This is a genomic window from Paraburkholderia nodosa (genome assembly GCF_001718195.1).
GTDB classification, from domain to species: domain Bacteria; phylum Pseudomonadota; class Gammaproteobacteria; order Burkholderiales; family Burkholderiaceae; genus Paraburkholderia; species Paraburkholderia nodosa_A.
Genome location: NZ_MCNV01000011.1, coordinates 171,146 through 226,275, shown reverse-complemented (window position 1 = coordinate 226,275; position 55,130 = coordinate 171,146). Strand labels below are relative to the sequence as shown.

Annotated in this window: 59 protein-coding genes (2 of these 59 running past the window's edge); 23 read left to right on the top strand and 36 right to left on the bottom strand. The window is 64.7% G+C overall.

From position 1 onward, the window contains the following. The 3 genes in view from BFD71_RS20710 to BFD71_RS20700 are tightly spaced (at most 44 nt apart) and all read right to left on the bottom strand, a layout consistent with a single transcriptional unit that may run on beyond the window. Positions 1-597, bottom strand: partial view of an electron transfer flavoprotein subunit alpha/FixB family protein gene (locus BFD71_RS20710; protein WP_069266164.1) — the 5' portion only. 345 nt of this gene lie to the left of the window's left edge; the window shows 597 of its 942 coding nt (coding positions 1-597); its start codon is at positions 595-597; its stop codon lies off the left edge, out of view. Positions 598-599: 2 nt separating this feature from the next. Then, complete coding sequence (locus BFD71_RS20705) at positions 600-1,373, bottom strand: electron transfer flavoprotein subunit beta/FixA family protein (protein ID WP_069266163.1); 774 nt, start codon at positions 1,371-1,373, stop codon at positions 600-602. A gap of 44 nt (positions 1,374-1,417) precedes the next feature. Next, positions 1,418-2,605 (bottom strand): NAD(P)/FAD-dependent oxidoreductase, encoded by a 1,188-nt coding sequence (locus BFD71_RS20700; protein ID WP_069266162.1) that lies wholly within the window; start codon positions 2,603-2,605, stop codon positions 1,418-1,420. A 183-nt stretch (positions 2,606-2,788) separates the two neighbouring features. Between BFD71_RS20700 and BFD71_RS20695 the strand changes: the two genes are divergently transcribed. Beyond that, positions 2,789-3,754: a LysR family transcriptional regulator gene (locus tag BFD71_RS20695; RefSeq protein WP_069266194.1), complete on the top strand. Its 966-nt coding sequence runs from the start codon at positions 2,789-2,791 to the stop codon at positions 3,752-3,754. A 315-nt stretch (positions 3,755-4,069) separates the two neighbouring features. Here BFD71_RS20695 and BFD71_RS20690 read toward each other — a convergent pair whose 3' ends face one another. Continuing rightward, complete coding sequence (locus BFD71_RS20690; protein ID WP_069266161.1) at positions 4,070-4,672, bottom strand: helix-turn-helix domain-containing protein; 603 nt, start codon at positions 4,670-4,672, stop codon at positions 4,070-4,072. A gap of 258 nt (positions 4,673-4,930) precedes the next feature. On the opposite strand from BFD71_RS20690, the gene glnT reads away from it, so the two are divergent. From glnT to BFD71_RS20660, 6 genes are all read left to right on the top strand, one after another. Next, positions 4,931-6,319, top strand: a complete 1,389-nt coding sequence (gene glnT, locus BFD71_RS20685) for a type III glutamate--ammonia ligase (protein ID WP_083245360.1) — start codon at positions 4,931-4,933, stop codon at positions 6,317-6,319. Positions 6,320-6,331: 12 nt separating this feature from the next. After that, positions 6,332-7,240 carry a class II glutamine amidotransferase gene (locus BFD71_RS20680; protein ID WP_069266160.1) on the top strand — a complete coding sequence of 303 codons (909 nt, stop codon included), beginning with the start codon at positions 6,332-6,334 and terminating at the stop codon, positions 7,238-7,240. Next, entirely contained in the window at positions 7,228-7,917 is a 690-nt protein-coding gene (locus BFD71_RS20675) for a protein glxC (protein ID WP_069266159.1), read from the top strand. Before BFD71_RS20680 ends, BFD71_RS20675 begins: the two co-directional genes overlap by 13 nt. A gap of 26 nt (positions 7,918-7,943) precedes the next feature. Continuing rightward, entirely contained in the window at positions 7,944-9,305 is a 1,362-nt protein-coding gene (locus BFD71_RS20670) for an FMN-binding glutamate synthase family protein (RefSeq protein WP_069266158.1), read from the top strand. A gap of 77 nt (positions 9,306-9,382) precedes the next feature. Continuing rightward, positions 9,383-10,816 (top strand): APC family permease, encoded by a 1,434-nt coding sequence (locus BFD71_RS20665; protein ID WP_069266157.1) that lies wholly within the window; start codon positions 9,383-9,385, stop codon positions 10,814-10,816. Beyond that, positions 10,817-12,634, top strand: coding sequence for a bifunctional protein-serine/threonine kinase/phosphatase (locus BFD71_RS20660; RefSeq protein WP_083245359.1), 1,818 nt, complete (start codon positions 10,817-10,819; stop codon positions 12,632-12,634). Between the two features lie 162 nt (positions 12,635-12,796). Here the strand turns inward: BFD71_RS20660 and BFD71_RS20655 are convergent, their stop codons facing one another. Continuing rightward, the gene (locus tag BFD71_RS20655) at positions 12,797-13,015 is read right to left on the bottom strand and encodes a hypothetical protein (RefSeq protein WP_069266156.1); all 219 of its coding nucleotides are present in this window, start codon (positions 13,013-13,015) and stop codon (positions 12,797-12,799) included. 238 nt (positions 13,016-13,253) lie between these two features. Between BFD71_RS20655 and BFD71_RS41495 the strand changes: the two genes are divergently transcribed. Further along, positions 13,254-13,430: a hypothetical protein gene (locus tag BFD71_RS41495; RefSeq protein WP_176732920.1), complete on the top strand. Its 177-nt coding sequence runs from the start codon at positions 13,254-13,256 to the stop codon at positions 13,428-13,430. 11 nt (positions 13,431-13,441) lie between these two features. Next, complete coding sequence (locus BFD71_RS20650) at positions 13,442-13,621, top strand: hypothetical protein (RefSeq protein WP_069266155.1); 180 nt, start codon at positions 13,442-13,444, stop codon at positions 13,619-13,621. 18 nt (positions 13,622-13,639) lie between these two features. Here the strand turns inward: BFD71_RS20650 and BFD71_RS42215 are convergent, their stop codons facing one another. Next, positions 13,640-14,098: a hypothetical protein gene (locus BFD71_RS42215; protein ID WP_256094827.1), complete on the bottom strand. Its 459-nt coding sequence runs from the start codon at positions 14,096-14,098 to the stop codon at positions 13,640-13,642. 102 nt (positions 14,099-14,200) lie between these two features. Here BFD71_RS42215 and BFD71_RS20640 point away from each other — a divergent pair, with 102 nt between their 5' ends. Next, on the top strand, positions 14,201-14,737 hold the full coding sequence (locus tag BFD71_RS20640; protein WP_083245366.1) for a Uma2 family endonuclease: 537 nt from the start codon (positions 14,201-14,203) through the stop codon (positions 14,735-14,737). A gap of 49 nt (positions 14,738-14,786) precedes the next feature. Here the strand turns inward: BFD71_RS20640 and BFD71_RS20635 are convergent, their stop codons facing one another. Then, positions 14,787-16,079, bottom strand: a complete 1,293-nt coding sequence (locus BFD71_RS20635; protein WP_069266152.1) for a D-amino acid dehydrogenase — start codon at positions 16,077-16,079, stop codon at positions 14,787-14,789. Between the two features lie 112 nt (positions 16,080-16,191). Beyond that, on the bottom strand, positions 16,192-16,449 hold the full coding sequence (locus BFD71_RS40640; protein WP_141710742.1) for a hypothetical protein: 258 nt from the start codon (positions 16,447-16,449) through the stop codon (positions 16,192-16,194). On the opposite strand from BFD71_RS40640, the gene BFD71_RS20630 reads away from it, so the two are divergent. Beyond that, the gene (locus BFD71_RS20630) at positions 16,448-17,560 is read left to right on the top strand and encodes an alkene reductase (protein WP_069266151.1); all 1,113 of its coding nucleotides are present in this window, start codon (positions 16,448-16,450) and stop codon (positions 17,558-17,560) included. The genes BFD71_RS40640 and BFD71_RS20630 overlap by 2 nt on opposite strands. Positions 17,561-18,090: 530 nt before the next feature. After that, the gene (locus BFD71_RS20625; RefSeq protein ID WP_069266150.1) at positions 18,091-18,561 is read left to right on the top strand and encodes a ribonuclease; all 471 of its coding nucleotides are present in this window, start codon (positions 18,091-18,093) and stop codon (positions 18,559-18,561) included. Between the two features lie 44 nt (positions 18,562-18,605). Here BFD71_RS20625 and BFD71_RS20620 read toward each other — a convergent pair whose 3' ends face one another. Then, positions 18,606-19,559: a LysR substrate-binding domain-containing protein gene (locus BFD71_RS20620; RefSeq protein WP_069266149.1), complete on the bottom strand. Its 954-nt coding sequence runs from the start codon at positions 19,557-19,559 to the stop codon at positions 18,606-18,608. 178 nt (positions 19,560-19,737) lie between these two features. On the opposite strand from BFD71_RS20620, the gene BFD71_RS20615 reads away from it, so the two are divergent. The 4 genes from BFD71_RS20615 (at position 19,738) to BFD71_RS20600 (ending at position 23,476) form a co-directional block, all read left to right on the top strand. Next, a complete protein-coding gene (locus BFD71_RS20615; RefSeq protein WP_370684297.1) occupies positions 19,738-20,859 on the top strand; it encodes a M20 aminoacylase family protein in 1,122 nt (373 codons plus the stop codon). 68 nt (positions 20,860-20,927) lie between these two features. Continuing rightward, entirely contained in the window at positions 20,928-21,722 is a 795-nt protein-coding gene (locus BFD71_RS20610; protein ID WP_069266147.1) for an ABC transporter substrate-binding protein, read from the top strand. Positions 21,723-21,840: 118 nt separating this feature from the next. After that, a complete protein-coding gene (locus tag BFD71_RS20605; RefSeq protein WP_069266146.1) occupies positions 21,841-23,031 on the top strand; it encodes a porin in 1,191 nt (396 codons plus the stop codon). A 220-nt stretch (positions 23,032-23,251) separates the two neighbouring features. After that, the gene (locus BFD71_RS20600) at positions 23,252-23,476 is read left to right on the top strand and encodes a hypothetical protein (RefSeq protein ID WP_069266145.1); all 225 of its coding nucleotides are present in this window, start codon (positions 23,252-23,254) and stop codon (positions 23,474-23,476) included. Positions 23,477-23,561: 85 nt separating this feature from the next. Here BFD71_RS20600 and BFD71_RS20595 read toward each other — a convergent pair whose 3' ends face one another. The 6 genes from BFD71_RS20595 to BFD71_RS20570 form a co-directional block, all read right to left on the bottom strand. Continuing rightward, positions 23,562-23,924, bottom strand: a complete 363-nt coding sequence (locus BFD71_RS20595) for a copper resistance protein CopC (protein WP_069266144.1) — start codon at positions 23,922-23,924, stop codon at positions 23,562-23,564. Positions 23,925-23,952: 28 nt separating this feature from the next. Next, positions 23,953-24,834 carry a hypothetical protein gene (locus BFD71_RS20590; protein WP_069266143.1) on the bottom strand — a complete coding sequence of 294 codons (882 nt, stop codon included), beginning with the start codon at positions 24,832-24,834 and terminating at the stop codon, positions 23,953-23,955. A gap of 133 nt (positions 24,835-24,967) precedes the next feature. Continuing rightward, positions 24,968-25,357: a DUF2946 domain-containing protein gene (locus tag BFD71_RS20585; protein ID WP_256094826.1), complete on the bottom strand. Its 390-nt coding sequence runs from the start codon at positions 25,355-25,357 to the stop codon at positions 24,968-24,970. 135 nt (positions 25,358-25,492) lie between these two features. After that, complete coding sequence (locus BFD71_RS20580; RefSeq protein WP_083245358.1) at positions 25,493-26,977, bottom strand: aldehyde dehydrogenase family protein; 1,485 nt, start codon at positions 26,975-26,977, stop codon at positions 25,493-25,495. An 18-nt stretch (positions 26,978-26,995) separates the two neighbouring features. Beyond that, positions 26,996-27,946: an agmatinase gene (speB, locus tag BFD71_RS20575; protein ID WP_069266141.1), complete on the bottom strand. Its 951-nt coding sequence runs from the start codon at positions 27,944-27,946 to the stop codon at positions 26,996-26,998. A 138-nt stretch (positions 27,947-28,084) separates the two neighbouring features. Further along, on the bottom strand, positions 28,085-28,915 hold the full coding sequence (locus BFD71_RS20570; protein WP_069266140.1) for a helix-turn-helix transcriptional regulator: 831 nt from the start codon (positions 28,913-28,915) through the stop codon (positions 28,085-28,087). A gap of 165 nt (positions 28,916-29,080) precedes the next feature. Here BFD71_RS20570 and BFD71_RS20565 point away from each other — a divergent pair, with 165 nt between their 5' ends. The 5 genes from BFD71_RS20565 (at position 29,081) to ampC (ending at position 34,817) form a co-directional block, all read left to right on the top strand. After that, positions 29,081-29,425, top strand: coding sequence for a cupin domain-containing protein (locus BFD71_RS20565; protein WP_069266139.1), 345 nt, complete (start codon positions 29,081-29,083; stop codon positions 29,423-29,425). Positions 29,426-29,493: 68 nt separating this feature from the next. Then, the gene (locus BFD71_RS20560; RefSeq protein WP_069266190.1) at positions 29,494-30,927 is read left to right on the top strand and encodes an NAD(P)/FAD-dependent oxidoreductase; all 1,434 of its coding nucleotides are present in this window, start codon (positions 29,494-29,496) and stop codon (positions 30,925-30,927) included. 12 nt (positions 30,928-30,939) lie between these two features. Then, positions 30,940-31,869: a LysR family transcriptional regulator gene (locus BFD71_RS20555; RefSeq protein ID WP_069266138.1), complete on the top strand. Its 930-nt coding sequence runs from the start codon at positions 30,940-30,942 to the stop codon at positions 31,867-31,869. Positions 31,870-32,029: 160 nt separating this feature from the next. Then, entirely contained in the window at positions 32,030-33,556 is a 1,527-nt protein-coding gene (locus BFD71_RS20550; RefSeq protein ID WP_069266137.1) for a purine-cytosine permease family protein, read from the top strand. An 88-nt stretch (positions 33,557-33,644) separates the two neighbouring features. Further along, complete coding sequence (gene ampC / locus BFD71_RS20545) at positions 33,645-34,817, top strand: class C beta-lactamase (RefSeq protein ID WP_256094825.1); 1,173 nt, start codon at positions 33,645-33,647, stop codon at positions 34,815-34,817. Here the strand turns inward: ampC and BFD71_RS20540 are convergent. From BFD71_RS20540 to BFD71_RS20500, 10 genes are all read right to left on the bottom strand, one after another. After that, positions 34,814-36,214 (bottom strand): ATP-binding protein, encoded by a 1,401-nt coding sequence (locus BFD71_RS20540; RefSeq protein ID WP_069266136.1) that lies wholly within the window; start codon positions 36,212-36,214, stop codon positions 34,814-34,816. The two genes, ampC and BFD71_RS20540, sit on opposite strands and share 4 nt — an antisense overlap. Continuing rightward, a complete protein-coding gene (locus tag BFD71_RS20535) occupies positions 36,211-36,873 on the bottom strand; it encodes a response regulator (protein ID WP_028203032.1) in 663 nt (220 codons plus the stop codon). The genes BFD71_RS20540 and BFD71_RS20535 overlap by 4 nt, the downstream gene beginning before the upstream one ends. Before the next feature lie 46 nt (positions 36,874-36,919). Beyond that, on the bottom strand, positions 36,920-37,075 hold the full coding sequence (locus BFD71_RS41490; protein WP_176732919.1) for a hypothetical protein: 156 nt from the start codon (positions 37,073-37,075) through the stop codon (positions 36,920-36,922). Between the two features lie 94 nt (positions 37,076-37,169). Continuing rightward, positions 37,170-38,084, bottom strand: a complete 915-nt coding sequence (locus BFD71_RS20530; protein WP_218108666.1) for a dihydrodipicolinate synthase family protein — start codon at positions 38,082-38,084, stop codon at positions 37,170-37,172. A gap of 179 nt (positions 38,085-38,263) precedes the next feature. Beyond that, positions 38,264-39,046 (bottom strand): AraC family transcriptional regulator, encoded by a 783-nt coding sequence (locus BFD71_RS20525; RefSeq protein WP_069266134.1) that lies wholly within the window; start codon positions 39,044-39,046, stop codon positions 38,264-38,266. An 89-nt stretch (positions 39,047-39,135) separates the two neighbouring features. Further along, complete coding sequence (locus tag BFD71_RS20520; protein ID WP_069266133.1) at positions 39,136-40,404, bottom strand: NAD(P)/FAD-dependent oxidoreductase; 1,269 nt, start codon at positions 40,402-40,404, stop codon at positions 39,136-39,138. Beyond that, a complete protein-coding gene (locus tag BFD71_RS20515; RefSeq protein ID WP_069266132.1) occupies positions 40,401-40,676 on the bottom strand; it encodes a 2Fe-2S iron-sulfur cluster-binding protein in 276 nt (91 codons plus the stop codon). Before BFD71_RS20515 ends, BFD71_RS20520 begins: the two co-directional genes overlap by 4 nt. After that, positions 40,669-41,826, bottom strand: a complete 1,158-nt coding sequence (locus tag BFD71_RS20510) for an NAD(P)/FAD-dependent oxidoreductase (RefSeq protein ID WP_069266131.1) — start codon at positions 41,824-41,826, stop codon at positions 40,669-40,671. Before BFD71_RS20510 ends, BFD71_RS20515 begins: the two co-directional genes overlap by 8 nt. Then, on the bottom strand, positions 41,826-42,785 hold the full coding sequence (locus BFD71_RS20505; protein ID WP_141710745.1) for a 4-hydroxyproline epimerase: 960 nt from the start codon (positions 42,783-42,785) through the stop codon (positions 41,826-41,828). Before BFD71_RS20505 ends, BFD71_RS20510 begins: the two co-directional genes overlap by 1 nt. A gap of 118 nt (positions 42,786-42,903) precedes the next feature. Beyond that, positions 42,904-43,620: a TetR/AcrR family transcriptional regulator gene (locus BFD71_RS20500; RefSeq protein WP_069266187.1), complete on the bottom strand. Its 717-nt coding sequence runs from the start codon at positions 43,618-43,620 to the stop codon at positions 42,904-42,906. Positions 43,621-43,683: 63 nt separating this feature from the next. Between BFD71_RS20500 and shc the strand changes: the two genes are divergently transcribed. Then, positions 43,684-45,720: a squalene--hopene cyclase gene (gene shc / locus BFD71_RS20495; RefSeq protein ID WP_069266130.1), complete on the top strand. Its 2,037-nt coding sequence runs from the start codon at positions 43,684-43,686 to the stop codon at positions 45,718-45,720. A gap of 36 nt (positions 45,721-45,756) precedes the next feature. Here shc and BFD71_RS20490 read toward each other — a convergent pair whose 3' ends face one another. The 10 genes from BFD71_RS20490 to BFD71_RS20450 all read right to left on the bottom strand — a co-directional run bounded on the left by BFD71_RS20490 (position 45,757) and on the right by BFD71_RS20450 (position 53,929). Then, positions 45,757-47,436 carry a purple acid phosphatase family protein gene (locus BFD71_RS20490; RefSeq protein ID WP_069266129.1) on the bottom strand — a complete coding sequence of 560 codons (1,680 nt, stop codon included), beginning with the start codon at positions 47,434-47,436 and terminating at the stop codon, positions 45,757-45,759. A gap of 191 nt (positions 47,437-47,627) precedes the next feature. Then, positions 47,628-47,855, bottom strand: coding sequence for a hypothetical protein (locus tag BFD71_RS20485; protein ID WP_069266128.1), 228 nt, complete (start codon positions 47,853-47,855; stop codon positions 47,628-47,630). Beyond that, complete coding sequence (locus BFD71_RS39210; protein ID WP_028203043.1) at positions 47,852-48,028, bottom strand: DUF1328 family protein; 177 nt, start codon at positions 48,026-48,028, stop codon at positions 47,852-47,854. Before BFD71_RS39210 ends, BFD71_RS20485 begins: the two co-directional genes overlap by 4 nt. A 251-nt stretch (positions 48,029-48,279) precedes the next feature. After that, positions 48,280-48,576, bottom strand: coding sequence for a YciI family protein (locus tag BFD71_RS20480; protein ID WP_069266127.1), 297 nt, complete (start codon positions 48,574-48,576; stop codon positions 48,280-48,282). A gap of 12 nt (positions 48,577-48,588) precedes the next feature. Next, a complete protein-coding gene (catC, locus tag BFD71_RS20475) occupies positions 48,589-48,873 on the bottom strand; it encodes a muconolactone Delta-isomerase (protein WP_069266126.1) in 285 nt (94 codons plus the stop codon). Positions 48,874-48,929: 56 nt separating this feature from the next. Next, a complete protein-coding gene (locus BFD71_RS20470) occupies positions 48,930-50,261 on the bottom strand; it encodes a short-chain fatty acid transporter (protein WP_069266125.1) in 1,332 nt (443 codons plus the stop codon). A 68-nt stretch (positions 50,262-50,329) separates the two neighbouring features. After that, positions 50,330-51,310 (bottom strand): 3-hydroxyacyl-CoA dehydrogenase, encoded by a 981-nt coding sequence (locus tag BFD71_RS20465; protein WP_069266124.1) that lies wholly within the window; start codon positions 51,308-51,310, stop codon positions 50,330-50,332. 2 nt (positions 51,311-51,312) lie between these two features. Then, on the bottom strand, positions 51,313-52,014 hold the full coding sequence (locus BFD71_RS20460; RefSeq protein WP_069266123.1) for an SDR family oxidoreductase: 702 nt from the start codon (positions 52,012-52,014) through the stop codon (positions 51,313-51,315). Between the two features lie 45 nt (positions 52,015-52,059). Beyond that, positions 52,060-53,112, bottom strand: a complete 1,053-nt coding sequence (locus tag BFD71_RS20455) for a cyclase family protein (RefSeq protein WP_069266122.1) — start codon at positions 53,110-53,112, stop codon at positions 52,060-52,062. Positions 53,113-53,185: 73 nt separating this feature from the next. Continuing rightward, complete coding sequence (locus BFD71_RS20450; protein ID WP_069266121.1) at positions 53,186-53,929, bottom strand: IclR family transcriptional regulator; 744 nt, start codon at positions 53,927-53,929, stop codon at positions 53,186-53,188. Positions 53,930-54,098: 169 nt separating this feature from the next. Here BFD71_RS20450 and BFD71_RS20445 point away from each other — a divergent pair, with 169 nt between their 5' ends. Next, positions 54,099-54,884 carry a DinB family protein gene (locus BFD71_RS20445; protein WP_069266120.1) on the top strand — a complete coding sequence of 262 codons (786 nt, stop codon included), beginning with the start codon at positions 54,099-54,101 and terminating at the stop codon, positions 54,882-54,884. Here the strand turns inward: BFD71_RS20445 and BFD71_RS20440 are convergent. After that, a protein-coding gene (locus BFD71_RS20440; RefSeq protein WP_069266119.1) for a LysR family transcriptional regulator crosses the window boundary here: on the bottom strand, positions 54,881-55,130 show its final stretch. Its footprint extends 716 nt past the window's final position; 250 of the gene's 966 nt are visible here — the last part of the coding sequence; its start codon lies off the right edge, out of view; its stop codon occupies positions 54,881-54,883. The two genes, BFD71_RS20445 and BFD71_RS20440, sit on opposite strands and share 4 nt — an antisense overlap.

Sequence of the window (55,130 nt, the reverse complement as noted above, 5' to 3'; positions counted from 1 at the left end):
GCGTCCCCCCGCGATCACCACGCGCGCGCTGCCGAGGTCTTGGCCGCTCTGCCCGGCGGCGCGGTGCTCGATTAGCCGCGTGGCTGTGAACGGCGCACCGGGTGCGAGCGCAACGACCTGCGCCGCGCCACCTTCCGCCTCGACCGGTGCGAATGACGAAGTCCGCACGCTGGCATAAGTGCGCGCCGTGGCGCTCGTCACCGTCGCGATCACGCTGCCCGCATAGAGGCCGCGCACGAACTGCGTGCGCTCGCGAATGGCGATTACGTCGGCGATAAAGGCGTCTTCGGTGAGCGCCGCCGCGCGCGGCAATGCAGCGCGGCTGGAGGCGCGGTGCGCCGCGAGCACCGCCGAATACCCTTCAGCGAGGGCGTGCAATTGCGCCGCGATCGTTTCCGGTGTGAGCGCATCGGCTGCGCCAGCGGATGCGACCAGCACGCGCTCGACTCCACTCACATGCGCCGCCGTTGCCGCGCTCGACGCATCGAATACGAGCAGATCGACGGGTTGCCCCAGTTGCAGCGCCGCGCCTATCACGCGCAGCGTGACATCGGAAATCGATCCCACGTCGGCATCGGCCAGAACCAGCGTTCTCATAGTCAAACTCCCACGGATTCAAATACGCGTCGATCGGCGAGTGCTGCGAGCAGCGCGTCGACACTGTCCACCTTCAGACCAGGCTCGCGTACGGGCGGATCGTTCAGTTTCAGCACGTGGCTGCGGGCGCTCGACACGCCGCCGAGCGCGTCCGCCTCTCGCGTGGCGAGCGGCTTTTGCTTCGCCTTGACGATGCTCGGCAGTGTCACGCGGCGCGGCTCGGCCAGGCGCAGATCGGCGCTGATCACGGCGGGGCCGTCGAGCTGCCACGTGGCGGTGCCCGCATCGTCGCCGCAGCTCGCGCGCCAGCCGCCGTCGATGGCGTCGAGCGCGCTCGCATTCAGCGCCTGCGGCCAGCCCAGCAGTGCGGCGAGCATGGCGGCCACGCCGCCCACGTCGCCGTCGATGGCCTGCTTGCCGCACAGCACGAGACCGTAGTCGACCTCGTTCATGTGTGCGGCCACGAGCCGCGCAACGGCGAGCGAATCGAGCGTGGCCGTGGCGGCCCCCGTGTCGATCAGCACCGCGTCGTCGGCGCCCATGGCGAGCGCGGTGCGCAGCACGTCCTGGTGCGCGGGCAGGCCGCAGGTCAGCACCGTGATGTGCGAGGCCACCCCGGCTTCCTTCAGTTGCAACGCTTTCTCGAGCGCGCATTCGTCGAACGGATTGAGCGACATCTTGAGCCCTGCCGTTTCGATCGCGCCGGCGCTGCTCACGCGCACGCGCACGTTCGGGTCGACCACGCGCTTGACGGGTACGAGAATGCGGACAGTCATCTGTTTTCTCCTGTTTGCATGAGAAAGCACATTGCGCGCTGGTGTTACGACACCGCGCCGAGACCGTACTTGCCGGTCAGCAGCGCGCCGCTCGCAAAGCGTTCGAGTGCGTACGGTTCGAGAGAGACGTCGGTGGCCAGGCCGAGCGCGTGCTGGGCGAGCAGCTTGCCGATGCCCGGCGAGAGCTTGAAGCCGTGACCCGAGAAGCCGAAGCCCACCGTGAGGCCTTCCACGTCGGCAACGTTGCCGAGCACGGGGTTCCAGTCGGGTGTGACGTCGTACACGCCGGTCCACGACGAGGCGAGCCCCGCCGTTTCGTAGGCGGGAAAGTGTTCGGCCACCTGTGCGCCGACTTCGGCCACATAGTCGAGGGAGATCTCGCCCTGCTCGGTCTCGGGCGCATTGAGCGTTTCGCCCACCACGCCTTCGGAGACCAGCATCTGGCTGCCGCCGTAGCTGCGGAAATAGAGCATGCCCGGCGAGCCGAGGTCCTTGAATGCGGGCATGGCGAACGTGTAGGGGGCGGCTTCGCATTCGAGCGCGAGCACGGTGTGGCGCTCGGGCTTGACCGGCAGCGGCACGCCGATCCATTCGGAGAGTTCAGGGGTCCAGATGTTTTGCGTGCTGACGAGCGTGCCGCAACCAAAGCGTCCCGCCGACGTTTGCACGCCTACCACGCGGCGGCCTTCGCGCACGAGGCCGGTCACGCGCACCCCTTCCATGATCTTTACGCCGCGGCGGCGCGCAGAGCGTGCGAAGCTGGTCGCGACGAGATAGGCGTCGGCGAAGCCGGCTTCTGGCTCGAAGCCGATCAGCGCGGCGTCGTCGAAGGTGGCGATCGGCAGGCGCGCCTGCGCCGTCTGGCGGTCGAGCAGTTGTACCTCGATGCCCATTTCCTGCTGGGCGCGCAGCGAGGCTGCCAGCGGGTCGAGCTTGTCGCCCTCGGGCGCGCTGATCATGTAGCCGCATTTGACGAGGCCGCAGGAGGCTTCGTCGTCCCCGAGATAGTCGGCGAAATTGTTGAAGGCCCACCAGGAAGCGCGGGCGAGTTGGACGTTCTGGCGCACCGAGTAATGCGTGCGCAGCAGCCCGGAAGACTGCGAGGTGGTGCCCGCCCCGATCGTCCCTTGATCGAGGACGAGAACGCTGTTCGCGCCGAGCGCGGCGAGATGGTGGGCGACGGACGTGCCGATGACGCCGGCGCCTATCACGACATAGTCAAAGTGGCTCATGGTGCCCTCGTGGGTGAACGATGGGCAAATTCTGCGTCCCGGCTGCCCGCCATTATTTTGTATTAGGCAAACTTATGGCTCGTCGACGCATTTGCTCATCGTCCGTGTGTTGAGCCGTCCGGGCGGCACCATGTGGAAGACGACGCGGTAGCGTCATTTGCGCAGATTTTCGCGGAGCTCCTCATGAGACGTACCCAGGCGCCAATCGACCTCAACGCCTTGCAGGCTTTTCTCGCGGTGTGCGAGACCGGCTCGATGACCGGCGCGGCGAAGCAGCTCGGCGTGAGCCAGAGCGCGGTGAGCCAGGCCATCGCGGCGCTCGAGCGAGATCAGGGCGTGGTCCTGTTCGATCGCGAAAGCCGGCCTCCCCGGCCGAACGTCGCGGGCCGCGCGCTGCTCGAACTGGCAGGCCCGCTGCTCGAGCATGCGCAGATGGTCAGCGCGCGCATCGGCGACACATCGAACGCGGGCAGCTTGCCCGTGCGGCTTGGCTGCGTGGATTCGTTCGCGGCGACCGTGGGCCCGGAGCTGATTCGCGCGGTGTCGGGCTCGGCACGGCAGATTGCGTTGTGGTCCGGTTTGACCCCCGGCTTGAGCAAGCAGTTGCACGATCGCGAGCTCGATCTCGCGGTATGCACGCAGACGACTCTCAACGACGCGCGCATCGTCGAGGCGCCGCTCTTTTCGGAGGCGTTCGTCGTGGTCGTCTCGCGCGCCTTGATTGCCGAGCGCGGGAACATCGACTGGCGCACGCTTGCGCTCGAAATGCCGATGATCCGCTATACCCCTCGCTCTGTGATCGGACAGCAGATCGAGCGCTATGCGCGGCACCTCGGCATCAACAGTCCGCGCCGCTATGAATTCGACGCGACCGATCCGCTCCTGAGCCTCGTCGCGGCCCGGCTCGGCTTCTCGATTTCCACGCCGTTGTGTCTTTGGCAGGCGCGCCATTATTTGCCTGAGATCGCCGTGTTGCCGCTGCCGGCCGGACGGCTCGGGCGGCGCGACTTCTTCCTGCTGCATCGACAGGGCGAGTGGGACGCGTTTGCGCACGAGATCGTTGCGTTGACGCGGCGCGTGCTTGACGCCTCCATCAGGCCGGCACTCGCGCGCGCGCTGCCGCAACTGCCCGAAGACGCATTGACGTAGCGGATCCGCGATATTTTTGTACGAGAGGCGGCGCTCGACGCGTTAAGGCGCTCGCACCGATGCTCGTGCGTACATAAGTATTTCTGATAACCGAGCGTAAGCCCGCGTCCCGATTCAGTGCAGCAGCGCACGGCAGACAGGAAAAACGCGCACCGTCAGCAGGCAAACGCCGGTGCAAGCGAATTGGGAAAGTAAGCGGGACAGGGCCGGCGTGCGTGCCAGATGTTTATCTGCAGGAATTTTTAGTTCATGAAGATAAACATGGCACGGACGTTGCATAAGAAGCAGCACAGGCGAGGCTGCAAGGCTTGCGCCTCAGTCGGCGGTTCCCGGCGGATAGATGAAGATCGACAGGAACTGGATGGGCGTCTTGATGAGGCGCTCGGGGCCGTGAGGAATATCGGCCTGGAAAGTAAGCGTGTCGCCGGGATGGAGGATGTAGGTTTGCTGGCCGTGGCGGTATTCGATCACCCCCTTGAGCATGTGGATGAATTCGGTGCCGGGGTGTTCGAAGGTCGGGAAGCGTTCTGCTTCGTCCTCCATGGTGATGAGGAAGGGCTCGAAGGCTTTGCGCGGGCCCTGGTCGTAGGCGAGCAGATGGTAGGTATGGCCGCGTTTGGTGCCCTTGCGAACGACTTCCATGCCCGCGCCTTTCTTGACGAGTTGCGCGTCGCCTTGCGGCACGTCGAAGTTGCGAAAGAGCGCGGAAAGAGAGACGCCGAGCGCCTGGGCGATGCGGTGCAGGACGTCGAGTCCCGTTGAGGTCTGCGCGTTCTCGATCTTCGAGAGCATGCCGCGGCTGATGCCGGCCTGGTCGGCGACCTGGGCGATGGTCAGGTCGTGGCGCTGGCGCAAGTCGCGAATGGTGGCGCCCAGAAAGCGCTCGAGCGCAGTTTTGTTGTCGTCCCCAGCGTGCATGATCGGCCTCGGTAGAAATGCTTGACGCGTAGCTGGCCGGCACGCAGTGGCGCGCGCCGGCTGTTTCACGCCATGAAGCATTGTTGCATGGCAGGAAAAGAAGTTCCAGACGGAGCGCGTAACGAGAAGTGCAACGAGTGCGCAATGGCGGGTGCGCATGAGCGCCCTGAACGATGGCCAGCAAGACCCCGGAACCGGCCCAGGCACGATGTGCCCAGCCTCTTTCAACCGCAAACGGAGTTGGTGCAAGGAGTGACGATGAATCTGAACGACGCGAGTAAGCTGCCGCTCAGCGAGCCCGGAAGCGTGCCCCGTTTCGACTCGGCAGAAAACGCGCAGGGCTGGCTTGCTCAGCAGGGCGTGAAATACGTTTTGGCGCAGTTCGTCGACATCCATGGTGTCGCAAAGGCCAAGTCGGTGCCGGTCGCGCATTTGAAGACGGTGCTCGAGGCGGGAGCCGGCTTCGCAGGGTTTGCGATCTGGGGTGTCGGCATCGAGCCGAACGGCCCCGATTTCATGGCCGTCGGCGATCTCGCGACGCTCACGCCCGTTCCCTGGCAGCCGGGCCTCGCACGCATCGTCTGCGAGGGGCACGTGAACGGCGAAGCGTGGCCGTTCGATTCACGCGTCACGCTCAAGCGCCAGGTAGCACGCCTGACCGAGCGCGACTGGACCCTTTTCACAGGACTCGAGCCGGAATTCTCGCTGCTGCGCCGCTCCGCTAGCGGAACCCTCGAACCGTGCGACCCCAGCGACACGCTGGCGAAGCCGTGCTACGACTATAAGGGGCTATCGCGCACGCGGGTGTTTCTCGAGCGGCTCACCGAAGCACTGCGCTCGGTCGGCATCGACGTCTATCAGATCGACCACGAGGACGCCAACGGCCAGTTCGAAATCAACTACACGTACACCGACTGCCTGACGTCGTGCGACCACTACGTGTTCTTCAAGATGGCCGCGTCGGAGATTGCCAACGAGCTAGGCATGATCTGCTCGTTCATGGCGAAGCCGTTCGCGAACCGGCCCGGCAACGGCATGCACATGCACATCTCGATCGGCGACGGCAAGCGCAATCTGTTCGCCGACGGCGGCGACCCGCTGGGCATGGGCCTGTCGACGCTCGGCTACCAGTTCACCGCCGGCATTCTTGCGCACGCCCCCGCGCTCACCGCGCTGTGCAATCCGACCGTCAATTCGTACAAGCGCCTCGTGGTGGGACGCTCGCTCACCGGCGCGACGTGGGCGCCGGCCTATGTGAGTTATGGCGACAACAACCGCTCGACCATGGTGCGCATGCCCGGCGAGCGCATCGAACTGCGTCTGCCGGACGGCTCCTGCAACCCGTACCTCGCAACGGCCGCCGTGATTGCCGCGGGGCTCGACGGGATCGACCGGCAACTCGATCCGGGCGCACCGGCAAACGAAAACCTTTACGAGTGGTCGTCGGAGCGACTTGCCGCGCACGGCATTGCGGTGTTGCCGCAAAACCTCGAGCAGGCGCTCGACGCGCTCGAGGCGGACACACTGATCTGCGAAGCGCTCGGCCCCCTGGCCGGTGAGTTCCTCAAGCTCAAGCGCATGGAATGGCTCGAATACATGCGGCACGTGTCCGACTGGGAACTCAAGAGCTACCTCGAATTTTTCTAAGGAGAACACACAATGTGTGGAATCGTAGGGTTGCTGGTGAAGACGCCGGCGCTACGCGAGCGGCTCGGCGAGCTGATGGTGCCGATGCTGATCGGCATGACCGAGCGCGGACCCGATTCGGCGGGGCTAGCGGTGTTCGGCAGCGAGGTGGATGCGAGCCAGCGCAAGCTGAGCCTCTACGCGGGCTTCACGGACGAGGGCGCGCAATTTCCCTGGGCCGCACTCGCCGACGCGCTCAACCACGCCATGGACGTCACCGCGCGCTTCGACGTGAAGGGCAATCATGCAGTGCTCACGCTCCAGGGCGATGCGGAGCGCGTCAAGGTGTGGTTGCGCGAGCACTATCCGAAGCTCTATCTGCTTTCCACTGGACGCTCGATCGATCTCTACAAGGACATCGGCTCGCCGGCCGAAGTGGCCGCGCGCTATGACTTCGCGAACCTCAAAGGCTCGCACCTCGTCGGCCACACGCGCATGGCCACGGAATCGGCCGTCACGCCGGACCGCGCGCATCCGTTCACGGCGGGAGAGGACTTCTGCCTCGTGCACAACGGATCGCTTTCGAACCCATATGGCGTGCGGCGCAAGCTCGAGCCGCTCGGCATCCACTTCGATACCGACAACGACACCGAAGCCGCTTGCCGTTTCATCGAATGGCGTTTGCGCGAGGGCGATGCGCTGCCCGAGGCGCTGCAAAAAGGCTTCGAGGAGCTGGACGGCTTCTATACGTTCCTGATGGGCACGACGACCGAGCTCGCGCTGATCCGCGATCCGTTCGCGTGCAAGCCGGCCGTGGTCGCGGAGAACGACGACTACGTAGCGATTGCCTCTGAGTTTCGCTCGCTCGCGCATCTGCCCGATATCCGCAATGCGAAGGTCTTCGAACCCGCTCCCGAGGAGATGTACGTATGGAAAGCCTGAATTTCGACCTCGAGACGCAGACGGTCCGGGACCTGAACCAATACCTGCACGGCGACACCGCGGCGCTGGCGGGGCAGCGCATCGCCGTCACGTCGCCGAATGGGGCACACAACATCGCCGTGGGCGTAGATGCCGACCTGCATGTGACGATCAAGGGCCACGCGGGCTACTACGCCGGCGGGATGAACCAGCAGGCGACGATCGTGATCGAGGGGAGCGCCGGCACGGGCGTCGCCGAGAACATGATGAGCGGCAAGGTGCATGTGCGAGGCTTCGCCTCGAACGGCGCGGGCGCTTCTGCGCACGGCGGACTGCTCGTGATCGACGGCGACGCGGGTCTGCGCTGCGGAATCTCGCTCAAGGGCGGCGACATCGTGGTGGGCGGCTCCGTGGGCAGCTTCTCGGCCTTCATGGCACAGGCGGGCCGCATGGTGATATGCGGCGACGCGGGCGACGCGCTGGGCGATTCGCTCTATGAAGCGGTGCTCTACGTGCGCGGCGAAGTGAAATCGCTCGGGGCGGACGCGCAGTACGAACCGATGAGCGATGCCGATCTCGACGCAGTGCGCGTGTTGCTGGCGGCGGGCGGGCTGGATCACGATCCAGCGTCCTTCAAGCGAATCGCGTCGGCACGCACGCTCTATCACTGGAACGCCGACGCCAATCAGGAATATTGAACACACGCTCTCTGAGAAGGTTCCCAATGGATGCCAAACCCGTTCAATTCGTTCGTTTGCAGCACGAAGAGTCGCACGGCTACGACCGCAAGACGATCGACTATATCCACTCGGCGGCACAGCGAGGTCTCTATGAGATCCGCGGTCTGGGCGCGAAACGCCACGTGCCGCATTTCGACGACCTGCTGTTTCTCGGCGCGTCGCTGTCGCGCTATCCGCTCGAAGGGTACCGCGAGAAGTGCTCGACCCAGACCGTGCTAGGCACTCGCTTCGCGAAGAAACCTGTCGTGCTGGATATTCCGGTCACGATTGCGGGCATGAGCTTCGGCGCACTGTCCGCGAACGTCAAGGAGGCGCTAGGGCAGGCCGCGACGGCGATGGGCACGTCCACGACCACCGGCGACGGCGGCATGACCCAGGAGGAGCGCCGCGCGTCGAAGACGCTGGTCTATCAGTGCCTGCCGTCGCGCTACGGCTTCAATCCGGACGACGTGCGCCGTGCCGACGCGATCGAAATCGTGATTGGCCAGGGCGCAAAGCCGGGTGGTGGCGGGATGCTGCTCGGGCAGAAAGTCAATCCGCGCGTGGCGGCGATGCGTACCTTGCCAGCCGGCGTCGATCAGCGCTCGGCGAGCCGCCACCCGGACTGGACCGGTCCCGACGATCTGGCGATCAAGATCCAGGAACTGCGCGAAATTACTGACTGGAACACGCCGGTGTACGTGAAGGTCGGGGCAACCCGCACGTTCAACGACGTCAAGCTTGCGGTACATGCTGGCGCGGACGTGGTCGTGATCGACGGAATGCAGGGGGGCACCGCGGCCACCCAGACCTGCTTCATCGAGAACGTCGGGATTCCGACGCTGGCTGCGGTTCGCCAGGCGGTGGATGCTCTCGAAGACCTGAATATGAAAGGGCAGGTGCAGCTGATCGTGTCGGGCGGCATACGGACGGGAGCCGACGTAGCCAAGGCGCTGGCGCTTGGCGCAGACGCCGTCGCGATCGGGCAGGGCATGCTGATGGCACTCGGCTGCAATAGCGACAGCTACTTCCAGAACGGCGCACTTCATTCGGCGGCTGCCGACTATGCAGCGCTTGGCACGTCGCCGGGCTTCTGCCACCACTGCCATACCGGCAAATGCCCCGTTGGCGTGACGACCCAGGACGCCGTTCTCGAGCAGCGCGTCCTGCCCGACGAAGGTTCGCGCCGTGTGCGCAACTACCTGAAGACGTTGAACATGGAGCTGACGACGATCGCGCGTGCCTGCGGGAAGCAGAACGTGCATCACCTCGAGCCCGAGGATCTGGTCGCCCTGACCGTGGAAGCCGCAGCGATGGCACGCGTGCCGCTCGCGGGCACTTCGTGGATTCCTGGCTGGAACAATTAAATTCAGTTGGCTGGAATTTTTGACTCTGGGAAATTTAAGCAAAGTCCGTTAAATCCCCAATCTTTCAGGAGCCCTACATGAGTACGCAAAGCACCACACAAGCAGCGCCGGCATCGTCAACCGGCCTGCGTGCCGGTACTTTAGGTTTTGCCGAGGTGATTGGCCAATCTATCGCAAACGTTTCGCCAACCTTTACTCCTTCGATCAATGTGACCGCGATCGCGGCGCTGGCGGGCGCGGGGACCTGGCTGATTTATGGACTTTCGACGCTCGGGCTGCTGCTGGTCAGCATGAGCATCATCGCGCTCTCGAGCCGGATTGCAACCGCTGGATCATTCTTCATCTATATTTCGCGCGCGCTCGGGCCGATGGCAGGGGGCATGGCCGGCTGGGGGTTGATCGCGGCGTATGTGGGCACCGCGATGGGGGTAGGTGCCGCAGGCGTGGTTTTCGTGCAGAATGCCTTCTCTTCCTGGGGCATCAATATCCCGTCGTGGGCGGTCTACACCGTTTTCATTGCTCTCGCCTGGTTCTTCTCCGCACGCGACGTGAAGCTTTCCTCGCGCCTCTCACTGGCGATCGAGGCAACGTCGGTGGTGATCGTGGGCGGCGTGCTGATCTACGTGCTCGCCCTGCATCCTGACCATATCATCGACCATACGCAATTGAGCCTGCAGGGCGTGAGCGGGAAGGGTATGGCGCAAGGCATGGTGCTGGGCATCTTCTCGTACGTGGGCTTCGAAAGTGCCGCCTCGCTCGGCCAGGAGACCAGGGACCCGCTGCGCATCATTCCGCGCGCCGTGGTCTGGAGCGTGATCCTGTCGGGCCTTTTCTTCATGTTCGTCGCCTATTCGATGACGATCGCCTACCACGACGACACAGCCAAGCTCGGCGCCGATTCGGCCGTGCTCAACACCTTGCTTGCGAGCGTTGGCGCCTCGCCGCTCGGCCCGGTGTTTTACCTGATCGCTTCGGTCAGCGCGTTCTCGTGTGTCCTTGCGTGCATCAACTCGTCCAGCCGCCTGCTGTACTCCATGGGGCGCTACCAGTTCGTGCACCGCTCGATGGGAATGATTCACCGCACGCATCAGACGCCGTATCTCGCTGTGGCGTTTTCCTCGATCGTGACGCTCGTTGTGTGCATCGCGATGCTTGGCGCCGGTCCGCTCAATACCTTCGGCTACACGAGTACGTTCGCCACCTTTGGCTTTCTGGTGACCTATTTTCTCGTCGCGGTTTCCGCGCCTCTCTATCTGAAGAAGATGGGCGTGCTCAAGCCGGTCAACGTGCTGTGGAGCGTGCTTGGCGCGCTGGCGATGGTCGGCGCAGTGATCGGCAGCGTGTATCCGGTGCCGGATTATCCGTATAACATACTGCCGTATCTGTTCGTGGCGTACATGCTGGTCGGCACGGTCTGGTTGCTCATGCTGAAGAAGCGTTCGCCCCAGGTGCTCGAGAAGATCGAGCACGATCTGGAAACCAGCGACGTGATGACTCACGGCAAAAAGTAAATGACTGAACCGCGCTCCGTGGACCACCTTTCCGCACCGGCTGCGGACCGGAGGTCGGTCCATGCAGCCGGGACGGCCGTTGCAACTCGCGAAGCGGATTCTCAGGAAGTCGACCTGCAGTTGCGGCCCGAGCGCGGCGAATGCGCCGCGCTCGAGATCGGCTGCGTCTCCCGTCCCGCGCGTCTGCGTGGGCAAAATCGCGTCAACGAGGACTATTTCGGCGTGATGCTCGGCGACCTGGCCGCGCGCGCCGCGCGTGGCAGTGTGATCGCGCTGGCTGACGGAGTGAGCGGAAGCCAGGGTGGCCGGGTCGCGGCCGAGCTTTCAGTGCGTACCTTCATCGATGCGTATTACGGGCTACCCGAAACGCTCCAGCCCAGCGTGGCCGCTGCGCGTTCGCTACAGGCGCTGCACGGCTGGCTGCTCCACATGGGCCGCGTCGATCCAAAGCTTAAACAGATGGCCGCGTCATTTGCGGCGCTGGTCATACGGCGCGCCACAGCGTATCTGGTCGCAGCCGGAGATGTGCGGCTCTATTTGCTGCGCGACGGGCAACTGGCACAAATCGGCGAAGACGACATTGTGCCGGTCGCTTTTGGTTCGTACGTGGCGCACGCCATTGGCATGAACCCGGCGCTCGTGACCCGCTTCGAAACGTTCGAACTGCGTGAGGATGATCGCCTGCTATTGTGCTCGGACGGTCTTTATCGTCATGTGCCAGTGCGTGAACTGCAGACGGTGCTCGCGACGCGCAGTGGCGCGCTCGAAACTGCGCGCCGACTCGACGCGCTGGCACTGACGCGCGGTTCCCAGGACGACGTTACGAGCGCCGTGATTGACGTTGGCAGCCTGCCTTTGCTCGACGGCGGGTATCTGGAGCGAGTGGTCGGAATGCTGCCGATTCTCGCCGTGCCCGACGCCGGTGAGGTTATCGATGGATATCTGCTCAAGAGCGTGCTCAGCGATGGCTTTTATTCGCGGATCTTCGCCGGCTACGATCTGGCCGATCCGGACACGCCACTGGCGCTCAAGTTTCCCAAACCGCGCGTCGAGCAAGACGAGAACATACGCCAGTCGATCGTGCGTGAGCGCTGGCTCGCAGGCAAGGTTGGCGACGCCGGCGTGCTCGCGCCGCTGCCCGTTGACGCCAATCGGCAAACCCGGCTTTATGTGGTAATGCCGCTCGGCGCGGGAGTCACGCTCGAAAAGCTCCTTTCGGCGCCCGAGCCCATAGGGCTGCCGCGCGCGATCGGAATCGCACGGCAATTGGGCCGCTCGATCGACGCGCTGAATCGACGCAATATCTTCCATCGCGATATCAAGCCCGAGAACGTGCTGGTGATGCAGGACGACAGGACGTGCCTGCTCGACCTGGGCTTTGGTTATATGCCCGGTATGGAGCTGCCGGGCTCAGCCTGCGCGCCTGGCTCGCCCGCGTACATGGCGCCTGAGTTGATGAGGGGTGCGCAAGGCGATGCGCGCTCGGAGGTATTTGCGTATGGCGTGACGCTGTACCGGCTATTCAGCGGCGGCAAACTGCCGTACGGCTTCAATGGTCGCGTGCCGCTCTACGAGTACCGGCTCGACGCGCCGCATTGGCTTGACCTCGTGCTGGAGAAAGCGCTGCAGTCTGATCCCGCACGCAGGTATCAGGACGTACTCGCGGTCTGCGCCGATCTCGAGCGCCTTTCGAGCGGCCAGGGTGCGATGGCTCCGGTTCGACGCAAGCCCTTGCTCGAGAGCGAACCAGTGCTGTTCTGGCAGGGGATCTCGATTCTATTGCTGGCGCTGCTGCTGTGGTCGCTGATACGGCGATGAGCTTTCGCGTTGACATGCGGGCAGATTGAACCGCGAGACCGGGGCGCGGTGGGCTTTCGGATGGAAGGTTGCCTCGAAGTGCGATGTGGCACCCGTGTATCTGCGCGCACTTAGGCGCCGACTGAAGCGAAGTATCCACGGAACTTGCGTTGCGCCTGCCTGCTAACCGTGTGTGTCGACCCACGCCTTTGCCCAGGCGATTCCCGCGTCCTGCGCTTCCTCCTCCGAATCGAACAGGTCGAGGACTCCGGAAGTGCAGATGAGCTTGTTCCCCTGGATGATGGTCCCGCCCCCCGCGTAGCGCTCTGGCGTCAGCAGCTCTGCCTGTTGCGCGATGGCATGACCCCACAAATCGTAGCCTTTGTAAGTCTCTCGTTCCATCTTTCTGGTGCCTGAAGGCGGGAGCCGTTGCTTATCTCGTTCTCATCTTAACTTCTCTCCTCGACGAGGGCATGCCGTCAGGCGCCGAAGCGGCAGCCTGCGCTTTCTGATCGCGGCCCGGCAAGGCTTTCGTCCTGTCGGCATTGTTTAAGCTCGATTTAAGTGACGCTACGTACTCTTCGAAAGCATCCTTGAGCGGACAACGACTCGAGGCATCCATAGACGCAAAGAGGTTGAAATGGTGTACCTGATTACCGACCTGAAGATGATCGAAAGCTACGGCCGCATCAAGGCTGACAGCGGCAAGGATGCGCTGGAAGCGTTTGCGCTCAGCGAGGGCTTCCCCAACCTGATGGAGTTTGCTTCGGCCCAGCCCACGTTCGTCAACGACTTGATGGCTGTTCAACTGCAATAAGGAATACTGACGTGGCCATGACTTTGGGGCAGGCCCTCGTGCACGCTGAGCAGCTGGAAGTCTCCGGGGTGATTTCCAGAACGGCGCAGGCGCTCATCCGGCTGAAACAGGAGTACCGTGACGTCGTCGGCGCGGAAAAATACGAACAGATCATCGAGGAAGCGGGCCTGGCGCATCCGGACCCGCAGTGACTCTGGCGCCGCCGGTCGCTACTTTTGCGACTCGAGCATGTCCAGGTTGGCTTGCGCGGTCTCCTCGGGATGTATCGAGCAGTAAGCGTCGAAGAGGGTCGAGCATAGTTGCGCGAGTGCCGCGAGATTCACTGCCTGGCCTGCATGTTCGACTTCTCCGGCGTTGAGTATGTCGTCAACGACGGGGGCGAGACGGCGCAGTTGCCGGAAAGTCTCCGCATCGATTTCCATTGCACTTCTCGTGTTCAAGCGCCGGGGCGCACTCGACAAACCCTTACGGTAGCACTTCAACGACGCACCCGCAGAATGCGACTTCGGCAAAAGCTGAATACCCAACACTGATACCCCCTTTGAGGCGATGTTGATGCGTTGCACAATGAAAATCGAATGCCCGTCCGATTTGGCCGCAACGTTTGCATCGACCTGAATGTAAGACCGCCCGATATGGCCCGATAACGGGTGCAAATTCGAATCCATGCACATTGCCTGGTTTATTGTGCAATGCACAGAAACAATGGCTTTTCAGCGGCCAACAAAGGGAATACCCTTAGAAAATTCCCTTATCGGAGGCTTGTGGTTGTGTCGACTCTTCTCGAGCAGGACGGGCTGGTAGCGACCTGGCGTCGGATGCACCCCAGCGCCGATTCCGGGTCGTGGGAATGCTGTGAACTCGATGGCCGCGGTGAAGTGGTGCCGCATCCTCAGCCCTCGGCACGGCGCCAGATTGTTCTCACCGACGTGTACTGCCAGATCGCCGAGCAGATTGGTCACGTGGCAGCGATGTCGGTTGCCGTGGCGACACCGTCATTTGGCATCCGCGTACCCGACGTCGTCTGGATGCCGCCTGAAAAGTGGGAAGGGTTTGACCGGGACGATCCTGTTCCGTTTGTGCCGGATCTGTGCGTCGAGGTGCTCCTCGACCGCAAGTATGCGCACGACATCGGCGCGCGGGTCAGGGCGTACCTCGAGGGCGGCGCCCAGGAGGTCATCGTTGTAGGCCAGCGCGGAGAGCTGCAGTTCTGCGGCGCCAATGGGCTGCGGCAAACTTCGCAGTTCGGCATCATGCTCACACTCGAGCGGATGTACTTCGAAGCGTTCGCTCCGTCTTCGCACTGATCATAAGATGAGCGTCGGCCGACGCTCGCGACTCCACCAGCAGTATTGACTAATCCAGCGCGAAATCCGCCGGGGCCTCCGGCTCCCTGGCGTAGCGGAACACGTTCAAATCATCGTGCTCGATAGCGGGCTTCCTGCCTGAAATCAGGTCGGCGAGAAGCTGCGCCGAACCGCACGACATGGTCCACCCAAGCGTGCCATGGCCCGTGTTCAGGAAGAGGTTGGGCACGGCAGTGCGGCCAACAATGGGCGTGCCGTCCGGCGTCATCGGCCGCAGCCCGGTCCACAACGTCGCCTTCGATGTGTCGCCGCCACCCGGGAACAGATCGTTCACGCACATTTCGAGTGTCTCGCGCCGAGCCTCGCGCAGGCGCTTGTCGAACCCCACGATCTCGGCCATGCCGCCCACGCGAATTCGTTTATCGAAGCGCGTGATGGCGATCTTGTAGGTCTCGTCGAGGACAGTCGAGACAGGGGCGCGTGCCTCGTCCAGGATCGGCGCCGTGATGGAATACCCCTTGAGCGGGTAGACCGGAATCTTGACGAGGCCAGACAGGAAACTCGTCGAATAGGAACCAAACGCGACAACGAACGCGTCGGCATGGATGAGCCTCGTTCCGTGACGGACGCCAACGACCTTGCAGTCTTCGACGACGAGCGTATCGACGGTCGTGTTGTAGCGGAACGTCACGCCGGCCTCCTCGGCAAGAGCGGCGAGCCTGGTCGTGAACAGCTGGCAGTCGCCTGTCTCGTCGCCAGGCAAGCGAAGACCGCCGGTCAATTTTTGCGAGGTTGCGGCGAGGGCCGGCTCGACCCGCGAGAGTTCGCCTGCACTGAGCAACTCGTAGGGAACGTTCGCCTCTTTGAGGACGGCGATGTCCTTTGCCGCGCCGTCGAACTGCTGCTGTGTCCGGAAAACCTGCAGCGTCCCGCCGGTTCGTCCTTCATACTGGATGCCCGTTTCCGCGCGCAGCGCCATCAGGCAATCGCGGCTGTATTGCGCAAGCCGCACCATGCGGTTCTTGTTGATGGCGTAGCGCTCCGCCGTGCAGTTCTGCAGCATCTGCCACATCCACTGCAGCTGGAACTGCTTGTCCGCGTCATCCGGGCGGATGGCGAGCGGGGCATGCTTCTGGAACATCCACTTAACGGCTTTGAGCGGAACACCAGGGGCCGCCCACGGCGCCGCGTATCCCGGAGAAATTTGCCCGGCGTTCGCGAAGCTCGTCTCGAGCGCAGGACCGTGCTCGCGGTCGATGACAGTGACTTCATGGCCGGCGCGCGCCAGATAGTACGCGCTCGTCACGCCGACGACCCCGCTGCCCAATACCAGAACTCGCATATCCGTCGTCTCCCCAGCCAGGCGGCCGCCAACATCTGATGAACGCTGCCGGTATTCGATCTGGCAGTCGATGAAGGAATGCTAGCGACATGCGAGCAGTTTTCAATAATGTTTAGCGGGTTATTTCTGGTTGAAATAGCCATGTCGCCTGGAGGAGGACGGATGTTTTCAAACCGGCTTCCCGGCTGAAGGATTGTTTGCGAAATACGCGAACAGTATTGGAAGGAATCGGGATAAATTCATCGACGTGTGCATATACACTCTGGCTCATCGATGTCACGGCGAAGGAAGCTAACTCTGCGGCTTCGTCGCTGTCACGTCGGACAACCAGCAATCGACGCGCCTTCCCATCTTTCTTCGGGTAAATCATGTCCAAGCTCTTTTCTGAAGTCAAAGTCGGCCCTTACACGTTCTCGCACCGGGTCGTTCTTGCACCGCTCACCCGCATGCGCGCCGAAAGCGGCGCGATTCCCGGCGCACTCATGGCGGAGTATTACGCGCAACGCGCGTCGGCCGGCGGCTTTCTGATCGGCGAGGCCACCATCGCTGCGCCGAACGGCAACGGCTATCTCGGTGCGCCTGGCTTGTACGACGATAGTCAGATTGCGGGCTGGAAGCGCGTGACCGATGCCGTGCACGTGAAAGGCGCGAAGATTTTCCTTCAGCTCTACCACGCTGGGCGCCAGTCGAACTCGGAGCTGCAACCCGATGGCGGGCGGCCCGTGGGTCCCTCGGAAGTCCCTCACGGCGGCGTCGCCTACACGGACGCCGGCTGGGTTCCGAATACGCCGAATCGCGCCCTTGAGACGGATGAACTTGCGGGTATCGTCGAGAGCTTTCGCGCTGCGGCGGCACGCGGCGTCGCGGCGGGCTTCGACGGCGTGGAACTGCACGCCGCAAACGGCTATCTGTTCGACCAGTTCCTGCAGGACGGCAGCAACAAGCGGACGGACATCTATGGCGGTTCGTTCGAAAACCGCGCCCGCCTGTTGATGGAAGCCACACGGGCTGTGATTTCCGTGTGGGGAAGCGACAAGGTTGCCGTGCGCCTTGGGCCGAGCGGGTCGTGGGGCGATATGTCGGATAGCGATCCTGTCGGCTTGTTCGCGTATGTTGCGCAAGAACTCGCCAAGCTGAATCTCGCGTACCTGCACCTCATCGAGCCCCGCATTCTCGGCAATGTCGAAAACGAGGGCGCCGATCCCAATCCCGTTGCTGCCCAGCTCATTCGCAAGCACTATGCGGGCACCATCATCGCGGCCGGCGGCTTCGACGGCGAAAAGGCCGAGGCCATCCTGCAGGCCGGCGATGCCGATCTGGTTGCATTCGGTCGTCACTTCATTGCGAATCCCGATCTTCCGGAGCGGCTGCGTCGCAAGCTGTCGCTCAACCGGTACGACCGCCCCACGTTCTTTGGCGGCACACACGTCGGTTATACGGACTACCCGTTCTATCAGTCCGGGACGCAGGCAGTAGCCTGAGCAGGGCGGCCGCCCAATTGCGCGAATTCAGCGCGATATTGGGCTCGTTTCGGGCAATTGGTTCAGCGCGTCTACGCCTACACTGTCTTTCATGGAGCGAGACGTTGGCTCCATCCCAGGATTCCCCTCCTGCGGTCGAGTTGGACCATACCGTGTACCCGTTGCAGAACAGCAGTCCGGCAGTCGTAGTCGTATGTGGCAGAGTTGAGTGTCAATGTCGAAGCACCACGCTGTTGAATCAATGAGGAGTGCAGGGCAACTCGTTGTTGAAGTGCAGAGCATCGCGCAGTTGAATCACGCAGTTGAAGTGCGGAGCAACACGCAGTTGAAGTACCGCTTCATCCAGGCAGTATGCGATTGCAAGTCCAGGCCGCTTACATCGGAACGGGTGTGAGCGGCCGCCGTTCGTCTGCCTGGGTCACGTGTACGAGTGCGTGTTCCCGGTCGAGCATTGATTCGCTCCGCCATTCGCGCTACCTTTACGTTTGTCCTGTTCGTCGAGTGCTGGTCAACGAGGGGAGAATCGTTTCGTGAAGAGAGCGTGGGTTTTCCCTTGCGTCGTCGCCTTGGGCGCGATCCTTGGCGGTTGCGGCAAGGAGAGTTCGCGAAACGTCACCGAGGCGTCGGGGGCATCCGCGAGCCAGGCGCCCGGTCAGCCCGCGCAGGGCGCAAGCGGCACACCTGCCGCATCAGGCGCGCAGGTTGCGGGCGCGCTGGGTACCGTCACCATGAAGCAGTTGCCGGGGGAAGCGACCGAGACACTGCGGCTGATCAAAGCGGGCGGCCCCTTTCCTTTTGCGGACGACGGCGTCCTGTTCCGTAACACGGCGCAATTACTGCCGCAGCATCCACGCGGCTACTACCACACATACACGGTGCGCACCCCGGGCATGACGGATCGTGGGCAGCGCCGGGTCGTATGTGGTGGACCGCGCAAGCAGACCAGCGACTGCTATTACACCGACGACTACTATGTCAGCTTCAAGCGCATTGCCGGGTAAAGGCGAATCCAGATTTTCGTCGTACCTGAGCGCATGCTCGGGCGCTAAATCAATAGCTCCAGGGTTTTGAACAAGGCGAGGTCTTCTTTCTTCGCCGAGCGCGCGTGGCGGCGTATCACCTGCAGCAAACAGTCGATGAAAGCAACGGCCGCGCGGCTCAGTGTGCTGTTGCGGCGCGTGACGATGCCCAGTTGTCGGGGTTCGAACGCTTCGCGCAACGCGAGCGAGCGCAGGCGGCCTCCGAACGGCGGCACGTGGCTCAGGATCGTCGGGCTCCACGTGCACATGTCTGCCTGCTCCACCATGGTTTGCAGCGTCGCTACCGACTGCGCGCGCACAATGCGGCGTTCGTCGATCTGCGCGCCGTGGCGCGTGAACAGATAGTCGACCAGATCGCGTTTGCCGTCCGGCGCGAAATTCAGCACCCAGTCTTCATCGAGCAGTTCGCGGATCGAGCGCGCCCGCACTTTCCGGTGTCCTTCCCGCACCATCACCGACGATTCGTAAGTGAGCACAGCCTCGGATGCGAACTCCTGCTCACTCGCGCCGGGCTGCAACTGGCCGACGGCGAAGTCCATGCTGCCGTCGCGCAGCAGCGGCTGGGCAACGGCCATCAATCCTTCGACCAGTTCCAGACGGATGTCGGGCATGCGCTCGCGAAACAGCCGTACGGCCTCGGCCAGAAAGGTCAGCGTAATCCACGGCGTGACGCCCACCGTGAGACTGCCTTCCACACGGCCTCTCAGTCGCTCAAGGTCGTTGTTGGCGTGTTCGAGTTGATTGAGCACGATGCGCGCGTGCGTAAGCAGCACCTTGCCGTGCTCGGTGAAGGTAATGCCTTCGGGCGCGCGGATCAGGAGCGGCAGGCGCTCGTTTGCCTCCAGTTCGCGCAGCGCGCGCGTGACTGCCGCCTGCGAGAGCCCGAGCGAACGGGCCGCGCCGCGAATACTGCCGGCGTCCGCGCTGGCGACCAGCGCTTCCAGTTGGTGCAGTTTCATGTCAGCGTGCGCGGCGAGAGAGGTGGGGTGACAACGGTGGGTTGTCATCATAACAAAACGCTGGCTGTTCCCCGGAATTTGCGCTGCATACGATTCGCTCCACGATGCACGAATGGACTGAGGAGGCGAATTGAGCAGACAGTGGGTTTTGCCCGAGGTGGCGGCAATCGAAGCCGACATGATTGCGTTGCGCCGCCAGTTGCATGCGCAGCCCGAACTGGGCTTCGAAGAACATGTGACGAGCGCGCTTGTCGCCGAAAAGCTCGAAGCATGGGGCTATCGCGTGACGCGGGGCGTGGGCGGCACGGGCGTGGTCGCCACGCTCGAGCGCGGAAGGGGGTTCAGGCTTGGGCTGCGCGCCGACATGGATGCGCTGCCCATACGCGAGGCGACGGGCCTTCCCTACGCCAGCGGCAACGAAGGCGTGATGCATGCCTGCGGCCATGACGGCCACACGGCGATACTGCTGGCAGCCGCTCGATGCCTCGCGCAAACCGCACAGTGGCGCGGCACGTTGCACCTGATTTTTCAGCCGGCCGAAGAAGGCCTGGGCGGCGCGCGCAAGATGATCGAGGACGGCCTCTTCGAGCGCTTTCCCTGCGACGCCGTGTTCGCGATGCATAACGTGCCTGGCTTCCCGGCAGGACGAATCGGCTTTCAGAGCGGCGCATTCATGGCCAGTGCGGACGAGGTGACGATCCGCGTGATCGGCCGCGGCGGCCATGCGGCCGCCCCGCAGCAGACGATCGATCCCGTCGTGGTCGGCGCCTCGATCGTCATGGCGCTGCAAAGCGTGGTGGCGCGCAACGTGGCGCCGCACGATCAGGCCGTCGTCAGCGTCGGCGCGCTGCACGCTGGGAGCGCCTCGAACGTCATTGCATCGCACGCCGATCTGCACCTGAGCGTGCGTGCGCTTTCGGCGCCGGTGCGCGAACTGCTCGAGCGCCGCATCCGTGAAGTGGCGCACGGGCAGGCCGCGAGTTACGGCGCGCGCGTGGAGATCGACTACCGCCATGACTACCCGGTGCTCGTCAACCATAGCGACGAGACCGAGGTGGCGCGCCGCGTCGCGCTCGAATGGGGCGGCCCGGAGCTGCTGCTCGACGGCCTGCGCCCGCTCATGGCAAGCGAGGACTTTGCGTACATGCTGGAGCGCTGCCCCGGCAGCTACCTCTCGATCGGTAATGGTGACGGCGAGCAGCACTGCTCGCTTCACAACCCCGGCTACGACTTCAACGACGCGAGCCTTGCCATTGGCGCGAGCTACTGGGTCAAGCTCGCAGAACACATTCTGCAATAGCACCACAGAAATTGCAGAATCCACCGAAGCAATTGAAACAACCGAAACGACACGAAGGAGACGGGCAAATGAAGCAATGGACGATGGCGCTCTCACTGGCGCTCGCTGCGGCGGCAACGGCGGGGCAGGCGCACGCGGTGGACCTGAAGGGCCGGGAGATCCGGCTCGCGGTCGATCCCACTTACCCGCCGCTCGAATACAAAACGCCGGACGGCAAGCTCACGGGCTTCGGCGTGGACATTGCCAATGCGTTGTGCGCGCAACTGAACGCGCATTGCGTATGGGTGGAAACGAGCTTCGACGGCATGATTCCAGGCCTCATCGCGCGCAAGTTCGATGTCATCTCTTCGTCGATGACGATCACGCCCAAGCGCGCGGAGCAGATCGCCTTCACGAACAAGATCTCGAATGCGCCCGCGCGGCTCGTCGTGCGCCGCGGCTCGCCGCTCCTGCCCGATGCAGCTTCGCTCAAGGGCAAGCGCGTGGGCGTGGAGCAGGGCACGAGTCAGGAAGATTACGCGCGCGCGAAGTGGCAGCCCGCGGGCGTGGAGATCGTCCCCTATCAAAACCAGGACCAGGTCTATACCGATTTGACGTCGGGCCGCCTGGATGCCGCGTTTCAGGCGTCGATCGCCGCAAGCGACGGCTTTCTGAAGCGCCCTGAAGGCAAGGACTTCACGTTCGCGGGCCGGGCCATCGACGACCCGAAATTCTTTGGTCAGGGCGACGGTCTCGGCCTGCGCAAGCAGGACACCGAACTGCGCGAAGCCTTCAACGGCGCGCTCGCCGACATTCTCGCAAACGGCACTTACGCGCGTATCAACAAGAAGTACTTCGACTTCGATATTTACGGCGCGAAATAACTCTGGACAGGTCGTGCAATTGACCAGGGCGGGCGCAAGGCATGCGATCCGCCTGGTGAGGATAAGCGGGCTACGTATTCGCCTGATAGTAAGTATGACTTATAAAAACGGAAGACATATGAGAAAGAGGAAGATCGTTTGTGTCATGGCGCTGTGCGGTGCGGCGGCGCCAGCCTTTGCGCAAAGCAGCGTAACCCTGTACGGGTTGATCGACGAGGGCATAGACTATACGAACAACGTCGGCGGTCACGCCGTCTACGAAATGACGAGCGGCTACGCCCAAGGCAGCCGCTGGGGCCTGAAGGGCACTGAAGACCTGGGCGGCGGCAACAGCGCGGTCTTTCAGATCGAAAGCGGCTTCAATGCGAGCAACGGGACGCTGGCACAAGGCGGCCGAGCCTTCGGACGCCAGGCGTACATTGGTCTCGCCAATGAACGCTACGGCACGCTCACGTTCGGGCGTCAGTACGACGCCGTGGTGGACTATCTCGCGCAGACGACGGCGAACGGCAACTGGGGCGGCTACCTGTTTTCGCACCCCTACGACAACGACAATACCGACAATACCTTTCGCCTGAACAACACGATCAAATACGCGAGTCCGACGTTCGGCGGTTTCTCGTTCGGCGGCACGTATAGCTTCAGCAACGACACGAACTTCGCGAACAACCGCGCGGTGAGCGTGGGGGCGCAATACACGGTGGGCGAATGGCTCATCGCCGCGGCCTACCTGAACGCCAGCAACCCCGCGCTGACCTCGGGCGGCGCGATTGCGGGCGCGAGCAGTACGAACGGCGCGGACGGCAATTTCGCTTCGTCGCGTCTGCAGATTTTCGGCGCTGGCGTGAGCTACACAGCGGGCTCGGCAACGGTCGGCTTCGCGTACACCAATACGTACATCGGCCAGCCTGTGGCGAACGTCGGGTATCTCACCGGTGACGAGACGATCCAGCCGGTGACGGGGCCGCTCGCCGGCGGCCGGGTGACGTCGCTCAGGTATCAGAACTTCGAGGTGAACGGCAAGTATCAGCTTACGCCGGCTTTCTACGTCGGAGCGGACTATGTCTACACGCTCGTACACTACGACGCGACGACAGGCAGCGTGAAGCCATCGATCCACTCCGTGGGCGTGATGGCCGACTACAACCTCTCGAAACGCACGGACGTGTATCTGCAGGGCGCATTCCAGCTCGTGGCGGGCGACAAGACCGGCTCGTCGCTCGACCAGGCTTATGTGCCCGGCGCGCAGGATCTCTCGTCCACTTCCCGCCAGGTCGTGGTGCGTGCCGCCATTCGTCACAGCTTCTGACGTCGTAGCCTGCACGCGGCGCTCTGCACGGTCTGAGCGCCGCCCATGGTGATTTTATGAAAGACTCAGGTTTCGAAAATTAATCGGATAACTAAGTATTGTGGCGCGACGGCGTATGCCGCATCGCGGGAACGAAACCGAATCGCCCCCGTTTTTTTCTCCAGCATTTTTGGGCCGTTCCCTTTAAAATTGCCTGATCCTGCAGTACCGGAGCACTACCATGGAACGAAAGAAAGCTGAACACATCCTGCTCGAAGCCGACGAGATCGCCGGCCTGGTTCTCAACGGCTTCGACATGACGATGGAAACCGACGCCGGGCGTGCGCTCTACGACCGCACATTTAACGCCTATATCCACAACGAAATCGGCGACTTGCCCGTTGGGGATCTGTACGACGCCTTGAACGGCTCGCCCGAAGCCTTTACCACAACCACGCCGCATTGAGCCGGCACCCCGCCGGATAACAACGAAGAGCCACACTGCGAAAGCGCAAGAAATCGCAGCATGGCCTCATCTCGTCGTTACCCGTTCACTTCACATCGAACGAGTAATGTCCGGTCGTGCGATGCCCATCGGCGGCAACCGCGACCCACACCACCGAATACTTGCCGGGCGTCAGCGCGTTCAGCGCAACCGACATGCGCTTGCTGTTGCCCGCATCGACCTTGGCCTTCTCGCGAATGACGGATTTGCCCTGCGCGTCGGTCACGTCGATGGAGCTGAACGCGGGCTCGAGCCCATCGTCGAAGTCGATCACGACCGCGTTGAGCGTGGCCGGCGCGGTCGATCCCGCGGGCGGTTCCTGATGCTTCGGATAGGCGTGCGCCCATGCGAGGTGGGCGGCGAGCAGCGCGATCGAGGCAACAGCCGTGCGCAAAGTAGCGAGTTTCATGGCGATATTCCTGTGTGAATGTGCTGGCTTACTGGAACAGCGGCTTGCCGATCGTGCGCGGCGCGACATCGTCGAAGAACATGTGCACCTGCGCGAGGATGCCGACGTGCGAGCCGCTCGCCCGGTTGATCGGGATCTGTGCTTCGATGCCGAGCTGGCCGTAACGGTTCATCCAGATGAAGCCGGGGTTGACGGTCCCGGTCGTTTGTCCCTGGCTGCGCGAGAGGGGCACTTCGACCAGCGGGATGAGGTTGGAAAACGGCTGCGGCAAGCCGAGGTCGTGCACGTGCTGCTGCAGGTAGGGCAGGCTGTACTGGAACGTGAAGCCATAGTCGAACGAGTTCGGCTGCCCGCCTCCGGTCGTGAACGACGGTCCCGCTTCTCCGGTGATGGCGATGGGCCGCAGCCAGGCGAGCGAGTCGGGCAGATCGCCCATGCCCTTGCCGGCGAAGACCGTGGGCGAGATCGTCGAGAAGTTGTTGGCGATCGCCCGGCTGCCGGTGCCGCCGAGTTCGGCGTTCACGCCGACCGAGGTCATGAATTCATGCGCATCGTTCACGTAGAGCAGGTACTTGAGCCCCACGCCGAAGTTGTCGAAGCCGCGCGCCGTGGGGTTGTTCTGCATGACGTAGCCGCCGTCCACCGAGAACGCGAGCCGCGGCGTGATGAGCTTGTCGTACTCGAAGCGGAAGGTGTTGATGCTCTGGTCGCCGGCGTCAGCCGGCACGCGCTGGTGCCCGAATTCGAGGTTGGCTTCGTCGCCTACGCCCGGGTCGTCGACGGAGAGCGTGGAGGGGAAAACGCGGTCGCCCGCGATGGCGTGTGCATGGGCCACGCACGGTCCGAGCAGCAGCGCGCAGCCGACGAGTCGACCGAGTGTGCGAAGGTTGGCAAGAACGCCCGGCGCCATGCGGCTGGAAGGCGATTGGTCAGACATGAGTTGTCCTGTCGAGGAGCGAGGCACGCGCGCGAGCTTCGGCGGCGCGCGGGCAGACCCGGCGACACGCTGGGCGCGTCGGCCGGGATTGGCATGGTCGAGCCAGTCAGGACAGGGGTGGGGCGCGTGCGTGGATGCGGCCCGCGGGCGCGACGAGGCGAACGCTTTCGAACTGCGCCGCGATGCGCGCTTGCACGAGCCGGCCGACGACGAATAGCGCCACGGGTACGCCGGACACGACGGGCAGGTGCGCGAAGAAGCTGCAATAGCCGCAGTCCTGCATGTCGCCCGACGTTGCGTGCGTGCCCGCTGTGCCGCTCGCGCCGTGAACGTGATGCTCCATCGAAGGCATGCCGCAGGGCGCGCGTTCCACCGTGCCGGGCGCCATCTGCATGGCCTGGGCGGCAAGCAGATGCGAAACCACGGGCGCGAGCGTCGCCATGAGGAGCGCAAGCGTCCCCAGTAGACTGCCCAGCCTGAGATGGAATCGGCGCACGGCGTGAAGTGGCGGAAATAGTGCGGCGATTATGCCACGCGAGCCGCCATCCCCGCCGCGCGGCTGACGACGGCAGCGCCGCCCGTCAAAGCGATCGAGCCCGCGTGAAGCCGGCACGAAAGTGCCTTGAAGCGATCAGCCGCGCAGGCCGACTGTGTGACGCAATTCCTGGTAGCTGCGCAAGCCCGCGACGCCCAGTTCGCGGCCGATGCCGCTCAGGCCGAAGCCGCCCCAGCACACTTGCGGGAAGATCAGTTGCGGGGTGTTCACCCAGACGAGCCCGGCGCGCAACTGCGCCTTGTAGCGTCGCGCGGCCTTTTCGTCGCGCGTCACGACCGTGGCGACCAGTCCGTAACGTGTATCGTTGGCGAGTGCGATTGCTTCGTCATCCGAACGGAAAGACTTCACGCACGCGACCGGTCCGAAAACTTCGTCGGTCCACAGCACGTTGTCCGCCGCGGGCTCCGCGATGACGACGGGCGCCATGAAGAAGCCATCGGCGCAGGCGGGATCGAGTTTCCCCGCGAACGCAATCTGTGCGCCCGCTTCGACGCCTTGCGCCACAAGGGCGGCCACGCGCGCGTGTTGGGCCGCGCTGATGAGCGGTCCCATTGCCGCGTCCGCACCTTGAGGCGGCGCGACCACGACGGCTCGCACCGCGGTCTCGAACGCGGCCATGAACTTGCGATACACGTTGTCGTGCACGAGGATACGCGCGGTGGCCGAGCACATCTGTCCGGCGTTGGTGAACGCGCCGCCCACCGCGAGCGAGACGGCCTGCGCCACGTCGGCGTCTTCGCGCACGATCAGCGCGGATTTGCCGCCCAGTTCGAGCGTGAGGCGCTTCATGTCCTGCGCGGCGGTCTGCATGACCTTGCGGCCCGAAGCCGTGCTGCCGGTGAACGAGATCTTGTCGACGAGCGGATGCGTCGTCAGCCACGCGCCGACGTCGCCGCCGCCGTTGACCACGTTCACGACGCCATCGGGCACGCCCGCTTCGCTCACGATTGCGGCGAGCATGTGCTCGGTGGGCGAGGTGAGTTCCGAAGGCTTGATGACGACCGTGCAGCCCGCGGCCAGCGCGGGTGCGAGTTTCCACGCCGTCGTGACCATCGGGAAATTCCACGGCACGATCAGCGCCGCGACGCCGACCGGTTCGTGCACGCGTTCGGCCAGCAGCGCATCGTCCGGCACCGCGACCGGTTCGGCGGCGAACGCCGAGGCGTCATCGCAGAGGCTGGCGTAGTAGTTGAACGTCGCGACGGCGTCGCTCACGTCGAGGTCTGCTTCGAACGGCGGCTTGCCGCTCACCTGCATCTGCATGGCAGCGAGGCGTGCGCGGTCGGCTTCCACCAGTTCGGCGATCTTGCGCAGCAGCTTGCCGCGCGCGGCCGGTGTGGTGTGCCGCCACGCGATGAGCGCATCGTGTGCGGCGTGCACGGCCCGATCGACCATCGCGGCCGTCGCGTGCTCCTGCCAGCCGATCGTTTCGCCCGTGGCCGCATTGCAGATGCGCGAGCACACTTCGCTGTCCGCGGCGCAAAAGGTTTCGCCCGCAATCACTGCGGCGCGCAGCACGAAGGCTTTGCCGTCGATCCGACGTTCGGTATTCGTAGCCATGAGGTGTCTCCTCGCGCCCTAGCGGTAAGCCACGCCGGGCATGATGCAAAGCATTTCGAAGGCGAGATTCGCGCCCACGAGCGCGGTCGTGCCGGCCTGGTCGTACGGCGGCGAGACTTCGACGAGATCGGCGCCCACTACGTTGAGCCCCTTCATGCCGCGCACGATTTCGAGGCCCTGGTGCACGGTGAGGCCGCCGATTTCGGGCGTGCCGGTGCCGGGCGCGAAGGCGGGATCGAGCCCGTCGATATCGAAGCTCAGGTACACGGGCGTGTCGCCCACGCGCTCGCGCACCTCTTCCATGAGCGGTGCGAGCGAGCGGTTCCAGCAGGCTTCGGCTTGCACGACGGTGAAACCCTGCTTGCGGCACCAGTCGAAGTCTTCGGCGTGATAGCCGGTGCCGCGCAGGCCGATTTGCGTGACCTTGTCGCATTGCAGGAGGCCATCCTCGACGGCGCGGCGAAACGGCGTGCCGTGCGCGATCTTTTCACCGAACATGGTGTCGTTCACATCGGCGTGAGCGTCGATGTGGACGACGGCGACCTTGCCGTATTTCTTGTGCAGCGCGCGCAGGATCGGCCACGCGATCGTGTGGTCGCCGCCGAGCGTGATCGGGCGGCAGCCCGTCTCGACGATGCGGTCGTAGGCCGCTTCGATCAGACGAATCGAATCCTTCAGGTCATACGGATTCGTTGCGACGTCACCGATATCGGCCACCTGCAGCGAATCGAACGGCGCCGCGCGCGTGGCCATGTTGTACGGGCGCAGCAGCACCGATTCCGAGCGGATCTGGCGCGGCCCGAAGCGCGTGCCGGAGCGATTCGAGGTGCCGATATCGAGCGGCACGCCCACGAAGCAGACGTCGAGGCCCTCGGTGGTCTCGGCCTGCGGCAGGCGCATCATCGTGGCGATGCCGCCGAACCGCGGCATCTCGTTGCCGCCCTGCGGTTGGTTGAACTGGCGTTCCATCTGGTGTGTCTCCGATCGTTAGAGTCAAATCGATCGGGCGATGGTAGGGGAGATCCCGCGCGGCCAAATATTGAAGTTGAGATGTTTACATCGATGGAAATCGATGTATGCGGGTCCTTAACAGGCCGACCAGCCTGACTAAACCGCGGCGTGGCCCCAGGCGATCAGTTCGCGCTTGGTGCGCACGCCCAGTTTCGCGAAGGCGCGCTTCACGTACGACTCGGCGGTGGCCACCTGCACGCCCAGGATCTGCGCGGCTTCGGGCACGGTCTTGCCGGTGATGAGGTGCGCACAGGTCTCGTATTCGCGTTTGGACAGGCGCACGTTGTCGGCCGCAACGCGCGCGTCGAACTGCGCGAGCGGATGCATGAACGGAGCCGCATGGGCGATGCGCCGAGCCGCGCTCGTGGAGGCGTGCAGTTCGAGCAGCGGAAACAGAAACTCGCTCACGCTGCGAAAACGGTTCATTTCCATGAGCGTAAACGGCGGTTCGCGCAGCCCGCGTTCGAGCGCGATGGAGTCCTGCGCGTGGCGGGTGCCGCGAGCGAGCACGCATTCGTGGGCAATGCGCGCCTCGTCGAAGAGCCGCTGGCGGAATTCGCCCGGCGGCATCGCGCCGATGTCGCGCACCACCAGCATCGTGCCGAGCTTGCCGCGAATGCCCGCGAAGAGCGGATCGCTTTCGTAGAAGCGGTCGTAGTAGAGCGTCATCACGTCCGAGATCGCGCCCGAATCCATTCCGACCCCGCCACTGCCGATCCATTCGCAGCGATAGCCCGTGGGCATCGTGTTGTCCGCGCGCGAACGTTCGATATGCACGACATTGACCGGCACGACCTCGTTGAGCAGCAGCGTGAGACGCGGCACGAAATCGGGCGTGCCGACGGCCTCGATCACGTTGCCGAGGGTCTTGAACGAGAGCGGAAAGTTCGGTTGATCGCGGTTCAGCGGGGGGACGTTGAGCAGCATGGCACGCCCATTCATAATGGCTGATTGATTATAGCCGAACGCTATTGGCCGCCCAAATGCCCAAATCACGCAGCAAAACACCGCTTGCCCCCCCTGAGGGGGGGCATACCGCAACCGCGCGAGTCGGTAACTTTGGCGTCACTCAATCAACTGGAAGCGACGCAAATGAGCAAACTGATTCAGGACATCGTGCCGCTGGGCGCTGGCATCGGCGAATTCACCAAACTGGAATACGGCATGGACGAAAGCGACTGGCGCGCCACGGTCGGCAAGAACAATCACTATGTGATCGGCTGGTGGGAAGGCAAGGTCGGCGTGGTGGACTTCCCGGCCACGACCGCCGACGAAGCGGTATGGCTCGTGGAAGGCAAGATCGCCCTGACCGACGCGAACGGCGCCCGCAAGGAATTTGCGGCCGGCCAGGGCTATCTGCTGCCCGCCGGCTTTGCAGGCCGCTGGGAAACCCTCGAAGACGCGAAGAAGTTCTACGTCGTGCTCGAACAGGCCTAAGGACCATGGCGAGCCGCCTTCAACGGGAGGCGGTTCTGTTTCTCTCGTTCCGCGCAGTGAAGCCAATCATGAGTACCCCTGCAGAAGTTGAAGTCGAATCGCGCCCGGGAGCCACGCTCAGCGTGCAAGAGGCGCTTTCGCGCACACGGTTCTTTCCGTACTGGCTCGACAACCCCGCCGAGCCGCCGACCGAGCCCAGGCTCACCGCCAACGTCGAGGCCGACCTGCTGATCGTCGGCGGCGGTTTCACAGGGTTATGGGCCGCCGTGCAGGCCAGGGAGCAGATGCCGCATCTGAACGTCGTGCTGATCGAGGCGGGTAAGGTCGCGCACGGCGCGTCGGGCCGCGCGGGCGGCATCATCTCGACTTCGGTGATGCATGGACTGCCCAATGCCGTACGGGTATTCCCCAACGATATTGCGCAGCTCGAAGAATTCGGTCATCACAACCTCGATGGCTTCGAGCAGACGCTCAAGCGCTACAACATCGACGCCGACATCGAATGGAACGGCGAAATGACGGTGGCGGTCGATCCGGAGCATATCGAGCACTTGCGCGGCGACTACGAGCTGCACAGGCGCTACGGGCACGATGTCGTTCTGCTCGACAGCAAAGCGACGCGCGAGCAACTCGATTCGCCGTTGTTCGCCGGCGCGCTGTGGTCGCGCAATCGCAGCGGCATCGTGCATCCGGCCAAGCTCGCGTGGGGCCTCAAACGCGCGGCGCTTTCGCTCGGCGTGAAGCTCTACGAGCACACGCCGCTCATCGATGTCATCGACGAAGGCCAAACTGTTTACGTGAAGACGCCCGAAGGCAGCGTGCGCGCGCCGCGCGTGGTGTTCGGCAGCGGTACGGCGAAGGTCGGCATTCCCGATATCAACCGGCGCGTGCTGCAGGTGCGCGACCACGTGCTCGCCACCGAAGCGCTCACCGAAGAACAGCTCGCGCGTATCGGCTGGAAGCATCGCCAGGGCATTTACGACACGCGCACGCAGCTCAATTACTTCCGCCTCACGAAGAACAACAACATCATCTTCGGCGGGCTCGTGAGCTATCACTTCGACGGCGATCCGAATCCCGCGCAGGACCAGAAGGCCGAGACCTACTATCGGCTCGCGCAGGCGTTCTACCGCACCTTCCCGCAGCTTGCGGACGTGCGCTTCTCGCATGCATGGGGCGGCCCGATCGACTACTGCTCGCGCGGCTCCGTATTCGCGAAGCGCTATCTGAACGACAAAGCTGTTTTCGTGGCGGGTTACACGGGCTTTGGCGTGGCGGCGAGCCGCTTCGGCGCCTTCATGGGCCTGAATATCCTGTTCGACCGCAACAGCCCCGAGCGCACGCTCGATATCGCCAACCAGAGCCCGACCTATATCCCGCCGGAGCCAGTGCGCTGGCTGGCCGCCAAGGTCACGTTCCATGCGTTCGACGGCGCCGACGCCGAAGGCGGCTGGAAGCGCGCGTGGATCAAGGGTATCAAGGCGATGGGCTTTCCGATGTGAGGGACTAGCGGCATGTTCTCCAATACCTCCGATCTCGACCTGCGGCTCATCCGCGTGTTTCTCGCCGTGGTGGACGCGCGCGGTATCACGGCAGCCGAAGCGACGCTAGGCGTGCGGCAGTCCACCATCAGCACGCAGCTCTCGGCGCTCGAGGCGCGCGTGGGCTTCAAGCTCTGCGAGCGCGGACGCGGCGGCTTTCGTCTCACGTCGAAGGGCGAACGTTTCGTGCCCTCGGCGCGCGCGCTCGTTGCGGCCACCACCGAGTTCGTGGCGCGGGTGCGCGATATTGACCGAAAACTCGTCGGCACGCTCGGCATCGGCCTGATTGGCCAGGCTTCGCACGTCGAGAACGCGCGGCTCGCGGAAGCGATAGGCGCATTCCGCAAACGCGATCAGGCCGTGCGTTTCACGATGAAGGTCGCGGCGCCGCAGGAACTCGAAGAAAGCCTCATCAACAACCACCTCGACATTGCGATCGGCTACTTCTGGCATCGCGTGGCGGGCCTCGACTACACCGAGCTGTTCAGCGAGCGCCAGGTGCTGTGCTGCGGGCGCGGGCACGCGCTGTTCCATCATGCGCCGCACGTCAATGTCGATGATCTGCGCGAGCACGACTGGGTCTGGCGCAGCTATCCGATCCCCGAGGAGCTTGCCGGTATCGGCGACCGGCAGGTGACGGCGATTGCCGACAGCATCGACGCCGCCACGGTTCTGATCCTCTCGGGCAGCCATATCGGCTATCTGCCTGCGCATCACGCCGAGCCGTTCGAGCAACGCGGCCTCATCCGGGCGCTCGGACGCACCACGTTCGGCTTCGACGTGCCGATGCATCTGGCCGTCAAGCGCAGCGCGGCGGAAAAGCCCATCGTGCGTGCGTTCTGCGACGATCTGCTGGGCGTCTACGGGCAGCATGCCGCCGCGCCCGAAGCGCTGGTTGAATGAAAGAAGCGCTGCGCGCCATACATTGGCTGCGCAAGATGTAAACGTATGGAATGCAGAATAATTAGCCCGCTGCGATCGATTAAAGTGGGCGAGAGACGTTGATAGTGCGTTGGCCGGTTGTTGCAAAAACAGCCAGATCAGCGCGGCAAGGAGTGAGACAATGAGCAATAACAGCATTACCCAGATCGAAACTTTCGGTTTCGAACGCATTCCCGATGCGTCGCGCTACGCGCGGCCCATCGATCTTTTCCGGCTGCTGTTCGGCGGCTGCAATACCTTCTCCACCTCGGTGCTGGGCAGCTTTCCGGTGCTGGTCGGCCTCTCGTTCAAGGCGGGCGTGTGGTCCATCGTGCTCGGCGTGCTCGCCGGCACCTGCATTCTCGCGCCCATGAGCCTGTTCGGTCCGCGCAACGGCACGAGCGATCCCGTTTCGTCGGGGGCGCACTTCGGCATCCATGGGCGGATCGTGGGCTCGTTCCTCGCGCTGCTCACATCGATCGCGTTCTTCGCGCTCGCCGTGTGGAGTTCAGGCGATGCACTCGTGGGCGGCGCACACGACATGGTCGGGGTGCCGGTCAACGCCTGGACACTCAGCTCGGCTTACATGGTGTTCGCCGTGCTCGTGGTGGTGGTGTGCATCTACGGCTTTCGCTTCATGCTGTGGGTGAACAAGATCGCCGTATGGGCGGCGAGCCTCATGTTCGTGGTGGGCGCCTTCGCGTTCGCGGGCGCATTCGATCCCAACTACGCCGGCACGCTGCATGAGGGCGGCGCGGGCTTCTGGGTGGCCTTCGTGAGCGCCGTGCTCGTCGCATTGAGCAACCCGGTGTCGTTCGCCTCGACGCTCGGCGACTGGGCGCGCTACATTCCGCAGCACACACCGCGCCACCGCGTGATGGGCGCCGTATTCGCCGCGCAGATCGCCACTTTCGTGCCATTCTTCTTCGGCCTCGTCACGGCTACGCTCATCGCTACGAAGGCGCCGAGCTTTATTGCCTCGAACGACTATGTCGGCGGACTGCTGGCCGTGTCGCCGCGCTGGTTCCTGCTGCCTACTTGCCTCATTGCGATCATCGGCGGCATGTCCACGGGCACGACCGCGCTCTATGGCACCGGCCTCGACATGTCGAGCATGTTTCCGAGACTCCTGAATCGCCTGCGTGCGACCATGCTGATCGGCACGCTGGCCATCGGCTTCATCTTCGTCGGCCGCTTCGCGTTCAATCTCGTGGAAAGCGTCTCGACGTTCTCCACGCTCATCTGCACGTTCAGCTGCCCGTGGATGGCGATCATGGTGATCGGGTTCGTTACGCGCCGCGGCCACTATCTCAACGATGACCTCCAGGTCTTCAATCGCGGCGGCCGTGGCGGCCACTACTGGTTCACGCACGGCTGGAATCTGCGCGCGATGGGTGCCTGGCTGCCGGCGGCGTTCTTCGGTCTTTCGTTCGTGAATCTGCCGGGGCAATTCGTCGGTCCGCTTGGCTCGCTGGCGGGTGGCCTCGATCTGAGCGTGCCGGTTTCGCTGGCGGTGGGCGGCATGATCTACGTCGTACTGCTGACGATCTTCCCCGAGCCGGATGCCGTGTACGGCCGGGAAGGGCGCCGCTTCGTGCGCGGCGGCGCGCGCGGGCAAACCGCTGGCGCGGTGCGTGAACTGCAACGCAGCCCGGAATACGCCGAGTAAGTCGGCAAGCACCTGGTCGCTTCGCCGGGAGCCGTTGCGCAGAGAGCGGGTAAGATCACGGCTTTGCGCAGCGCGTAAGGAGGCGATCTTGCTTCGTTCACTCGTAAGGGGCGGTGCCGGTGCCCTGCTCTTCGCCGTCGCCATAAGCAGTCCCGCCTTTGCCGCCGAACCTGCCACCGGCAGCGACGCTCAGATACGCGAAGCCGCGCTCGCCTTCATGCGCGAGAACGGTATCCCCGGTCTCGCGATCGGGGTCGCCGTGAACGGCACGGAGCGCTTCTACAACTTCGGCGTCGCATCGAAGGAAACGGGCGAGCCGGTCACGAACGAAACGCTGTTCGAACTCGGCTCGATGAGCAAGACGTTCGCCGCCACCCTGGCCGGATGGGCGCAGGTGAACGGCAAGCTCTCGCTCGATGCGCCGGTGAGCACCTATGTACCCGAGATGCGCGGCACGCCATTCGGCGCGCTCACGCTCGTCAATCTCGGTACGCACACGGGCGGCGGCTTCCCGCTGCAGGTGCCCGATGAAGTCACGAACGACGCGCAGCTGACAGCTTGGCTCAAGGCATGGCGGCCGCGTTATCCGGCTGGCACGCAGCGCACCTACGCGAACCCGAGCATCGGCATGTTCGCGCGCATCGCGGCGCAGCAGCTCGGCATGAGCTACCCGGATGCGGTGGAGACACTGCTCTTTCCGAAGCTCGGGCTCACGCACACGTTCATCCGCGTGCCGGCCGCGGAGCGCGCGGCCTATGCGCAGGGCTACAACAGCAAGAACGCGCCGGTGCGTCTGCATCCCGGCGTGCTAGCCGACGAAGCCTACGGCGTGAAATCGGATACGCGAGACATGCTGCGCTTTCTCGAAGCGAACCTGGGCCAGGTCGAAGTGGAACCGGAGATGCAGCGCGCGCTGGAGGCCACGCATGTGGGCTATTTCCGCACGGGGCCGTTCGTTCAGGACCTCGTATGGGAGCAGTACGCGCAGCCGGTGGGCCTGAACGATCTCGTGAAAGGCAACGCGAACGTGATGGTGCTGGAGGACAACCCGGCCACGGCGTTGATTCCGCCGCTGCCGCCGCAGCCCGACGTGTTGCTCGACAAGACGGGCGCGACCAATGGTTTTGGCGGCTATCTGGCGTTCGAGCCTTCGCGCAAGACTGCCATCGTCATTCTCGCCAACCGCAATCACCCCACCGAGTCGCGCGTGCGGTTCGCCTATCGCGTGCTGGAACGGGTGCAGGGCGTGCCTGCACCTTAGGCCGAATCGCTCGTCGCCCGCGCGGTTCGGCTGGCGGGCGCATTCGTGTTAGCCGCCGGGCTGTCGTGCACAGGCAGCCCGCTCACCGCCGCCGTGAGACCGCGCCCGCCCGGGTTGTTGCGCAGCGTGAACGTCAGGCCATGACGCTGCGCGATGCGCGCCACGATCGAAAGTCCGAGCCCGCTGCCTGTGCCCTGGGCATGATCGCCGCGAAAGAAGCGGTCGACCACGCGCTCGAGATCGGCTTCGGGAATCCCGGGCCCGTTATCGATGACTTCGAAGCCGAGCGTGTCCTGCGAACGCGTGAGCACGAGATCGATCTTGCCGCCTGAGGGCGTGTAGCGGATCGCGTTGTCGAGCAGGTTGTTCAGCAGGGTGTTCAGGCCGTGCGCGTCGGCGTTCACGTTGCAGATGCAATTGGGCGTGATGGGTGGCCGCGACTCGAGGCCGAGGTCGATGCCTTTCTCTTCCGCGAGCAGCGAGAAGTCGCCGATGGCCTGCTCTCCCAGCCTCCGCAGACTGACGACAGTGGCGGGCGTGCTCGCTTGCGCATCTTCGCGCGCAAGCGTGAGCAGTTGCTGCACGAGGCGGATCGTGCGGTTCAGGCGCGTTTGCATGCGCTCGAGCGTACGCGGCTCGCCGTTGAGCGTGCCGTCGTGCAGCGCCGCCTGCCATTGCAGCTTGAGCGCGGCGAGCGGCGAGCGCAGCTCGTGCGCCGCGTCGGCGATGAAGGTGCGCTGCGCCTGCGAAGCCGTATTCAGGCGGTCCAGCAGATCGTTGAGCGCGACGACGAGCGGGCGCAGTTCGACGGGCACCGAGCCGTCGAGGCGCAACGGCTCCAGCTCATGCGCCGAGCGCGAAGCGAGCAGCGCCGACAACGCGCCCACCGGCGCGAGCCCGCGCGTCACCACGAACAGCAGCAGCACGATGGCCACCGGCACGAGCAGTGCGAGCGGCCACAACGTATGCAGCGCGAGATGCAGCGCCAGCCCGTCGCGCACGGAAATGGGCTGCGCCACCTGAACGAAGCGATCCGGTTGCGCGATGCCGTACACGCGCCAATGCACCTCGTCGTGCTCGATCGTGCGAAAGCCCGTGGCCTGGCGCGGCAGCACGGGCGTTTCCTGCGAGCGGTAAACCAGCTTGCCGTCGTGGTCCCAGATCTGGATGAGAATACGGTCGTCGGCGATCTCGTCGAAGCCGGGACCGGACTGCTCGACCTCGCGCGCCATCGCGGCGTTCGCGGGCATGGATTGCGCCACGGCATGCAGCTCGTAATCAAAGAGCTCGCCCGCTTCTTCACGCGCGCTGTGAAAAATGCCGAAGCCGGCCACGATGGAGGCGGCCGCGAATCCGCAGATGAGCCAGCCCAGCAGGCGGCGGCGGATGGAGTTCATTCCGATCTCTTGAGCCGGTAACCTACGCCGCGCACAGTCACGATCTGGTCGGTGCCGATCTTGCGGCGCAAGCTGTGCACGTGCACCTCGATCGCGTTGCTGCCGACTTCCTCGCCCCAGCCGTACATGCGCTCTTCGAGTTCGGCCTTCGTGAAGACGCGCGCGGGCTGCTCGATGAGCACGCGCAGCAGCGCAAATTCGCGCGGCACGAGCGCGACGCTTTCGCCGTCTTTCGTCACCTCGTGCGCGGCGGGGTCGAGCGCGAGGCCGCTGTGCGTGTAGACGGGCTGTTTCTGGCCCGTGCGGCGGCGGAGCATGGCGCGCGTACGGGCGGCCAGTTCGTCGAGATCGAAGGGCTTGATGAGGTAGTCGTCGGCGCCGGCGTCGAGCCCGGCGATGCGGTCCGTCACCGAGTCGCGCGCGGTCAGGATCAGCACGGCCGCTTCGCCGCCCTTACGGCGGTAGCCGTTCAGCACTTCGATCCCGTCCTTCTTCGGCAGCCCGAGGTCGAGCAGCACGAGGTCGTACACGTCGTTGTCGAGCGAAAGCTCCGCTTCCCGCCCGTCGCGCGCCCAGTCGACGGCATGACCCTCGCGGCGCATCGAGTCGAGCACCGTTTCCGCAATCATTTCGTCGTCTTCCACCAGCAACAGGCGCATCGCTCGCTCCCCCAATTTCCAGCCTTACATTGTCGCTCATCCCGGCTTAACCGGTGCTTAAGCGGCACGCTCCCACGGCCAGCACGCCGGGCGCGATATCGCGCAGCGTGGGCTCGGCGCACGCATCGGACATGCCTTGCGGCAGCACGTTGCGCGAGAGCGTGAAGACTTCGTCGAGCGTGAGGACGATGGTGGCGGACATGGCATCCCGTGTGAAAAAACAAACCGGGCCAACGTGGCCCGGTTTCGGCGATTCGAATGAAGATTGGGAGAGAGGCGCGTTGAATGCGTAGCGCTTACAGACCGACGTCCGGCAGGGCGGGGCGCGTGGCGAGCGCCTTCTCGACCACGGCCTTCACATGCGCGAGCGCTTCGCCTTCGAGCGGCAGGCGCGGCGGGCGCGTGACGGCGCTGCCGCGGCCCACCAGTTCCTCGCACAGCTTGATGCATTGCACGAGGTCGGGACGCGCGTCGAGATGCAGTAGCGGCATGAACCAGTGGTAGAGCGCGAGCGCTTCGTCAAAGCGCTTTTGCTTCGCGAGGCGGAACAGCGTTTCGCCTTCCTTCGGGAACACGTTCGACATGCCCGAGACCCAGCCTTGCGCGCCCACGGCCACGCTTTCGACCACTACGTCGTCGAGGCCCGCGAACAGCACGAAGCGATCGCCCACGGCGTTGCGCAGATCGATGAAGCGGCGCGTATCGCCCGACGAATCCTTGAAGCAGACGATATTTTCGCAATCCTGAAGAGCGATCAGGATGTCGGGTGTGACGTCGTTCTTGTAGATCGGCGGATTGTTGTAGACCATCACCGGCACGTCGGTGCTCGACGCCACGGCGCGGAAATGCGCGGCCGTTTCGTGCGGCTTCGAGGAATACACGAGCGCCGGCATGACCATCACGCCGTCCACACCGACGCTCGCCGCTTCCTTCACGGTTTGACGCGCGAACTCGGTGGTGAATTCGGCAATGCCCGCGATTACCGGCACCTTGCCGCCTGCCGCGTCGCGCGCGGCCTCGATCACCGCAATCTTTTCGCTCGTCGCGAGCGAGGTGTTCTCGCCGACGGTGCCGCACACCACGAGGCCCGACACGCCGTCCTTGACGAGATTGCTCACCACCCGGTGCGTGGCGTCGATATCGACCGAGAAGTCCGCCTTGAACTGCGTGCTGACGGCGGGAAACACCCCGCTCCACTGGATAGCGCTCACTGTGACTCACTCCTTGAATGCGTAGCGGCTCGCGCCGGTACCTGTTGAATATGAGTGAAGTATCGCTGTCCAGATCGTTTGACGCTTGAGGCCTTTCGCGCCTCAAAAAGACGAAATCTGCATAGTCCGCCGCTTGCTTCAGCGGCCCAGGGACAACCCTGGGCAAGCTGGCGCGAGGCTCAGGCGGCGGACGCCTGCGCGCTTTCGGGCGTTTGCAGCAGCGCGCGGTACTGGCTGGGCGTGACACCCACCGTGGCCTTGAATTGCCGCGTGAACGCGCTGTGATCGTTATAACCGCACTGCGTGGCGATGTCGGTGATGCTCAGGTCGCTCGCGAGCAGCACCGAGGCCGCATCCAGACGCGTTTTCAGCAGCATCTGGCGGGGCGTGAGGTGAAAGATCTTGTGGAAGTAACGCTCGATCTGCGCCACCGACATGTTGATGAGCTTCGCCAGGTGCGCGAGCTTGAGCGGTTGCGCATAGTTGTCCTGGATGTACTTCGCGGCGACCGCGAGCCGCTGGTAAGCGGGATGCGTGCCTTCGGCGGCCTGCAGGTCGCGCGAAATGCCCGCCACGCCCAGCACGCGGCCGCGCGCGTCGTGCAGCGGGACTTTCGAGGTGAGACACCAGCCCGGCTGCCGGCCCGGATACAGATGCAGTTCGAGCTGGTCGATGAGACTGCTGTCGAGCCGCACCACGGCCCGGTCCTGGGCGGTATAGCTGTGGCCGAAGCGCGAGGGAAAGACCTGCTCGGCCGTCTTGCCGAGCAGCGCGCGTTTCTCCTTGAAACCGCAGCGCGCGGCGAGCGTGGTGTTGGCGATCACGTAGCGCGCCTCGTGATCCTTCACGAAGAACACCACGTCGGGCATGGCGTCGAACAGCGGTTCGAGCATGGTGAAATGCGCGATCATCTGCGCAAACGTGGCGTTTTCGAGGGCGGCGGGCAGGACCGGTTCGGACATCGCGAGGCGCTTGGGGCGGTATCGGCGGAAAATACCATTGTGCCGATTTGCGCACGCGCGCGCATCTGCAACAAAAAGCGGGTGTGGCGCTATTGCGCCGCTTCTACGTGCAGCAAGGTGTCGATGCGCGCGGGCGAGAACGGAGGGCGCTGGCCATTTTGCGGCCAGCCGAAACAGAACGCCGCCGCCTCGCCGCAAATCTTGCCCTGACAGGGACCCATGCCGCAGCGCGTCTGCAGCTTGGCGTCGCGCCACGACGTATGGCGCGCGACGTCGCCATACGCGACGTCTTCGCAACGGCAAAACACAGTGTCGGGCTGCGGCAGCGCCCGCAACGCGGGGGCGAGTTCGAACGCCGCGTGCAGGCGCGTGGCGAAACGGCGGTAACGCTCGCGTTCGGCAAACAGGTGCCGGGCGTTCGCGTGGTCGCCGAGCGCAGCATACGCGGCGATGCGTCCTTCCACCGCCGCGAGTTCCATGCCGCCCACGCCTGTGCATTCGCCGGCCGCGTAAACCGCTTCGGCGGAGGTCTGCTGCCATTCGTTCACGGCGATGGCGGGAGAACCCGCATGGGTTTCGAGGCGGCAACCCAGCGCCGCGCCGATGCCCGTATTCGGCACGAGGCCATAGGCGCATGCGATCCGGTCGCAATCGACCAGCACGTCGTCGTTGCCGCGCCGCACGCGCGCCTGCGTCACGCGCGTCGTGCCGATGGCTTCGGCAACGTACGCATCGCACCAGTAGGGCGTCGCGCGCAGATCGAAGCGCATGCGCAGCGCCTGGGCGAGTTTCGCGGGCGTATGGACGAGGCCTGCCGCAAATCGGCGCACCGCCTGGGGCGGCGCCTGCTCGACGACGGCGGCGATCGTTGCGCCATGCTGGCGCGCGGTGACCGCGGCGGCCCAGAGCAACGGCCCGCTCCCCGCGATGACGATGCGTTCGCCGCGCACGGGCATCCCGCCCTTGATGAGCGCCTGCAAACCTCCCGCGCCTGTGATGCCCGGCAAGGTCCAGCCGGGATAAGGCAGGAAGCGTTCGCGCGCGCCCGAGGCGACGATGAGCTTGCCGTAAGCGAGCGCGAGCGCACGGTCGGGGCTCTCCGCGAGCAGTTGCCGCCCGGGCAGCGCCTGCACGATGCGGGTGGCGCCCAGCAGCGTGACGTTGGTGCGGGCCGCGAGGGCGTCTAGTACGGCGCGTGCGGGACCGGCGGCGCGATGCCCGGGACCCTGACGCCAGATCTGGCCGCCGGGCAGCGCATTGTCGTCGACGATGCCGACGCTTGCGCCCGCCTGTGCGGCGATGCGCGCGGCGTTCAATCCGGCCGGTCCGGCGCCGATGATCAGGATGTCGAACTTCATGGCGCTGCATTCCCGGTGACGACCTTCATGCCCGCGATGCAAACTGTCTGGCAGGCAAGGCGATGCGGCACGCCGTCGATGGTGACGCGGCATTCCTGGCAGATGCCCATTCCGCACAACGGCCCGCGCAGCGCGCCGCTCACCGAGCACCGCGTGACGGGCGCTGCGTGTTCTGCATGCGCGGCAATGGCGATGGCGGCTGCGACCGAGCTGCCCGGCGCGACGCCCACGTTGCGACCGTCGATCGTCAAGGTCGTATTGGCTTCAGGCATGCACGGCCCCCTGGTCAGCGAAGCGCGCGGGCAGATACGGCGTCGCGTCGATCTCGGCGGCGCGTCCGAGCATCTGCGCGGCAATCAGCTTCGCGGTGCCGAGCGCCGTGGTGACGCCGAGGCCCTCGTGCCCGGTGGCGAGCCACGTCGACGGATGGCTGTCGTCATCGGCGAACGCCGCCGCGGGGCCGATCAGCGGCATGCCGTCGCTCGATGCCGGGCGAAAGCCCGTCCATGCGCGGATCGCGTTGAGCGCGGGCAGTTGCGGCAGATAGTCGGCGGCGCGGCGCAGCATGCGCGCGAGAATCGCCGGCTCGACGGCGGGGTCCGTGCTGTCGAACTGGCGCGACGAGCCGATCAGCAATTGACCGGTCGGCCGCGGCTGCACGTTGAACGCCACCGAGGTGCCGCTCGCGTTGTGCGCGCTTTTGATGTAGCCGAGTTCGAGAATCTGATGACGAATCGCGCCGGGATAGCGATCGGTAATGAGGAGGTGTCCCTTCTTCGCCTGGAGCGGCAGGCGCGGTAGCAACTCGAGCGCCGCCAGGCCGTTCGCGATCAATACCGCGCCCGCGCCGACGACCTCGCCATCGGAGAGGTGTACGCCCACGCGGTCGATACGCACGACTTGCGTCTGCGTGCGGCAGGTCAAGCGGCCGCTAACGGGCTGCTCGAGCAGCCATGCGGCTACGGCAGGCGCGTAAACCACGGCGTCGTTGTCGACGATCATGCCGCCCACGAGGCCCTTGCGCAGCCCCGGTTCCGCTTTGCGCAACTGGCGCGCGTCGAGCATCGAACACGCCACGCCCTGGTGTTGCAACGCCTGCTGACGCGTCTGCGCGAGCGCCAGTTCTTCTTCGTCGGCGGCGACCCAGAGCGTGCCGCAGCGCAGGAACGCGTGGCGCTCGTCGAGACGCGGCGCCAGCGCGTGCCACAGCGCGAGCGACCACGCGCTCAGCGCGAATTCGGCGGGCGTGTCGTCCATCACGACGAGGTGGCCCATGCCCGCGGCCGTCACGCCGCCGCCTATGCCGGCGCGCTCGATGACGAGCACGTTCAGGCCCTGCGCCGCGAGTTCATGCGCGCAAGCCGCGCCCACGATGCCCGCGCCGATCACGACGACATCGTGTCGACGGCTCGAACCTTGCATCACGCGGGAATGCCCCACGCGAACGGATCATCGTCGGAGAAAATCAGTTTGGACTCCGCGCTAATATGCGCGCTGCCGCGAATGCTCGGGCGCACATGGCCCGCGGGGAGATCGGGCGTGGTTTCATAGCAGGCTTCGAACACGCTGCCGATGATGCTTTCCTGGCGCCACCGCGCGCCGGGCGCGAGCGTGCCGTCCGCGGCGAGGCACGCGACTTTCGCGCTCGTACCGGTGCCGCACGGCGAACGATCGTAGGCCTTGCCGGGACACAGCACGAAATTGCGGCTGTCGATGCCCGCGATGTCCGAATGCGCGAACAGTTCGATATGGTCGATCAGCGCGCCGTCCGCGCCGGTCATGCCATTCGCTTCGAGCGCCTGGCGCATGGCCCACGTGGCTTCGGTGAGCGCTTCGACGTTGCCCGCTTCGAGCGTCAGGTTGTGATCGGCGACGAGGAAGAACCAGTTGCCGCCCCAGGCGATGTCGCCGTGCACGCGGCCGTAGCCGGGCACGTCGAGCGGCACGGCCTGGCGGTAGCGATACGCGGGCACGTTGCGCACGGTGACGCTGCCGTCGGCGTGCAGTTCGGCTTCGACGTTGCCGACCGGCGTTTCGATGCGATGCACGCCTGGCGCGATGCGCCCGAGATGCGCGAGCGACGCGATGAGGCCGATGGTGCCGTGGCCGCACATGCCGAGAAAACCGACGTTGTTGAAGAAGATCACGCCGGCAGAGCAGGACGGATCATGCGGCTCGCAAAGCAGCGCGCCGACCATCACGTCCGAGCCACGCGGCTCGTTGACGACGCCTGCGCGCACGCGGTCGAAGTCGCGACGGAATACGGCGAGGCGTTCGGCGAGCGGGCCGCGGCCCAACTCGGGGCCGCCGTCGATCACGAGGCGCGTGGGCTCGCCGCCCGTGTGGGAGTCGATAACGGTCAGGGCTTTCATGCCGACAATCGTAGGTCGCGCCATTTTGGCCGTCTTGCTCGAACGACCCATGCGCGGTGACGATTTCGGCATAGTGCGCCGGGCGTGAATGCGCGGCGGTGAGGCGGAACCCTTGCGCGTGCTTTCGTCAGGCTTTCACGAGCGCCAGCTGCTCCAGCTGGCGCACCACTTCGGCGCGCAGGCGCGGCGGCATGTTCTGGTAGCCGAGCAGGTCGGAGATCCACAGGCCGTCCGCCGCGAGCCGGCAGATCATGAGGCGGGCGGCGGCTTCGAGCGGCAGCGGGTCGGGGCGCGTCCACTTGCGCATGGGCGCGGCGTAGCGCTCGCGAATCGCGGGATCGGTCATCATCGCGGCCACCAGCACGCGCAGCACGTTGGTGCTGGCGGCAGGGCTCGTTTCGTCGATGGTGGTGTGCAGGTAGGCGCGCGCGGCGGCGCCGTGTTTCGGCGTGCCTTGCGCCACGCCTTCGTCGATGCGCGTGTGCATCTGCTGCTCGAAGCGCGTTAGCGTCTGCTCGAAGAGGGCATCGAGCAAGCCCTGCTTGTTGGCGAAGTGATACTGCAGCGCGCCTTTGGTCACGCCCGCGCGTTCGGCCACGGCGTCGAGCGTGACGGCGGGCACGCCTTGATCGGTGGCGATATCGGAAGCCGCTTGCAGCAACTGCGCGCGCACCTGAGCCGGGGCTTTCTTGCGGCGCGTGCCGGCGGCAGGCGCCGCGTCCTTGCGTGGGGAACGGGGTTTCGGGGCCGGGGAGGCCGGCGGAGCCGAGGGGGCCGCTGCGTCAGCCGCCTTCGCGCTGCGCCTTGTCGCGCGCGCGGGCGCCTTGACGGAGGAGTCTTTCATGGCGGCGATCATACCATTCAGGCGCTGCTGCTAAACATTCCGTACGGATGGTATGATCCGCCGATGAAAAATTCCAACCCACCTTTTACCGCCTCTGCAGCCGCCGTGGCGGCGCTCGACGCCTCGATCGTTCGCGGCCGCGACGCGCTCGTGCGAGAGCAGGACGCCGATGGCAGCTGGTGCTTCGAGCTCGAATCGGACGCCACGATCACCGCCGAATACATCCTCATGATGCATTTCATGGGCAAGATCGATACGGTGCGCCAGGAGAAGATGGCGCGCTATCTACGCGCGATCCAGCGTTTGCAAACGCACGGCGCATGGGATCTCTACGTGGATGGCGCGCCCGATGTCTCGTGCAGCGTGAAGGCGTACTTCGCGCTGAAGGCGGCAGGGGATTCGGCGAACGCGCCGCACATGGTGCGCGCGCGGGAGACCATTCTGAAGCTCGGCGGCGCGGCAAAGTCCAACGTGTTCACGCGCATTCTGCTCGCCACCTTCGGTCAGGTGCCGTGGCGCGCCACGCCGTTCATGCCGATCGAATTCGTGCTGTTCCCGAAGTGGGTGCCCATTTCGATGTACAAGGTCGCCTACTGGGCGCGCACGACCATGGTGCCGCTGCTCGCGCTCTGTTCGCTGAAGGCGCGCGCGGCCAATCCGCATGACGTATCGATCGCCGAACTGTTCGTCACCCCGCCCGAGAAGGAGCGCGAATACTTTGCGCGCGGCAAGGGCATCCGCCGGTTCTTTCTCGCGGCTGACCGGGCGCTGCGCCATATCGAGCCGCTGCTGCCGCGCGCGCTGCGCCAGCGCGCCATGAAATATGCCGAGGCCTGGTGCGCCGAGCGCATGAACGGCGAGGACGGCATGGGCGGCATCTTTCCGCCCATCGTCTACAGCTACCAGATGATGCAGGTGCTTGGGTATCCGGAGGATCATCCGTTGCGCCGCGATTGCGAGAACGCGCTGGAAAAGCTGCTCGTCGAGCGCCCGGACGGCAGCGTGTATTGCCAGCCATGTCTCTCGCCGGTGTGGGACACGGCCTGGAGCACGATGGCGCTCGAGCAGGCGTGCACAGTCGTGCCCGCCGATCCGGCGTCGGCCGCGATCAGCGACCAGGAACTGCAGCGGTGCATTGCGCGCGCGTACGACTGGCTCGCCGAGCGTCAGGTGGACGACGTGCGCGGCGACTGGATCGAGAACGCGCAGCCCGACACGCCGGTTGGCGGCTGGGCCTTTCAGTACGAGAACCCGTACTATCCCGACATCGACGACACCGCCGTGGTCGCTGCGATGCTCCATCGTCGTGGCCTTGGGCAGGCGCGCAAAACGGGCACCGACCCGTATGCGGCACGCGTCGCGCGCGCGCTCGACTGGATGCGCGGCCTGCAATCGCGCAACGGCGGCTTCGGGGCCTTCGACGCCGATTGCGACCGCCTCTATCTGAACGCGATCCCCTTCGCGGATCACGGCGCCTTGCTCGACCCGCCTACCGAAGACGTATCGGGCCGCGTGCTGCTGTGCTTCGGCGTGACGGGCCGCGAGGAGGACAAGGCGGCGCTTGCGCGCGCGGTCGAATATGTGAAGGCCACCCAGCGAGCCGACGGCAGCTGGTGGGGCCGCTGGGGCACCAACTACATCTACGGCACGTGGAGCGTGCTGGCGGGTCTCGCGCTCGCGGGCGAGGACCCGAAGCAGCCGTACATCGCACGCGCGCTGGCGTGGCTGCGCGCCCGCCAGCACGCCGATGGCGGCTGGGGCGAAACCAACGACAGCTATATCGACCCGCGCCTTGCCGGCACCAATGGCGGCGAAAGCGCGTCGAACTTCACCGCGTGGGCGCTGCTCGCGCAAATGGCGTTCGGTGACTGGGAATCCGAATCGGTGCGGCGCGGCGTGGCGTATCTGCTATCCGTGCAGCAGGAAGATGGATTCTGGTGGCACCGTTCGCACAATGCGCCGGGGTTCCCGCGCATTTACTACCTCAAGTATCACGGGTACACGGCCTATTTCCCGCTGTGGGCGCTGTCGCGCTTCCGGCGGCTGGCGGCCGGTGCGGTCGCGGTGCGGGAAGTGGAAGAAGCTGCGCTCGCAGTCTGAATTCGAAGCGGGGCGCAAGCGCCCCGCGTGGTTCGCTTAGCGTGACTTCGCCAGCGTAATCGTTTCGAACAACTCATAATTGCCGGTCGGCGTTTGATCCGCACCCGGCGCGTGGTAATAGTTCATCGTGATCGTCGTCTTGCCGCCGTGCGCGCCGGGATCGACGTCGAACACCGCAATGCCATAGCCCGTGCCCGTATCGCGCTGCGCCGACCAGATCGCGTCTTCGAGCGCATCCGCCGTGGGGCGCGCGAACGTGCCCGCGGTCGTGCCCGCCACCGGGTGATTGGGCTTCGTGAACACCTGCGCCTGCGGATTGCCGTTGCCGGCATCCACGCCGTACACGTCGAGCGGCGCGCTCGTGCCGCCGCCGCCCAGGATCAGGTGAATCGTGCCGTGGCTCGTGTCGAAGGTGTTGCCCGTGCCCTGAGCGTGCGTGACGGGGCGCGGCTGAAGCGTGTCGACGCTCGCGCCGGTCTTCGCATCGACGCCCGCGTGATGATTGCAGCCGCGCACCGGGTAGCTGCGCTCGTAGTCGTGATCGTGGCCGCACACCACGAGATCCACGCCATAGCGGTCGAAGAGGGGCAGCCACGCTTCGCGTATGCCCTTGTCCGAGCCGTTGCCCGTCTTCGACGAGCTGAGCGCGTCCTGGTGCATCTGCACCACGATCCAGTCGATATCGTCGTCCTCTCTTGCCTGCTTCAAGGTCTGCTCGAGCCAGCGCGTCTGCACGCCGTTGCTGTAGCCGCGCACGTAGAACGACGTGCCCGGCTGAACCGGCGCGTTGCCCGTGCTCGCCGCGGGCACGAGCGGCGACGGGCCGGCCACGAACGCGGCGGCGTCCTGGTAGACCACGTCGTCGGCGTCGAGCGAGACGAACAGCACGTTGCTCACGCGGAAGCTGTACCAGCGGCCCGAAAACTGCGTGCCGTTATGCGGCAGTGTATAGCGCGTGAGGTACGAATTCAGACCCTGCGGGCCGTTGTAGAACTCGATTTCGTGATTGCCGGGGCACGGCATCCACGGACGATTCGCGGACGACGTCTGATTGTTGTTGCCGAAGTCGCGCCACACGTCGGTCTGGTGCGCGGGATTCAGGTTCGCATAGCAGAGGTCGCCATTGAGCAGATGAAAGAGCGGCTGGAAGCGCTCCACGGCCTCGACGGCGAAGCGGCTTTGCAGCGACGACAGCACCCAGCCCGTGTTCGGCGTGGCGAGGTCGCCGTAGCTCGTGAAGCGGAACTTTACGCGCCCGCGCGGCGCCGTGGTGAAGCTCGACGAAAACGGGCTGCTCGCGTGGCTGTCGTTATCGGCGGTGACTTCGTAGCGGTAGGTCGTGGCCGGGTCCAGCCCGCGCAGCCGCGCGTGATACGTGAAGACGACGCCGCCGGTGAGCCCGTCGGTATAGGTGCGTTGAATGGCGTGCACCGTCTCGTGTTTGCCGCGATCGGCGCTGTAGATCACGCGCGGATTCGTGGAGGAGGCGAGCGATGCCCACGAAACGACGACTTCGCGTGTCGGATCTTCGCCCCAGGTGAGGTGGATCTGCTCGGGCGTGCCGTCGGCTGTGGCGGCGTCGGCTTTCGCGCCGCCCGCGAAAGCGCTGGCCGCGCTCGCGAAGCCGGAAGCGCCGGCGAGCTTGAGGAAGCCGCGGCGCGAGACACTGGCGCCGCTTTCGGTGGATGCATTCTCGGGGATGTCTTTATTCGTCATGTCGTCTCGCCTCGGGAGCAGAAGGCGAAGCCTGCGCTGGCGGACTTGCATGACTGACGCGCGCGGGCGCAAGCATCGCAGGGTGAGTGTCTGCGCAACGATGGCGCGCTTGCATGACCTGGCGATGACACTGCCCTTATTTTACGCAGCACGACGGGCCGCGCTTGCATCGCGCGGCCCGCGCTTGGCCGTTAAGCATGGGCGTGGAACTTCAGGCTCATGCCTGCCGCGACGACTGCTTGCGTATTGCTCGGGAAGTTATTGAACCTCAGGTAGTCGGCGTTGAACGCATTGAGCGAGCCACCCCGGGCGGTCTGCGTGGGCTCGGCAACCATCGTGCGCGTGAACACGAGACCCACCTTTGCCTGCCCGATCGTATAGCTGCCGCCCGCGCCAGGCGTCGTTCGTGCTTCGGTCAATCGACGATCTTCTTCGTAACCACGAGTGCGATCACGAGGAATACCACGCACAGCACCACAAAGATAAAGAACAGGATCTTCGCAATCGCGGCCGCGCCGGCCGCAATACCCGTGAAGCCAAACAGGGCCGCGATCACGGCGATCACGGCAAAGAACAGGGCCATTTTTAGCATGATCGGTTTCCTCCTCGCGTGAAGGCGCCGCCACATGGGCCGCGCTGCTTGATGGACTGACAGCGCACCTGCTCAGCAATCGATGTGCCCAGCACCGGGGCACGCAGCCAGGCGCCTAACCGGGCGGGAATGAAAAACGGCCCGGCGTGCGGGGGCACACGCCGGGCCAAAACGGCGCTGTACAGGGGAGCACGGCGCCGTCGAGGTCGAAAAACGAACTTAACGTTCGCGGGACTGCAGGTGCGTTGCGCTTACAGGTAGGAGGTTCCGTCAATATAGGCCTTGCGCCAGCGAACGATCTTCACGCTCTCGAACAGCCCGACATGCGTGAACGGATCCTGCGCGATGAAGCGCTCGGCTTCCTCGCGCGTTTCGAGATCGACGATATAGATGCCGCCGCCTGCGCTGCTCCCGTCGTCGTTGAGCTTCGCGCCGCAGGCCAGCAACAGCGCCTTGTTTTGCGCGAGAAACGCCAGATGTGAATCGCGCTCGCGTGCGCGCACTTCGGCGTGACCGGGCTTGTCGAACGTTTCGATGAGAAAAGGCATGGCGCGTTCCTCTTAATTGGGCACGATGGCCGACGGATGCTGGGCGAGCGGCGTCACGCTGATCTTCAGGAACGGGAAGAGCGGCAGCGCGGTCAGCAGCGTATGGAGTTCGTCGTTCGATTCGACATCGAACACGCTGTAATTCGCATATTCGCCGGCCACGCGCCACAGGTGGCGCCATTTGCCTTCTCGTTGCAGCTTCTGCGAAAACGCTTTTTCCTCGGCCTTGAGGGCGTCGGCGAAGGCGGCGTCGGTGCCGTGCGGAATCTGCACCTGCATGTGCACAAGAAACAGCATGAATAGTCTCCGGTGAGGATGGGGTTCAGAAAGGGGCGCCTATAAGGGAGAGCCAATCAGCCCCAGGCGAGAATCGCAACCGAATACACGATGCCGATCCAGAACATCATGATGACCGTGTAGCCCATGATGTCCTTGAGCTTGAGCTTCGAAAGCGCAAGCGCGGGCAAGATCCAGAACGGCTGCACGAGGTCGTTCCATGCGTTGCCGAGCATCACAGCCGTCGAGGTATGGCCCACGGAGGCGCCGATGGTCTTCGCCGCTTCGATCATGAACGGTCCCTGAATGACCCAGTGGCCGCCGCCCGAAGGCGCGAAGAAGTTGATCACGAACGAACTGATCAAGCCCCAGAACGGCAGCGTGCCCGGCGTCGCGACCTTCACGAACGCTTCGGAAAGCGTATTGACCAGACCCGAAGACGCCATGATCGCCATGATGCCCGCGTAGAACGGGTACTGCAGAATGATGCCGCTGATCGTGCGAATGCCTTCGTTGAGCTTCTCCACATAGCGGATCGGCGTGCCGAGCAGCAGGATGCCGAGGAACAGAATGAAGAAGTTGATCAGGTTCAGGTCGATCGAGCCGCCCTGCACGAAGTGCAGCGCGACATAGCCCATGCCGATCAGGCCGATCACGTAGCTCAGAAGACGGCTGTTGTTCAGGCGGTTGGCGAGCGTGTTGCCTTCGTCGAGATCCACGCCGAGCGCGGCGGCCTTCTGCTGCTTTTCTTCCTGGGCGCGGTCGATTTCCTTGATCGGCTGACCCGGCTTCGGGTGCAGCCATGCGTTCAGCAGCGGCAGCGTGATGAGGGTCACGAGGCTCGTGATGAGCATGGTGGGCGAGAAAATCGTTTCGGAGAGCGGAATGACGCCCATCTGCGCCTCGAGCGGATGCCCCTTCGTGGAGATCAGCACGGGAATGCTGGCGGAAAGCCCGAGGCCGTAGAGCGTAAAGCCGCTATAGGCCGAAGCGATGATGAGCGGGTAGTGCACGCCTTTCACACGCAGCGCGAGCTTGCGCGCGACGATTCCACCCACCACGAGGCCGAAGCCCCAGTTCAGATAGCTGCCGATGCCGCCCACCAGCGTGGCGACGATGATCGCCATGCGCGGATCGTTCACGCGCGCCACCAGGCGGTTCAGAAAGCGGTCGGTGAGCGGCGCGGTCGCGAGCACGTAGCCCATCGCGAGAATTACCGCCATTTGTGTGGTGAACGCGAGCAGCGCCCAGAAGCCCTTGCCCCAGCTCGTGGTGAGCGCCGTGACGGCTTGTCCTTGCACGATCACGGCAAGGGCCATCGTCAGCAGGGTGAGGCCGATCGCGAAGACGAACGGATCGGGCAAATACCGGCGCATCAGCTCGGTAAAGAAAGCGGTGACTTTCTGCATGGAAGTGTCTCTATCTGAAATGTAATAGTTGTCGGGTCTCTTCGGCTCTCGGCGCGTGTTCGATGCGCTTATGAGTCGTCGTGGCTTTGGGTCTTGCGATGGCGGGCGAGATGCATGAGCTGGCGGTCGCGCCAGCCCACGCGCTCGTCCCATTGATCGAGCGGCAATGCCGCGCGTCTCGCCGCCTCGACCTCGGCGACGAGTTCGGGCGTCCACGGGTCGTGCTGGCCGCGCTCGGCGCCCATGCGCGCGTACGAGGGACCCATCTTCTGCGCATGCGAGGCGATGCCGCCGCGCGTGTTCAGATCGACGGTCTCGAACGGGCCGATCACCGACCAGCGCGGGCCGAGGCCTTCACGCATCACGGTGTCGATGTCTTCCACCGACGCGACGCCGTCGCGCACGAGGCAATACGCTTCACGCAGCACGGCGCCTTGCAGGCGGTTGAAGATGAAGCCTTCCACTTCGTGCTTCACGCGCACGGGCTTCATGCCCGCTTCGGCGTAGAGCGCGATCGCGCGCGTGGTCGCCGCTTCGGACGTGAACGGTGCGGGCACGACCTCGATCATGGGTACGAGGTAGGGCGGGTTGCCGGGATGGGCGACGAGGCAGCGCGCGCGACCCGGCAGTGTAGCGTCGACGAATTTCGAAGCCGCGAGAAACGACGAAGCGCTCGCGAGGATCGCTTCGGGCGGCGCGGCGCGGTCGAGCTGCGCGAAGATTTCGCGCTTGAGTTCGGCGCGCTCGGGTGCGCATTCCTGCACGAGATCGGCGTGCGCCACCGCGGCTTCGAGCGTGTCGACGATCGCGACGCGTGTGGCGATTTGCTGTGCGCTTTCGTCGAGCAGCGCGTGTTGCGTAAGAGCGTCGAGGCGCAGCGCAATCTCTTCAGGCGCGGCGGCGCGGCGTGCCGCGTCGGGATCGTAGAGGCGCACGCGCCAGCCGGCCCGCGCAAAGCAGATCGCGAACGCCACGCCGATGCTGCCCGCGCCGACGATGCCGGCGCGGCGCGGTTCGCATGGTTGTGCAGGCGTTTCGAGGGCCGCCATCGTCAGACTCCCGCGACGCCAACGGTCATGCCGCCGCACACGTAGAGCACCTGGCCGGTCACGAAACCGCTGCGCGCGTCGAGCAGATACGAGGCGGCATGCGCGACATCGTCGGGGGTACCTACACGTTTGACCGGCACGGCGTTGATGATCGCTTCGGTGCGCGGCGCGCCGGGCGGGTTGGCGCGGTCGAACAGTTCGGTGCGAATCGGGCCCGGCCCAATGGCGTTCGCGGTCACGCCGAATGCGCCGAGTTCGAGCGCCCACACGCGCGTCATGCCGATCAACGCGGCCTTGGTGGCCGAATAGGCCGTACGCAGCTCTTTACCGAGCGCGGCGCGCGACGACATGTTGACGATGCGCCCGAAGCGCGCCGCCTTCATGCCGGGCAACAGCGCCTGCATGCACTGCTGCGCGCAGCGCACGTTGAGGGCCCATGCGCGTTCGAGTTCTTCGAGCGACTGGTGCTCGGCGTCATTGGGCACGACCACGCCCACGTTGTTGATGAGGCGCGTGATCGGGCCGCCTTCCAGCGCGCGGGCGAGTGCGGCTGCCGTTGCCTCGGTGTCGGAGAGATCGGCGATGATGCCGTCGCCCACGCGGTCGATCACGACGGCTTCGTAGCCATCGGCCGCGCAGCGCGCGGCGCACGCGGCGCCGATGCCGGCGGCGCCGCCGGTAATCAGGACTCTTTCTTTAGCCATGTTTTTCGGGAATGCGGATAAAACAGAGGATAGCGAAGCAGTTCGTCAAACCGTGGCGACCGGCGTGACGGGCGAGCCCATGGCCCCAGGCAGCCGCAGCGGCGGCGCGGTGAGCATGAAGCGCGAGTGCCGGTGCTCGCGCAGCCACAGGGCGAGATCGCGCAAATACCAAAGCTCGCCCAGCGGCAGGCCGAGCTTGAAGAGACAGTGGTGATGCAGCGGCATGAGCGGGTGATCGCCCGGTGTGGCGGGCGCACGCGCGGGGTAGCGTTCGACGGCGTAGTTGTCGGCAGCGAGCGCCGCGATGCCCGAATCGGTGATCCATTGCAGCAGGCGCTCGTCGCGCCCGTCGAGTGCGCTGCAGTGGCTCGACAACACGGCTTCGTCGGGCTGGCGGTTCATTTCGAGCACCATCTCCGCGAAACCGGTGCGCAGCACGAGCATGTCGCCGCGCTCGACTTCCACGCCGTCGGCCTCGATCACGCGCATCAGGTCGTCGTAGCCCACGGTGCGAAACTCGCGGCCAAAATGCGCGGCGAAATCGATCAGCACGCCGCGCCCTTGCATGCCCTTCACGGCAAGATGCTCGATGCCGAGCACATCGGCATGGCTATGCTCTCCCCCGCACGCGTGAGGCGCGAAGTTGTCTTCCGCGCGATATTCCATCGGGCCGACCACGTCCACGTTCGCGCGAAAGCCGTTGTAGTAGACGCTTTCGGCCACGCCGTCGCCGTTGGCGTCGAAGCGTGCGCCCACGTGCGCGAGCGAATCCCACTGCGTGGAGTATTGAAGCGAGAGCAGCACCTGGTCGTCGCTCACCACGTCGGTCGCGCCCGCAACGTTCCGCGCGAACGGGAAGTTCACGTAGGGCACGCCGTCGCGGAAGGTAGGGCGCAGCACCGGCGGATGGCGGCGCACGTTGAGCTTGCTGTCGCCGGGAAAGTCGAGCGGCAGTGAAAGGGTGAACGTGAGGCCCGCGCGAATTTCCTGCGCGCCCTTGAGCACCTGCTCGGCGCCGATGAGGTTGGGGCGCCCCAATTGATCGTCGGGACCGAAGTCGCCCCAGTTCGAGCCTTGCGGCCGGTTCTTCCAACGCATGCTTGACCCTCCACTTCAGGAATTTCGCGCTTCGCGCATCGCTGCAGTCAGTGCCCGAGACGTTTAACGTGCCTCAGGCTGCGAGCAGAGTTGGCGGGATTTGCGCGTACACCTCGAGCAACGCCTTCACGGCGTTCTGCTCGTTCTTGAGAAGGCGCGCCTTGGGCGCGCCGATGACGAGCGCAAACGCCTCGCCATGGATCAGGAAACCGCGCGCGAGGCCGGCTACGTCCTCCACGCTCTCGCCCGTCGAGCGATGCCAGCCGTCCGTCACGCCCTGCTCGACATCGCGCTCGAACGCGCCGCGCTCGATCACCGCGCCGTTGGCCGAGTGCAGCTGCGGCTCGCAACTGTCGAGCAGTTTGCGGCGCGCGGCCGGAGCGAGCGCGCCGAGCAGCGCCTTGCCCGCGGCGCTCGCAATGGTCATGAAGCCGCCCGGCTCGTCGCTGTAGCGGATCTTCTGGCGCGACTCCATCACGTCGAGATAGACCACGCGGTTGCCCGCAAGCGTGGCGAGCGCGGCGGTTTCGCCGGTTGCGTCGCGCAACGCCGAAAGCAGCGGCTGGAACATCAGCGTGAGCGGGTCCTCGCTGCAGATGTCGCGCGCCACATGCAGAAGACGCTGCGTGGGGTAGTAGCCCGCCTTCACGCCCGGCGCGTACAGATAGCCTTTGGCCACCATCGTCTGCAACAGCGCGTGGCAGCTCGACAGCGGGATCTCGGTTCGACGCGCAATCTCGCTGTAGATCATCGGTTGCCGGACTTCGGCAAAGAGGTTGATCACGTCGAAGACGCGCACTGCAGTTTTCACATCCATGAGAGCATTATCGACATACCGATAACCAGCTGACAATACGATTACGGGTAAACACCTAAATCGGCGCGTCGATCAAGTCCGCGCCCCCGTTTGCGTTCGAGCACTTGCCGCTTCGCGTTTTGTAACGTATCGTTTTGATACGTTACGATTCGAGCTATTAGGAGGCAACGTGCATTCACGCTTCGACCGTTTCAAGGCGACACCGCTCGCCAGCCAGCTGGAAGCCTTGATCGACGCGCCTGGGCGCTATGTGGAGTACGCAGTACTCTCACGCGTCGGCGTGGCGGCGATTGCCGCCGTGGCCGAGGAAATCGCGCAGAAGTTTCCGGAAATCGGCGAAGACACCACGGCGCGCCAATACTGCGGCGCGCTGGTTGCCGAGGTGATGCGCCGCCACGGCCACGAAGTCGCTCAGGCGCGGGGCCGCGTGAGCGGGGCGCTTTTCAGCTATGGTGCGGTGTTCAGCGCGCAGCCGGTGGTCCTGCCGTTCGAAGCGGTGATCGAAGCGCTCGCAACCATGCCGGAGCGCTTCGCGGCACTCGTCAAGCGCGTGCCTATGGATCTATGGGCGCGCCGGCCAGGCGGCACGGGCTTCTCGTTGCTCGAGCACGCGTGCCATTTGCGCGATCTCGACGCCGTATTCGCCGAACGATTCAGTGTCGTGCGCAAGGCTCAACTGCCGGAAATCGCATCGGTGAACGGCATGGTGCTCGCGGAAGAACGCGAATACCTGAAGCAGGATCTCGTCGCCGCAATGGGCGAATTCAGCGAAGGGCGGCGCCGTCTTTGCGCCTCGCTCAAACGCCTCACGCCCGAGCAGCGCTTGCGCTGCGGGCTGCGCGACGGCGTCCGGCGCATGACGTTGGAAGAACTCGTGCGTGAACTGCTCGACCACGACCGTACGCACGGGCTGGAGCTGGAAGAGCTGGAAAGCGAGCTGCAGGAAGCGGCTTAACCCCGCGCCTTTTCGGCCTCCTGGTACAGCTCGCGCAGCGACTGCCCGAAGGTGGCGTCGACGTCGCGCAGCACGCCCGCGCGCGTGAACATCGCAACCGGCGGCAGCGTCCAGTCGAGCGTGTACGGCACGATCGCCACGCCCGCGAAGTGCACGAGTTCCTCGGCGATATCGGCGGGCACGATCGACACGGCGTTCTCGTTCGTGCTGATCATCTCGCCGATCAGCCGCGACGTGTAGCTCTCC

Excerpts from the sequence above, each read along its gene's own strand:
- BFD71_RS20705 (WP_069266163.1), bottom strand. The coding sequence starts at position 1,373 with ATGACTGTCCGCATTCTCGTACCCGTCAAGCGCGTGGTCGACCCGAAC.
- BFD71_RS20700 (WP_069266162.1), bottom strand. The coding sequence starts at position 2,605 with ATGAGCCACTTTGACTATGTCGTGATAGGCGCCGGCGTCATCGGCACG.
- BFD71_RS20695 (WP_069266194.1), top strand. The coding sequence starts at position 2,789 with ATGAGACGTACCCAGGCGCCAATCGACCTCAACGCCTTGCAGGCTTTT.
- BFD71_RS20690 (WP_069266161.1), bottom strand. The coding sequence starts at position 4,672 with ATGCACGCTGGGGACGACAACAAAACTGCGCTCGAGCGCTTTCTGGGC.
- glnT (WP_083245360.1), top strand. The coding sequence starts at position 4,931 with ATGAATCTGAACGACGCGAGTAAGCTGCCGCTCAGCGAGCCCGGAAGC.
- BFD71_RS20680 (WP_069266160.1), top strand. The coding sequence starts at position 6,332 with ATGTGTGGAATCGTAGGGTTGCTGGTGAAGACGCCGGCGCTACGCGAG.
- BFD71_RS20675 (WP_069266159.1), top strand. The coding sequence starts at position 7,228 with ATGGAAAGCCTGAATTTCGACCTCGAGACGCAGACGGTCCGGGACCTG.
- BFD71_RS20670 (WP_069266158.1), top strand. The coding sequence starts at position 7,944 with ATGGATGCCAAACCCGTTCAATTCGTTCGTTTGCAGCACGAAGAGTCG.
- BFD71_RS20665 (WP_069266157.1), top strand. The coding sequence starts at position 9,383 with ATGAGTACGCAAAGCACCACACAAGCAGCGCCGGCATCGTCAACCGGC.
- BFD71_RS20660 (WP_083245359.1), top strand. The coding sequence starts at position 10,817 with ATGACTGAACCGCGCTCCGTGGACCACCTTTCCGCACCGGCTGCGGAC.
- BFD71_RS20655 (WP_069266156.1), bottom strand. The coding sequence starts at position 13,015 with ATGGAACGAGAGACTTACAAAGGCTACGATTTGTGGGGTCATGCCATC.
- BFD71_RS41495 (WP_176732920.1), top strand. The coding sequence starts at position 13,254 with ATGGTGTACCTGATTACCGACCTGAAGATGATCGAAAGCTACGGCCGC.
- BFD71_RS42215 (WP_256094827.1), bottom strand. The coding sequence starts at position 14,098 with ATGGATTCGAATTTGCACCCGTTATCGGGCCATATCGGGCGGTCTTAC.
- BFD71_RS20635 (WP_069266152.1), bottom strand. The coding sequence starts at position 16,079 with ATGCGAGTTCTGGTATTGGGCAGCGGGGTCGTCGGCGTGACGAGCGCG.
- BFD71_RS20630 (WP_069266151.1), top strand. The coding sequence starts at position 16,448 with ATGTCCAAGCTCTTTTCTGAAGTCAAAGTCGGCCCTTACACGTTCTCG.
- BFD71_RS40640 (WP_141710742.1), bottom strand. The coding sequence starts at position 16,449 with ATGATTTACCCGAAGAAAGATGGGAAGGCGCGTCGATTGCTGGTTGTC.
- BFD71_RS20620 (WP_069266149.1), bottom strand. The coding sequence starts at position 19,559 with ATGAAACTGCACCAACTGGAAGCGCTGGTCGCCAGCGCGGACGCCGGC.
- BFD71_RS20615 (WP_370684297.1), top strand. The coding sequence starts at position 19,738 with ATGATTGCGTTGCGCCGCCAGTTGCATGCGCAGCCCGAACTGGGCTTC.
- BFD71_RS20610 (WP_069266147.1), top strand. The coding sequence starts at position 20,928 with ATGAAGCAATGGACGATGGCGCTCTCACTGGCGCTCGCTGCGGCGGCA.
- BFD71_RS20605 (WP_069266146.1), top strand. The coding sequence starts at position 21,841 with ATGAGAAAGAGGAAGATCGTTTGTGTCATGGCGCTGTGCGGTGCGGCG.
- BFD71_RS20600 (WP_069266145.1), top strand. The coding sequence starts at position 23,252 with ATGGAACGAAAGAAAGCTGAACACATCCTGCTCGAAGCCGACGAGATC.
- BFD71_RS20595 (WP_069266144.1), bottom strand. The coding sequence starts at position 23,924 with ATGAAACTCGCTACTTTGCGCACGGCTGTTGCCTCGATCGCGCTGCTC.
- BFD71_RS20590 (WP_069266143.1), bottom strand. The coding sequence starts at position 24,834 with ATGGCGCCGGGCGTTCTTGCCAACCTTCGCACACTCGGTCGACTCGTC.
- BFD71_RS20580 (WP_083245358.1), bottom strand. The coding sequence starts at position 26,977 with ATGGCTACGAATACCGAACGTCGGATCGACGGCAAAGCCTTCGTGCTG.
- speB (WP_069266141.1), bottom strand. The coding sequence starts at position 27,946 with ATGGAACGCCAGTTCAACCAACCGCAGGGCGGCAACGAGATGCCGCGG.
- BFD71_RS20570 (WP_069266140.1), bottom strand. The coding sequence starts at position 28,915 with ATGCTGCTCAACGTCCCCCCGCTGAACCGCGATCAACCGAACTTTCCG.
- BFD71_RS20565 (WP_069266139.1), top strand. The coding sequence starts at position 29,081 with ATGAGCAAACTGATTCAGGACATCGTGCCGCTGGGCGCTGGCATCGGC.
- BFD71_RS20560 (WP_069266190.1), top strand. The coding sequence starts at position 29,494 with ATGAGTACCCCTGCAGAAGTTGAAGTCGAATCGCGCCCGGGAGCCACG.
- BFD71_RS20555 (WP_069266138.1), top strand. The coding sequence starts at position 30,940 with ATGTTCTCCAATACCTCCGATCTCGACCTGCGGCTCATCCGCGTGTTT.
- BFD71_RS20550 (WP_069266137.1), top strand. The coding sequence starts at position 32,030 with ATGAGCAATAACAGCATTACCCAGATCGAAACTTTCGGTTTCGAACGC.
- BFD71_RS20540 (WP_069266136.1), bottom strand. The coding sequence starts at position 36,214 with ATGAACTCCATCCGCCGCCGCCTGCTGGGCTGGCTCATCTGCGGATTC.
- BFD71_RS20535 (WP_028203032.1), bottom strand. The coding sequence starts at position 36,873 with ATGCGCCTGTTGCTGGTGGAAGACGACGAAATGATTGCGGAAACGGTG.
- BFD71_RS41490 (WP_176732919.1), bottom strand. The coding sequence starts at position 37,075 with ATGTCCGCCACCATCGTCCTCACGCTCGACGAAGTCTTCACGCTCTCG.
- BFD71_RS20525 (WP_069266134.1), bottom strand. The coding sequence starts at position 39,046 with ATGTCCGAACCGGTCCTGCCCGCCGCCCTCGAAAACGCCACGTTTGCG.
- BFD71_RS20520 (WP_069266133.1), bottom strand. The coding sequence starts at position 40,404 with ATGAAGTTCGACATCCTGATCATCGGCGCCGGACCGGCCGGATTGAAC.
- BFD71_RS20515 (WP_069266132.1), bottom strand. The coding sequence starts at position 40,676 with ATGCCTGAAGCCAATACGACCTTGACGATCGACGGTCGCAACGTGGGC.
- BFD71_RS20510 (WP_069266131.1), bottom strand. The coding sequence starts at position 41,826 with ATGCAAGGTTCGAGCCGTCGACACGATGTCGTCGTGATCGGCGCGGGC.
- BFD71_RS20500 (WP_069266187.1), bottom strand. The coding sequence starts at position 43,620 with ATGAAAGACTCCTCCGTCAAGGCGCCCGCGCGCGCGACAAGGCGCAGC.
- shc (WP_069266130.1), top strand. The coding sequence starts at position 43,684 with ATGAAAAATTCCAACCCACCTTTTACCGCCTCTGCAGCCGCCGTGGCG.
- BFD71_RS20490 (WP_069266129.1), bottom strand. The coding sequence starts at position 47,436 with ATGACGAATAAAGACATCCCCGAGAATGCATCCACCGAAAGCGGCGCC.
- BFD71_RS39210 (WP_028203043.1), bottom strand. The coding sequence starts at position 48,028 with ATGCTAAAAATGGCCCTGTTCTTTGCCGTGATCGCCGTGATCGCGGCC.
- BFD71_RS20480 (WP_069266127.1), bottom strand. The coding sequence starts at position 48,576 with ATGCCTTTTCTCATCGAAACGTTCGACAAGCCCGGTCACGCCGAAGTG.
- catC (WP_069266126.1), bottom strand. The coding sequence starts at position 48,873 with ATGCTGTTTCTTGTGCACATGCAGGTGCAGATTCCGCACGGCACCGAC.
- BFD71_RS20470 (WP_069266125.1), bottom strand. The coding sequence starts at position 50,261 with ATGCAGAAAGTCACCGCTTTCTTTACCGAGCTGATGCGCCGGTATTTG.
- BFD71_RS20465 (WP_069266124.1), bottom strand. The coding sequence starts at position 51,310 with ATGGCGGCCCTCGAAACGCCTGCACAACCATGCGAACCGCGCCGCGCC.
- BFD71_RS20460 (WP_069266123.1), bottom strand. The coding sequence starts at position 52,014 with ATGGCTAAAGAAAGAGTCCTGATTACCGGCGGCGCCGCCGGCATCGGC.
- BFD71_RS20455 (WP_069266122.1), bottom strand. The coding sequence starts at position 53,112 with ATGCGTTGGAAGAACCGGCCGCAAGGCTCGAACTGGGGCGACTTCGGT.
- BFD71_RS20450 (WP_069266121.1), bottom strand. The coding sequence starts at position 53,929 with ATGGATGTGAAAACTGCAGTGCGCGTCTTCGACGTGATCAACCTCTTT.